The organism is Sphaerisporangium sp. NPDC088356, assembly GCF_040685555.1.
Taxonomy (GTDB): Bacteria; Actinomycetota; Actinomycetes; order Streptosporangiales; family Streptosporangiaceae; genus Sphaerisporangium.
The window spans coordinates 1-43,402 of sequence record NZ_JBFBIK010000061.1; the positions used below are offsets into that span (position 1 = coordinate 1).

Here is a 43,402-nt window from a genome sequence, read left to right on the forward strand (position 1 = left end):
CGAGCGCGGCCTGCGGCATCCTTTGGTGGTCATCTTGGGGCTGACCGCGTGCGCGCCCCTGCGCGCAGGAACTCAGGAGTTCCTGCGCGCAGACAAGATTGCCTCTCTGAACTAAAGACTGAGCGCTGCCGGCGCGAACACGCCCGGTCCTTCAACCGATCTCGCGGGCCAGGAAGACGCCCATCGGACCGCCGGCGAACGGACCGAGGCCGTCGGTCGGCCGATAGCCCTCACGTTGGTAGAACCGGACTGCCTCCGGTTGCGCCGTGCCGGTGGCCGTCGCCGGTCGCCCGGTGGGGTCAGCTCGCGTGACCACCCTGATGCCCGGTCAGAAATTCTTCGGGGATCATCTCGTCGGCGGCCAGCGGCGGTCTGAGCACCGTCTGACCGGTGGCTGCGGCGGCCGCCGCCATATCAGCCGGCGTGATCTGCCAGCCGTCCGGCTTGGGACGAGACAGGTCCCAACCGGCCGCCCGGAAGAAGTTCTCGGTTCCGGCCGGCGTGCACACGGCGAGCATGTCGACGACCTCGGACGTGAACCGGTACGCGTGGGGGAGCCTGCGCGGCAGGAATGCGACCCCACCTTCGGAAAGCTCGAAGCGCTTGTCGCCGACCCAGAAGATGCCGCTGCCGCTCAGAAGCACGATCACTTCGTCCTCGTCGGCGTGGACATGCACCGGCGACGCCGATCCTCCCGCTGCGTCGGACCGAATCATCGCCAACTGGCCGTCGGTCTTCGCGGCGTCGAGCAGTATGCGCATGACGCCACCGCCGAGCCACTCCAACTGCTCGTGGTCGGCGGCTTGCGCCACATACGGCAGGCTCATCTCAACCTCATCACTCGGCATCGATCGGCGCCAGGCTGGCGACGATGTGACGCTATTGAATAGAGGACCCTCTAGTCAAGTTAGTGTACTGATAAGGTCTGAACATCATGGGAGGTCGATATCACTCACCGCGGCGCGAGGACGCTGCCGCTGAGACACGCGCGGCGATCCTGGCGTGCGCCCGCGAGCTGTTCCTCGAACGCGGCTACGGCGCCACCACCGTGCCCGAGATCGCCCGCGCCGCACAGGTGGCCACGCAGACGGTCTACACGAGCGCCGGTGGCAAGGCGGCGATGTTCGCGGAGCTGCTGCGACCGGCCATCAACGACCCGGCGGCCGCGGCCGCCGGCACCGCGGCGCGGTCGGCCGACGATCCGGGACAGGTGCTGGCGCTGTGCGCGCGGGCCGCCCGCCACGGTCAGGAACGATACTGGGACCTCATCTACAAGCTGATGCGACAGCCGCCTGACGACGCGCTGGCCCAGCAGGCGATCGCCAACATCACGGCCAAATGCCTGGAGGCGCTCACCGCGATCGCGCGCCGGCTGTGGGAACTCGACGGCCTCCGGCCTGAGATCACCGTTACCGACGCGGTGGACGTGCTGTGGTTCCACTTCGGCCAGAACGCCTGGTGCAGTCTGGTCGGCGACCGCGGCTGGACCTTCGATCGGGCCGAACGATGGCTGCTGCGCGCGGCCGGCCATGAACTGCTGACCGAGTCGTGCGCGGCGACGCTGGACGGTCCTGCGTAGGCAGCGTCACCCGACCATCCTGCCCCGTCATCGCAGCCGGGTCGGCGAGTGTCATCGTCACTGTCTCGGCGCCCACGCCCGGACCCTCAATCGAGCTCGCCGGACTCGATCGCCCTGTGGTACCAGTGTCGCGCCTGCTCCACTCGTCCCTGGTCGTCTTCTAGAAGGCCGAGTCTGTTCATAGCGCTCGGTGCCCAGTCGGTGTGATCGGACTCGGCCGCCTTGGCCCACCACTCTCGTACCTGCTCCACCCGCCCTTGCCTGTCCTCCAGGGGGCCGAGGGTGACCATGGCCTTCGCCGCCCATTCGGTGTGACCGGACTCGATCGCCCTGTGGTACCAGTGTCGGGCATTCGCGACTCGCCCCTGGCGTTCTTCCAGGATGCCGAGGATGGGCTGGCCCGAGGTGCTGTTTCTGGCGTTGGTGGTTCTCTTCATCGTCGCTGTCGTGTTGGTGGTGCGTGCCCTACTGCGTCGATAGGCCGGCGGCGCGCTGAAGCCCCGAGAGCGGATCTGTTCGACGCATGACTCTTATCGTCGCGGCTACAGGTCAGCGTCGCGCTTCGTCGGCTGTGGCACAGATTCCTCCACGAAGCGAGGACGGCAAGCGAACCAGCCGGCGATCACCCCTGGGATGGCGGTCGCAGCGAGCACCAGGAGCGGGATCGACCATGATCCGCTCGCCTCGCGCAGAAGGCCCAAACCGATCGGGCCGAAGCACGCCAGCCCATAGCCGATGCCTTGAACGAAGCCCGACACGGCAGAGGCTGTCTGCGGGCTCTTGGTTCGACGGTTGATGAGGGTCATGCAGAGCGGGAAGGTGCTCACCCCGATTCCCAGCGCGCACACCCACATCAGCGTGCCGTCGAGCGGGGACAGGAGCAGGCCCAGGTATCCCGCTACCAGGAAGATCGCGCACCCGACGACCACGATGAACGGGTTCATCATGCGCGTGGCCAGGTGTGGAACCACCAAGGCCGCGAGCATGCCCCATGACGAGTAGAGCGCGACCATGGAGCCGCCCAGGGCCGCACTGCCTCCTGCGTCGGTGAGCACTGCCGGGACCCAGGTGATGATCCCGTAGTTGGACAGCGACATCATCGCGAAGAGAATCACCAGGCCCCAGACGGTTGACGATCGGCTGATCCTCGGTCCCGCATCGGTCGCCGTCACGGCCGCGGGCGCGTGATGATCGGCGGGCAGCCTGACTGCCAGGACCAGCCAGACCACACCAGCCACAGCAGCTGGTCCCGCCCAGATACCTACCGAGAGCCGCCACGTCGCCGCTTCTGCTACCGGGACCGCGAGGAGCGGGGCGATGAACTGGCCCGCCTGCATGAGGATCAGGTAAAGCGAGGTCCCCAGGGCCAGTCGATCGGCGAACCAGGCTTTCACCAACGGAACGACCACGACGTTCGCGGCTCCGATTCCGGCCAGTGCCAGCACGGTCGAAAGCACCAGCAACGAGGACGTTGGAGAGAAGGCGCGCATCAGGAGCGACAGACCCGTCAAGCCCAGCGCCACAGTGGCCGTGCGCTCTAGTCCGAACTTCCTGGTCACCGCTGGGGCGAGAAACCCGAAGATGCCGAAGGACGCCGCTGGCACAGTGCCGAGCAGGCCGGACAGCGTCACCCCGAAGCCGAGATCGGATCCGATGATCTCCAGAAGCGGAGTGAACCCGGTCACGGCCGTTCGCAGGTTGACCGCTGTAAGGGCGATGGCGAGCCAGGCCCACAAGGTCAGACGCCTACGGTGCGACAGAACGAGCGATGAGGAGAGCGCTGTCACGTTATACTCCGGTGCAAGGTCAGCAGATGATGGGATTATGGGATGAGTTGCGAAGAGTCTGGCACGCGACAGCCGATGCGTCGAGTGGGACTCATCGACCAGGCTGCCGAGCGGTTCCGCGAGGAGGTGGTCTCTGGACGCTGGCCGGTCGGTGAGCGGATACCGACCGAGGCCGCACTGGTGTCGGAGTTCGGAATCGGTCGGAACACGGTGCGCGAGGCGCTGCAGTCGCTGGTGCACGCAGGTCTGCTGCGCCGTGAGCAGGGCCGCGGCACCTTCGTCATCTCCAGCTCCGAGCTGACAAGCGCTCTTGAACGTCAGCTCGCCGGTGGCACCCGTCGCCACTACCTGGAACTACGCCTTGCCCTTGACAGCGCTGCAGCGTCAATGGCCGCATTGAACCGCTCAGATGCCGACGTCGAGTCGCTGCGCGAGCTGCGCGACCGTCGAGAAGCGAGCTGGTCGACCGATGATCTCGACCTGCGAGCGAGCGCGGACCTCGCCCTGCACCGCGCGATCGTGGCAGCGACGCACAACCCTCTCTACGTCAAGCTGTACTCCAGCATGCTCGACGTCTTCGCTGCCCACATGCGCGACGAGAAGAACGAGGACGAGGACGCGGCACACCGCTACCATCACGAGCTGGTCGAGGCGATCGCGGACGGGGACGCCGAACGCGCTGCCACGAAGGTGGTTTCCATCTTCAAACCCTTCATGCGCTGAACCACGCAATTGCCTCCCCGCTCGGGCGAGGCGTCTGTGACGATGCCCCGCAACGCGAAGCGCTGCACATCGACAACGGCGTCTCGGTGTCCACCGCGGCCAAGGCATACCGCCTGCTGCGGGCCGTTCTGATGACGGCGGCAGAGGAGGACAAGATGCTTCCTCGCAACCCATGCCGGATCAAAGGCGCGGACAACGAGCACACTCCTGAGCGGCCCACCCAGGTATTCGAGCTGGCCGATCGCATGGCTGACCGACGATTTCGGGCGCTCGTTCTTCTCACGACCTTCGCCAGCCTGCGATGGGGTGAGGTGATCGCCCTGCGCCGGTCGGACGTCGATCTCAAGGCTCGTACGGTCCGCATCCGGGAACAGCTTCTCGAACTGGACGGCGGAGAGATGGTCCTCGGTCCGCCGAAATCGCGAGCCGGGAGGCATACGGTCGGTATCCCCTCGGCCATCATTCCCGCGCTGACGGATCATCTCCGGGAGTTCGTTACGAACAGAGAAGACGCCTTCCTTTTCCTCGGAGTCCGCGGTGGCTTCCTTCGAGGCGGCAACTTCCGCCGCGAGGCCAAGTGGTCGGATGCGCTCAAGGAGATGGGCGTCAAGGGTCTGCACTTCCATGACCTCCGGCACACGGGCAACACCCTCGCGGCGCAGTCAGGGGCAAGTCTTGCGGATCTCAAGGCGCGGATGGGACATGACAGCGACCGGGCCGCGCTGATCTACCAGCATGCCACGCGCGACGCTGACCAGAAGATCGCAGATGCCCTGAGCGTGCGCGTGGAAGCGGAGCGAAAGAACGATGATGACGGCTTGGGCGGCGCGCTGGTTCCAGCGGGCTAATGGCACGTCAATGGCACGAACGCCGCTCTCCCTGTCCAGGGAAGCGGCGTTTTGGCTGGTGGAGCCTAGCCTAACCGGCGAAAGGCAATAGTTCTGCGCCACGCACCTGGACTAGCTAAGTGGAGCCCCGTCGAGGCCCGAGTGGTACGGGCACGGTTCTGATACGACCGCCGCAGCAGGGTCGACTCCTGCCGACGGGACCATGTCCCTGTAGCTCAATGGATGAACACCCTGCTACGAACCGGGCGGCATGCAGGTTCGACTCCTGTCAGGGGTACGCAGCCGGGTCGTGGCGCAGCTGAGTCAACACGCTTCGTCGGGACCGAACCAGGGTTATCCCTCTGTCGACGACGCCTTACGGCTCGCACAATGATTGCGACGACGATTGCGCCGTCCACGTGCCGGGGACAAATCGGAGGCGTTTCATGGCCGCCAGTGATGACCACCACGCCGCGCTCGATCGACAGACGGGGCCCTTCGACACACTGACGGCGGCGCTCGGGGGCCTGTTTGTCGGGCACTGTCTGGCCTCCGTGGCCAGGTTCAGCGTCGCCGACGCGCTCGACGACACGCCGCGGACGGCCCAGGAGCTGGCCGAAGTTACCGGGGCGAATCCCGAGGCCCTCAGTCGTGTGCTTCGCCTCCTCGCTGCCCATGGCGTCTTCGCGGCCAGCGACGACCGCTTCACCCACACCGGCGCGTCGCGAATGCTCCGTTCCGACCATCCCCAGTCTTGGCGTGACTTCGTGGCAACATTCGGAACCGAACGTACTGCAAAGCAACTGGGTTACTTCGACTACTCACTCCAGACTGGACTCCCGGCCACGAACAAGCTGAATCCGGACGGGTTCTTCGCCATCCTTCAGAGTGATCCCGAGGCGGGCCGGGTCTTCGACGCCGCGATGGTCTCAAAGGCGCGTATCCAGGTCGCGAGTGTCCTGACCGCCTACGACTTCTCGGACTGCGGAACGATCGCCGACATCGGCGGCGGCCAAGGACACCTACTGCGGGCGGTGGTGGACGCGGCCGAACGAACCACGGGCATCCTTTTCGACCTGCCCCCGGTGATCGGGCGTGCCGCGGAGATCGCCTCCGATCGGCTCACGCTGCAAGCTGGCGACTTCTTCAGGGACCCGCTGCCGGTCTGCGACACCTACATGCTCATGGACGTGATCCACGACTGGGACGTCGAGCGGGCCACGGCGATCCTGGCCGCCGTACGGAAGACCGCTCCGCCGCATGCGCGGCTGTTGTTGGTGGAGAGCGTCATCCCCGACGACTCTGGACCCGACTGGTCTAAAGCCATGGACATCATGATGCTCATCCACACCGGGGGCAGGCAACGCACCCACAGCGAACACGAGTCGCTGTTGCAGACCTGCGGTTTCCGGCTCGAGCGGGTCGTTGCGACGACATCAGATGTGTCGATCCTCGAGGCGGTGTGTGCCTGACCGGGCACGGACTTCGGGTCCGCGTCGAGCGGGATCCTGGCCGATCCCTTGGGAAGGTCGAAAACAGCCAGATCGGGGTGTTCCTCGGCTACGCCTGCGCGGCCGGTCGGGCGCTGCTGGATGTCCGGCTCTACCTGCCGCGGTCCTGGGTCGCCGACCGGGCCGGTGTGCGGCCGCCGGTATCCCCGCCGATATCGAGTTCGCGACCAAGCCGCAACTGGCGTTGCAGATGATCGCCGCGGCGCTGCGTGCGGGTATCACCACCACCGCCGCCGCTCCGACCCGGCCACCAGCACATAGATCACAAGTGCCGCTGCCGTACTAGGAGATTCGAACTTCTGACATCCTGCTTGCAAAGACGTATGCCGATCTTGGCCCACCTGCGGCAACGCAGCTCACAGCGCTGATCGCGTTCCCCGCTACTCCCCGCTACTCCCCGCTGTTCCCCCTTGCTCCCGGCCCCATCGGGCACGCGACGGGCACGGCGGTACCCTCATCAAGGACAGTCTCCGGCATTGCGCCGCCCCTCCCCGCAGGGGTACGGCTTGGTCCGCCAGGCCGTAGGCGCTCGGGCACGACGTCGGGAGGCTGGATAGCACCGGAGACCGTCCTCACTCCTGCGTAACAGGGAGCCGGCCGACTCGGGAACCTGCGGATTAAAAGCTCGGACGATCATGGTTCCAGACGGTTCAATGCAGGTCAGTAGGCATGCGCGGTCTGCTCTGAACGCCCCTGGATCACCCTGAACTGCAACCCAAACTGCAACCCGCGATGCCCTGACGACTGCTCGGCGACCGCTTCCTTATCAAGACAGACACCAGCCCTCGCTACGCAAAGAAGCGCTGACGTTGACGTCGTATCCATCGCCGGACTCCTCGCGATCCGTACTGGGGAACTTTACGGAAAGGTATACATCCTTCCCCTCGATGGATTTGATGAAGCAACTCAGTTCCCCACCTTGATTATCCGGGGCCGGACTCCAGCCTTCCTTGATTGCGAAGTCTTGATAGAAGGACAGCAAATCGACTCGCGAGCCAGAGGGGCGGTAGGACTGCCATACAGCCACTACTCGGTCGTCAGTTTCGCAAGCAGAATCGCGTTTTCCTTGGGGGGTCGCCGTCGGCGGATGAACATCGAGGGTACCGAGCGTGGCCAGAGATGCGGCGAGCTGGTCGTCATCAGCGGTGCAGCCAGAGGTCAGCAGGATGTTTGCGATAGGAGCGATCACAGCTGTGCCGATTCCCAAGCAAGCAACCACGAGCACCGCGACCGTCGAACGCTTCATGATCGGAACCCTAAGTCGCCGCCTGTTGGGGTGTCCAGAAACCTTCACCGGTTCGGAGCACGATGTCGATGAGCTGACGTCTTCCTTATCAGGACCGTTCGCCTCGTGATCGCAAGGACTGCGGCCTGGGTCGCGATGGTGGCCGGCGGCGGTGATCGTGAGCGGTTGTGTGGGACTGTTGCAGTACGCGTTGCAGTACCCCGCCGGCTCCTGGTCCTCCCCCGTCCTCCTCATAGCTGCCGATCCCCAGGGCGAGGCCGCCGTGTCAAGGGTCAACGAAGTTGATCGCGAAGCGACGCCGAAGGCGCCCTTGACTCGGTGGCCTCAACCGGGACACTCGACCAGCGAGGAGGACGGGACCGACTTACTCCACGGACTTCTGAAGCCAAGTTGCGACGACCACGGCGATCCCAATGCCCGTGGCTAGGCCGGCACCCAGGCCCTGGAGGCCACCCACGGAGTAGCCCGTGAGCCCGCCAACGACGAAGCCGACGATGCTGGACAGTCCGAGGATGGTGGCCCAACGGTGGGGAAGCCGCGGAGGCTCAGTAGGAGATTGGTAGTTACCCCGCGAGGAGCGGTGGAATAACCTCATGGTGAGACGTCCCTTCATGCAAGCAGAGTGGATCGGACGTGAGAGCGGCTCCCTGTTCGCAGCAGGGGGCCGCTCGCTTTGGGACCGACGGCATGGTGCCGGGTCCCACGAATGGGTCTAGTAAAAGCTCGCTGAGCTGCGTGTAGCTCCCTTCGTCGGACGAGCGGCTCAGTGAGCGCTTCGGTGACCGTTCAAGCATTCATCATCTTGTATCCCTTCGGCGCTACGACCCTTCTATGGGTCTTGAGTTCTGAGTAGAGAGCAAACGGCCCCCGCCGAAGCAGGGTGAGCCTCGCACGCATGAGACTGTTCGGTCTCCTATGCGGTTCTGCGAGGCGCTCGCACACCGGATGATTCTGGTGCATGCCCCGTCAAGAACCCAGAGAGGGCCAAATCCCAAGTTTGCAGGGACCGCGCAAACTTGGAGGTTGACTAGTGGGCCTGGACTATATCTAGCCAGGTCAGGAGGTTCGTATTAACCGCTCGACGGCTCAATGAGCGCACAAGTTTGTGTCTAGAAACCTGACACGGAGGTCCGTCACATATGAGGTTGACAGACAACGAATCTCCGAGATCTATTGGGCGACCGCCTGGACCCTCGCGGCCCTAGCCGCCGGCGGCCGGGACCGACCCCCAGGCCGCATGCCCGGCCGCCGAACGCGCGCGGGGCCGCGAGGCGGCGCGGAGCGCCGCCTCTTGATACACAAGAGAACAATTCGGCAAGATCCGCGCTACAGCCGGTGTCCTGTCCCGGGACATGCTTGACAGTGGAGTCCCAGGACATGCTTGACACCGGTGCCGTGTTCGGGTTCTTCGTGATGCGTCGTTTGTGGGCGGCGTGTTTCGGGGGAACCGCGAATGGTCCTGGTCGATTTGTCCGTTGTTGAGCAGCGTTATCGCGTGGTCCTTTTGGTGCTCGCGGGCGCGAGTGTCAGTGAGGTCGCGGCTGGAATCGGGGTGTCGCGGCAGAGTCTGCATACCTGGTTGTCTCGTTATCGGGAGTCGGGGCTTGCGGGGTTGACCGATCGGTCGCGTCGCCCGGATTTCTCGCCGTCGCAGATGCCGGCGGAGGTGGAGTCGCTGGTGTGTGAGCTGCGGCGGGAGCATCCGCGGTGGGGGCCGGTGCGGTTGGTGCATGAGGCCAGGCGGCTGGGGGTGGAGCCGGTGCCGTCGCGGATGGGGGTGTATCGGGCGCTGGTGCGTCATGGCCTGGTGCAGCCGGGCAGGGGCCGCAGGCGGCGGGAGGACTTCTTGCGCTGGGAGCGGGAGGCGCCGATGCAGTTGTGGCAGATGGACATTGTCGGCGGCGTTTTCCTGTCGACCGGTGCGGAGGCCAAAGTGGTCACCGGGGTCGACGACCATTCCCGCTATTGCGTCAGCGCGTCTGTGGTCCTGCGGCCGACCGCGCGGGCGGTGTGCCTGGCTTTCGCGTCCGCGCTGTGCGTTTTCGGGATTCCCGATGAGGTGCTCACTGATAACGGCAAGCAGTTCACCGACCGGTTCGGCAAGGGCGGGGAGGTGCTGTTCGACCGGATTTGCCGGGACAACGGGATTGTGCACCGGCTGACCGAGCCGCGGCATCCGACCACGACGGGGAAGGTGGAGCGGTTTCACCAGTCACTGCGCCGGGAGCTTTTGGATGATGCGGTGCCGTTCACCGACCTTGGGGCGGCGCAGGCTGCGGTGGATGCGTGGGTGGAGCACTACAACACGATGCGGCCGCATCAGGCGCTTCAGATGGCCTGCCCCGTCGAGCGGTTCGCCTCGCGGACCGCTGATGTGGACCAGCGGTTGCTGCCGTTGCGGTTGCCGGCGCCGCTGCGTCAGGTCTTGCCGGATGTCCCTGGTGGGGCGGGGTCAGGTTTTACCCACCTGCCAGGTGCGGGACCCGCATCGAGCACGCCCGCAGGGCCACTGGGCGGTATTACCGGGCAGGAGCAAGCTCCGCCCAGTTCGCCAGACAGCGTACGGCCCTGCGGTCGTACTCGATCCCACCCCAGCCAGGACACCGGCCAAACCCTGCCCCCTGACGCCGCAGCCGGCCAGACTGCGGTGACCACTGCCCAGCAGCCGTTGCCGGGTGGGCCGGTGGAGTTCGACCGCGTCATCCCGCCGAGCGGGAACATGCAGGTGGCGGGCCGGCAGTTCTGGCTGGGACCGGACCGGGCCGGGGTCACCGTCCGATTCTGGGCCGACACACAGGTCATCCACGTGCTGATCGCCGGGATCCGGATCAAGAGCTTCCGCTCACATCTGTCGCCCGCGGACCTGGCCAAACTGGCCGCCCACGGTGCACGACCGGCGGGGCCACCGCCGTTGCTGCCCGCCGAGCACGGCACCGCGATCGAGGTGGACCGCACCATCAGCCGGGCCGGCACCGTCAGCCTGGCCGGGAAGGTCGTGCTCGCCGCCGAGATGCTCAACGGCCGGCGGGTCACCATCCGGGTGGAGGAGACCACCCTGATGTTCTTCGACCCGGTCACCCGCGAGCTGCTGCGCACCCGGCCCAACCCGATTCCCTGGGAGCGGGTGCGCTACCTGCGCGACGCCCGCCCCGCCGGGCCGCCGCCGCGCCCGTCCCAGGAGCCGATCAGCGTGCAGCGCATCGCGAGCAACAGCGGCGTCATCATGGTCGCCGGGCAGAAAGTCGCCCTGGGACGAATCCACGCCCGCCGGATCGTCACCGTCCACGTCAGCGACACCACCCTGGCCATCGAGCTGCCCGACGACATCCGCATCGTCCGGCGCACCACCACCCATGCCGTCCGCAACATCAAAGCCGCGGCCCAGCCCAGGAAGGTCACCTATGTTTTCTAGGCCACCTGTCAAGCATGTGGTGGGACAGAACCGTCAAGCATCTCGTGGGACTAGACACCGCGCTACAGCCGGTTGAGATTGCTGCGGTGCTGGCTCAGAGCAGGTGGGTGCCGTCGTGGTGGCGGATGGCCGGCGTGTGGTCGTCGCGCATGGCGTCCAGGACGCGGACGGCGAAGGCTTCTGATGCGAGTGTGCGGACCTCGTCGGCGGTGACCCAGCGGAAGGAGCGGGTTTCGTCGGTTTCGGTGAGGTGTCCGCCGATGACTTTGCAGCGGAAGACCAGGGCGACGATGCCGCGGGTCATGTTCTTGTAGACGCCGGTCAAGGTGACGGGCTCGACGTCCAGGCCGGTTTCTTCTCGGATCTCGCGGAGTAGGCCGGTGGTGATGTCCTCGTCGCGTTCGAGTACGCCGCCGGGTGCTTCCCAGTGGCCGTTGTCTCGGCGTTGGGTGAGCAGGGCGCGGCCTTGGTCATCGATGATCACGCCTGCCACGCTGACGGAGTGCGTGTTCTGGTGATCCATCGGGATTACCTCCGGCGGTGCGGGTCGCTATCCTCGACCGTAATACACGTATGTACGAGTTGAGGAGTTGGGTCGTGGCCGAGCTGCCCTTGCCGGATCTGGACCCGACCAGCGATCGGGCGGTGTTTCGTCAGATCGCCGATCACATCCGCGATGCGATCGAGCAGGGCACTCTTGCTGAGGGTGAGAAAGTGCCCTCAGAGGCTCAGCTCATGCAACATTACGGCGTCGCGAGGATGACCATCCGCAACGCTCTCCAAGTCCTCCAAGGTGAAGGGCTGACGGTTGCGGAGCATGGGCGTGGGGTCTTCGTTCGCTCGCATCCTCCGGTCCGGCGGCTGGCCTCAGATCGGTTCGCCCGTCGTCATCGCGAGGAGGGCAAGGCCGCGTTCATCGCGGAAACCGAAGGTGCCGGCGGCAAGCCGTCCGTGGACGCCATAAAGATCACTGAGGAAGCGCCTTCGGCGAGCGTGGCCGCACTCCTCGGGCTCACTGATGATGCACCTGTGATCCGCCGGTCACGCCGTTATTTGATCAACGGTCAGCCGGTGGAAACCGCCGTTTCCTACATCCCTGCTGAGATCGCTCGCGGTACGCGGATCGCTGAGCCGGACAGCGGGCCAGGCGGGATCTATGCGCGGCTGGAGGAGTTGGGGCACCGGCTGGATCATTTCGTGGAAGAGATCAAGTCGCGTATGCCCCTGCGGGATGAGATGCGGGCGCTCAAGCTCGCACCCGGTATCCCCGTGTTTCACCTGGTGAGGACTGCGTACACGACGGACGGCAAGGCGGTCGAGGTCTGCGACACGGTGATATCCAGTGACGCCTACGTGCTGTCGTATGAACTGCCTGCGCGATAGGGCTTGACGAACTCCTCTAGACAAGTCATAAATGACTGAGCAAAGCACTCCTCTAGGCGAGTAGACGCCTATTGGAGAGATCGGTTTCGGGCGGCGAATCCAACCGGGCGGAGTCTCATGTCAACCGAGCAGTGCGTGTCCTGTGCGGGGCGGGGCTGGAAGTACGTCAGCCAACGACGAGGAGTCATCCGCAGCACGGACGACAGCACCGCTGAGGAGACTCCTCGCACACAGGATGACTGTTCGATGTGCGCCGGGACCGGCCACACCGCGTCTGCTGACGGGGGCCGGCCATGAAAGAGCTGGACCTGATTGGGCACGCAACGGGCACGGAAGCGGAAACCAACCGGTTAAGCGCGAAACCCAGGTCGGGAAAGTGCCCCTGACCTGGGTTTTTTATGGGTGGAGCCTAGGAGATTCGAACTCCTGACATCCTGCTTGCAAAGCAGGCGCTCTGCCAACTGAGCTAAGGCCCCTTGCTGAAGGACAGCTTACCGGGAGGAGGTGGCCACTGCTGCCCGGCTCGGCTCGTTGTCGAGGATGAGGCTGGGGAAGTCGGCGATGGAGTCGATGATCTGTGTCGCACCGCCCCGGATGAGGCGTTCGTGGCTGTGGACGCCGGTCAGGACGCCGGCCACGATGGAGGCGCCCGCGCGGCTCCCGCACAGCATGTCGCTTTCGGAGTCGCCCGCCACCGCGACCGCACGGACGTCGTCGATGCGGAGACGGAGCACCGCGGTGAGCACCATGTCAGGCCAGGGACGACCGCGCCCGGCGTCCTCGGGGCAGAGGGCGAGGTCGATCTTGTCCATCCAGCCGACGGCGCTCAGCACCCGGCTGAGAGTCGCACGGCTGAAGCCGGTGATCACGCAGATCTTCACCCCGGCGGCTCGTAACTTCTCCAGGGCCTCGACGGTGCCGGGCACGGGGACGAGGCCGGACCGCTCGATCGCGCCCTCGTAGGAGCGCTCGAACGTGAGGTTGGCCGCCTGCGCCTGGGCCTCGTTGCCTGGGAAAATGCCTCGGAAGACCTCGATCTTGGGACAACCCCGGGACCGATGCACGTGCACCATGGCCCGCGCATATGCCCCGGTCCCGGGGACTATGCCCTGCGTTGCGATCGCCTCTGCGAACGCCCGCTCCACCATGGCGATGTCACCGATCGTGGTGCCGGCCAGATCGAGGCAGGCAAGTTTGATGGGTGAGGCGCTGGTCATGCCACCACCTCCGCCTTGATCCAGAACCATTCACGCACCCGCATCGGCAGCTCAGGTGGTCAGTTCTCGCTGCCGGTTGCCTCAGTCCACAGATCAAGCTCGGCGCGGTCAGCCTGCACCTTGCGCCAGACCAGTAGCCCCCCGAGGGCAACGAGCGCGAGAACGAGCAGCTTCTTCACGGTGTAACCCCACTTCTCAACGGTCTCATCAGCTGGGGATGAGACAACGCCGGGTTCGTAACAGATGGTTGCAGCCTAGCAAGGGATCGGCTCCCGCCCCCGGTCGCATGAGAAGCGGTTGTCCACAATCTTCCGATACGGAAGCCTCTTTGCGACATCCGTTACTAGCCTCAGCCCTTCAGGTGAGAGCCGACCAACGTTCTGATCAGGCATTACTCCGTATTGAGAGTGGACGGCCCGCCACGGAGGTTTCGTCCGAGAGCGGACAGCGCCGGTCGTCAGCCACCGCCCACCATGCCCTCGGCCGGTATGTCGGAGAGATAGGTGGAAAGGCGAGGATTGTCGGGTGTGAGCATGTGGCGTACCCAGGCGGCCCGCTCGTGTTCGAGGGGCGGAAGCTCCCAGACGCAGCCGATCCACGGCTTGGCGAGCTCCTTGAAGTTGGCCGGGTCGGTGTCGTCACAACCCAGGAGGGGCACGCCGGCTGCGGCCATACGGCATTCCAGCACGTTGTCCCACACCCAGGTGTAGGCGTTGAGGTACGCGGCGTCCCTTGCCCGGTGCAGGACGGTGAACGCGGCGGGCGGGGTCTCGTCGAGCCCGGGGAGCAGCCGGGGCAGGAACGCGTAGGCCGCTCGCTGGATCTCCTCCTCGATCTCGGTGTCGAAGGTGCTGACGTGATAGCGCTTGATCTGCCTACCGGCCGTCTCGATCACGCCAGGGAGACGCAGGTACTTTTCGGTGAAAGCCATCATTGGACCGTAGAGCGCGCACACTGACACGTATTGTCAGCGTTATGCGCGCGAGTCGGCTGCTCTCCATCCTTCTTCTCCTCCAGACCCGAGGCCGGCTGACCGCGCGCCAACTGGCGGAGACCCTTGAGGTTTCCGTACGGACCATCTACCGCGACGTCGAGTCCCTGCACGCGGCGGGCGTCCCCCTGTACGGCGACGCGGGGCCGGCGGGCGGCTATCAACTGTTGAACGGCTACCGCACGCGGCTGACCGGGCTGACCAGCGACGAGGCCGAGGCACTGTTCCTGGCCGGGATGCCCGGGCCGGCGGCAGAGCTCGGTCTCGGGGCGGTGGTCACGGCGGCCCAGCTCAAGCTCCAGGCGGCGCTTCCGGCCGAGTTGCGCGACCGGGCGGCCCGCATCCAGGAGCGGTTCCACCTCGACGCCCACGGCTGGTACTACGACGGCGACCAGTCACCACATCTCGCCCCGATCGCCGACGCGGTGTGGAACGAGCGCCTGATCCAGGTGTGCTACCGCCGCTGGAAGGAGCCGACGGAGGTCACACGGATCCTGGAGCCGTACGCCGTCGTGCTCAAGGGCGGGAAGTGGTACCTCGTGGCGCGCGGCGGCGAGCACGTGCGCACGTACCGCGTGCACCAGGTCCTCAACCTGACCGTGCTGGACAGGACCTTCGAACGGCCCGCCGACTTCGACCTCGCCGGCTACTGGCGGTCCTTTCTCGCGGAGTTCCGCACCCGGCTCTACCAGGGCGAAGCCACCGTACGGCTCTCGCCGCTCGGCCGGCGGCGTATGGGCGAGCTGATGAGCACCGCCGTGATGGAGGCAGTCGACGAGACCTCCACCACCCCCGACGAGGACGGCTGGGTGACGGCCGTGGTCCCGATCGAGTCCCTTGACCATGCCCAGACCGAGTTCATGAAGCTGGGCGCGCTGGTCGAGGTGCTCAAGCCGTACGAGCTGCGCGAGCGCCTGGAGACCACGGCACGCGAGCTCGCCGGGTTGTACCTGAGCTCCTGACGCACCGCCCCCAGACCAGGACAAGAGGGCGGGTCCTCTCCTAAGTGCTACGACACGGCCGCGCGCCGCAGAATGGACACTCAGAGTTGTGGATGATTACTGTGAGTGACGAAGTGAGTAATTCCCGCTCCGGTAGAACGCCTGCCGGGAAGCCGCCCGGGGGCTCGCCTCGGGTGGACGGGGGACTATCAAGGAGAACAGATGCAAGCCAGATGGCTTACGACTCTCGCGCTGACCGCGGTGGTCAGCGGCGTGGGTGTGGCGGCGGTGGCGGTGCCGGCGTCGAACGCGGACTCCACGCCGGCACGTCCCGGTGCCGCCGCGGACTTCCGCGGTTACCAGGTCCTCAAGCTGCCCAACGCCAACGTCGCCAACTTCGCCCGGCGTACGATCCGGTGCCCGAGCGGTAAGAGGGCGATCGGCGGTGGCGCCGAGGCTCAGGGCAACGACGCCATCCTGGTCGGTTCCTTCCCGACCGACGACGCCGGCGGCTGGGTCGGCCTTGGCCGCCAGAACAACTTCGCCACGGTCGGGATCAGCGTGTACGTGATCTGCGCCGACGCGAGCTGACATGAAGCGTTTCTGAACCTGCCCGCACATAGATGGAGCCTGACGGTCGGCGTGCGCGCTGGCGGACGAGTCGTGCGCTGACGGTCGAGGCGGTCTGGACGGTCGGCTCTGGTGGGACTGGCGACCTGACCAGAGCCGGCCGTACGCCATAGAGGACCCGCGTCGGAACCGCCGTACGCCATAGAGGACCCGGCATACCCCATTAAGGACCCCGCGTCGGAACCGCCGTACCCCATTGAGGACCCAGGCCAGAGGGTGCAGGAGATCAGTCCAGGTCGTAGTCCAGGTGGAAGAGATGCTTGCCGTCGTCGGGGATGATCTGTCCCCCGCCGTGGATCCCCACCAGCTCACCGGTTCCGGAGTCGGGCAGGATGGTCCAGCTCAGCGACCGCTCGCCCCCCGAGCCCGAGGCGGTGTGGTGCAGCACGAAGGTGCCCTTCCTCCCCTGCACGCCACCGGTGAAGCGCTCGAACCCCACGTACGCCGCCGAGCCCTCGACCTGCGCCGTCGCCGTGATGATGTCGGCCGTGCTGGTGCCTTCGAGATCCCCGTGGAACGTCTTGGTCACATGCACGCGGGCGAGCGTCGCCCCCTCGCGCTCGTCGAAGGTGTGCGGCTCCCAGGTGTCGATATCGAAAGTGCCGTTCGCGCGTGGCACAGCAGCCCTCCTTTGATGGTGGTATGCACGCCATCCTTCTCGCCAAGGCTGACGCCTCCTGTCAGGTATGGAGCCTCACTTCCCTGAGAGCCCCCGCCACGGACATCGACCAAGCAGCAAACCCGTCGATAACATGCGAATCGCGGCGCCCCCGCCGACACGCATCCTGCAGCCCGGTGACCTCGACCCGCGTGGAGAAGGCAATGACCCTGTTCGACATGCCACTGGCAAGCCTCCGCGACTACCGTCCGGAGCGCGACGAACCCGCCGACTTCGACGCGTTCTGGAAGCAGACCCTCGACGAGGCGGCCGGCCACGACCTCGCGCCGGAGTTCGCCGACCACGACGCACCGCTGACCGGTGTTCAGGTCCAGGACACGACCTTCGCCGGGTGGGGCGGCCACCCCATCCATGCCTGGATGCTGGTTCCCACGGGCGCCACCCGGTTGCCGTGCGTGGTGCAGTACATCGGCTACAGCGGGGGCCGGGGGCTCCCGATCGACCACCTGGTCTGGCCGGCGGCCGGATTCGCGACGCTGGTCGTCGACACCCGCGGCCAGGGCGGGTCCAACCCGGCAAGCCCCGGTGGCACCGGCGACCCGCACGGCGGCGACTTCGCCACGGCGCCGGGCATGATGACCCGGGGGATCATGGACCCCGAGCAGTACTACTACCGGCGGGTCTTCACAGACGCGGTCCGCGCCGTCGACGTCGCGGCGGCGCACCCGGCCGTGGACGCGAACAGGATCGCGGTCGCAGGAGGCAGCCAGGGCGGCGGCATCGCCCAGGCCGCGGCGGCCCTGCACCCGGACGTCAAGGCCGCGCTGATCGACGTGCCGTTCCTGACGCACTTCCGCAGGGCCGTCGAGATCACCGACCGCGACCCCTACCAGGAGATCGTGCGCTTCCTGGCCTCGCAGCGTGACAGCGAGGAGCAGGTGTTCCGCACCTTGTCGTACTTCGACGGGCTGAACTTCGCCGCCCGGGGCCGGGTGCCCGCCCTGTACTCGGTCGCGCTGATGGACTGGATCTGCCCGCCGTCCACGGTCTTCGCCGGCCACAACCACTGGGCCGGACCCAAGGAGATCACGGTGTGGCCCTGGAACGGCCACGAGGGCGGGGGAAGCCGCCAGCACGAGATCCAGCTCCGCCACCTGCGCAGGCTCTTCTCCGTCGCCTGACCTCGCACGCCCGAGAGGTCAGGGCGTGGTGCGGCCGTACGCGCGGGCGATCTGCTGGGCGCAGGCGAGCAGCGGCTCGACGAGCTGGGGCAGCTCCCGCGCCCGGCGGGAGGACAGGACGACGCCGAGGGCGGCGATCGGCAGGCCGTCCACGATGATCGGCGCGGCGGCCGAGCACGACCCCAGGGTCATCTCCTCGTAGGTGAACGCGTACCCCTGGGCGCGTACGGACGCGAGCTCCCGCGCGAGCCTTCCCGGCTCGGTGACGGTGTGCCGGGTCGGCCTCTCCAGCTTCCGGGAGAGGTAGGAGCTGATGAACCACTCGGTCTCGTACGCGAGGAGCGCCTTGCCGACGCCGGTGGGGTGCATCGGCAAGCGGGCGCCCGTCCGGGAGAGGATCGGCACGGCCCGCCGCCCGTACACCTTGTCCACATAAAGCACCTCAAGCGCATCGCGGACGGCGAGGTGGACGTTCTCGCCCGTGCCGCCGAACAGCTCCTGCAGCCACGGGTGCGCCACCTCCAGCAGGCGGCGGGGGGCGAGCTGGCCGAGCTCCCAGACCCGCAGGCCGATGTGGAAGCGGCCGTCGCCGTCGCGGCTCAGCGCCCGCGACGCTTCCAGCTCGCGCACCAGCCGGTGGGCCGTGGTGAGGGCGACACCGCTACGGCGGGAGATGTCGGTCAGGGTCAGCAGCGGATGATCGGTGTCGAAGGCGCCGAGGATGGCCAGCACCCGGGATGTCACTGATCGCCCGGGATCACGGGATCCGCCGGCCACCGCACCCCCCTTGTCCACACGCTGTGGATATTGTGCATCAACTTCCGCTCAGCGGAAGGCGAAGCTCGTACCGGACCTCCTCGCCACAGGATGCTCCTCGTATGCGAACTCAGGTCGGAATCATCGGGGCAGGTCCGGCAGGCCTCCTTCTGTCCCATCTGCTGCACCTGCGGGGCATCGAGTCGGTGGTGCTGGAGCTGCGCAGCCGGGACTACGCCGAGAAGCGGGTACGGGCCGGCGTGCTGGAGCAGGGGACGGTCGACACCCTCGTCACGTCGGCCGTGGGGGACAGGCTGCTGCGGGAGGGCCTTCCCCACCACGGGATCGAGCTGAGATACGGCGGGACGGGGCATCGCATCGCCTTCGAGAAACTCGTCCCGGGACGGGCCATAACGGTCTACGGCCAGCAGGAGGTCGTCAAAGACCTGATCGCCGCCCGGCTCGCCGACGACGGAGACCTCCGGTTCGAGGTGGACGACGTGGCCCTCCACGAGATCGACACCGACCGGCCGTACATCACCTTCGGCGGCGAGCGGCTCGACTGCGACTTCATCGCGGGCTGCGACGGCTTCCACGGCGTGTCACGGCCGTCGATCCCCGAGGGGGTGCTGACCGAGTACGAGCGTGAGTACCCGTTCGCGTGGCTCGGCATCCTGGCCCGGGTCAAGCCGTCGGCCGAGGAGCTGATCTACGCGCGGACGGAGCGCGGGTTCGCCCTGCACAGCATGCGCTCCCCCGAGATCAGCAGGTTCTACCTCCAGGTCGCGGTCGACGAGGACATCGCGGACTGGCCGGACGACCGTATCTGGGCGGAGCTGAAGGCGCGGCTGGAGACGGTCCCGGGCTTCGTCCTCGCCACGGGGGAGATCATCGACAGGGGCGTCACGCCCATGCGGAGCTTCGTGGCCGAGCCCATGCAATACGGCAGGCTGTACCTGGCCGGGGACGCCGCCCACATCGTGCCACCGACGGGGGCCAAGGGCCTCAACCTGGCCGTGGCGGACGTACGCCTGCTGACCAAGGCGCTCGCCCACTGGTACGAGACCGGGTCAGGTGAGCTGCTGGACGGCTACTCGGAGGCGTGCCTGAAGCGGGTCTGGCGGGCGCAGCACTTCTCCTGGTGGATGACGACGCTCCTGCACACCTTCGACTCCGACGACGCCTACGGTCACCGGCTGCAGCTCTCCTACCTTGACTACGTGACGTCCTCGGAGGCCGCGGCGGCGACGCTGGCGGAGAACTACGTGGGCCTGCCGTACGGGCCGACGGAGTGAGGGCTTCCCAGCAGGTCAGCCCCTAGGCCGCCCCCGAGCCGAGGCGATGCCCTCCCATGTGCTTAACCTGAAATAACAGGAGACGGGGGGATTGACATGCCCGACGCAGCAGAAGCGAGTGTCTTCTTCATCGGAAACGCCACCACGCTGATCCGCTCTCATGGCTTCACCCTGCTGACCGATCCGAACTTCCTGCATCGCGGCCAGCGCGCCTATCTCGGCTGGGGCATCAGCACCCGCCGTCGCACCAATCCGGCGATGGAGATCAGCCGGCTTCCGGAGATCGACGCCGTCGTGCTGTCCCACATGCACGGCGACCACTGGGATCGCGTGGCCCGCGATGGGCTGGATCCAAGCTTGCCGATCATCACCACGCCCCACGCCGCCGAGCGGCTCAGGCGCCAGGGGTTCGGCAACGCGATCAGCCTGGAGACCTGGCAGGACCGCCGGCTGCGCCGCGGGGACAACACCCTGAAGATCACCTCCCTGCCGGCACGCCACGCACCGGGGATCGCCGAGAAGTTGCTCCCTCCCGTCATGGGAAGCATGCTGGAGTTCGGCCAGGACGACGGCGAGGTGAGCCTGCGCCTCCACATCAGCGGGGACACGCTGCTGGACGAATGCCTCGCGGCGATACCCAAGCGCTTCCCGGAGATCGACCTCGCGATCGTCCACCTGGGCGGCACCAGGCTGCTCGGGACCCTGCTGGTGACCATGGACGGCATGCAGGGCGCCCACTGGGTCGAGCTGATCAACCCGAACTACACGCTGCCCGTCCACTACGACGACTACGAGGCGTTCTCCTCAGGGCTGGACGACTTCCGCCACCACGTCAACCGCCTCGGTCTGTCGGGCCGGGTCCGCTATATCACGCGCGGCGAGACCTACCACATCCTCGGCCGCCGGACAGGACACGGAGCCCGGTAGCGGCAAGCCCTCGTGGGGGACATCCTGGTCGGTACGGCGTCGTGGACGGACAAGACACTCCTGCGGTCCGGCTGGTATCCGCCGGACGTCACGACGCCCGAGGAGCGGCTGCGGTACTACGCGAGCGTCTTCCCGCTCGTGGAGGTCGATTCGACCTACTACGCGACACCCGCCGAGGAGACGGCGCGGCTCTGGGCGCAGCGGACCCCGCCGGGCTTCACCTTCGACGTCAAGGCGTTCTCGCTGTTGACCTGTCATCCGACCCGTCCCGCGGCGCTGCCGAAGGACCTGCGGGTCGAGATGGCGCCCGGCAAGAAGAACCTCTACGTACAAGATCTGGACCCGGCCGTGGTTGATCAGGTGTGGGAGCGCTTCGTGTCCGCGCTCATGCCGCTCTGGGAGGCCGGCAGGTTCGGGGCGGTGCTGTTCCAGTTCCCGCGCTGGTTCCCGATCAGCAAGCGCAACAAGCACTACATCCTGGAGTGCAAGCGACGCTGCGACCCGCTGAGGATCTCGGTCGAGTTCCGGAACCGGACCTGGATGACCGAGGAGAACCAGGCCGAGACCCTCGATTTCCTGCGCTCCTACGCGATCCCGTACGTATGCCTGGACATGCCGCAGGGTTACCCGTGCTCGATCCCGCCGGTCGTCGCGGTCACGTCCGACCTGGAGATCGTGCGGTTCCACGGCCGCAGCGACAAGTGGACCAGCCGCGACATCTACCAGCGGTTCGGCTACCTCTACTCTCCCGAGGAGCTGAAAGAGTGGACGCCCAAGTTGTGCGAGCTCGCCAGGGAGACCGCCAGCACACATGTGCTCATGAACAACTGCTACCGCGACTACGCCCAGACCAACGCCCGCCAGCTCGCCGACCTGCTCCGGGCCATGCCGGCCTGCCCGGTGCGACCACCGCCCGCGCAGCCGCGCGACGGCTGAGCCCTGCTCACTCCGACGCGGTGGCCACGGTGGGCACCCTGTCGAGGGTGATGCCGAAGTACGTGCGGTAGGCGGCGAGGACGTCGGCGTCGCCGTCCAGCACGTGCTCCCGGCGCTCGCCGTCGACGGTGCTGATGAGCTTGGTGCCGCTCAGGGTCACCCGGCCGGGCTCGGTCATCAGCGAACATGTGAGCGACCGGGTGAAGTGGGACAGCGGCGAGGTCTGCTGCCACCAGCAGGTCGGGACGAAGTCGCCCAGTTCGTACGGCCGCAGGTCCAGCCGGTACTCCGGCCTGCCGTCCAGGATGACGTCCACGTCCCCGCCGTGCTCGGTGATCCGGAAGACCCCGCCCGGATCGTGCTGGTCGTCCCTCGCTTCAAGGCGCAGCGGGTGCCGGCTGAACTTCCCGAAACCGACGTCGACCAGCCACGGCTCGTCCAGATCGACCCGCAGGGCGAGATGGTCGAACGGCGGCCCAGGGCGGTCATCCTCGAACACCCGGGCGGACAGCAGCGTCACCTGGTAACCGAGCGCGGTGAGCAATGTGCCGAAGGCGCCGTTGAGTTCGTAGCAGAACCCGCCCCTCCGGCGATCGACGACCTTCTCGACGAGCGACGGGCCGTCGAGCACGATCGGCTCGCCCAGGTGGATGCTGAGGTTCTCGAACGGCACCGACAGCAGGTGCGCGTGCTGCAGCCGCCGCAGCGCCTCGGCATCGGGACGGTCGGGCCGCGCGGCACCGATCCTGGCCAGATAGGCGTCCACCGCTGAGTCCTTCATCCGGCTCTCCGCATCGAGCGCGCCGACACACTTCCCACCCCGCCATACTGCCGCAGAGCAGTGCTCACCGCGGACGTGCGCCGCTACCGGGTCAGGCGGGCGTAGACGATCACGTTGCTCGTGTAGTGGCCGGTCCGCTGGTCGAAGGTGCCGCCGCAGGTCACCAGGCGGAGGCCCGCGTGGTCGAGCGGGCCGTACACGCGCTGGGTGGGGAACCTGTTCTTGGCGACGAGTTCGACCGACTCCACCACGAACCGGGCCACCGAGCCGTCCACGCGGGTCACGGACATGGCGTCGCCGGCACGCATGCGCCCGAGGTCGTAGAAGACGCCTTCGCGCCCTCCGCCGTCGACGTGGCCGAGGATCACCGCCGCGCCCCGCTCCCCGGGAGTGACCCCTTTCTCGTACCAGCCCGCCTGCTCCGGGTGCTCGACCGGCGGGATCTGCACCGTTCCGTCCGGCTTCAGCCCGAGCCGGCCGAGGGACACGTGGACGCCGATCTTCGGTACATCCAGGCGCCGGGGGGCGGACCGTACGAGAACGGGATCGACTGCGATGGCATGAGGAATCAAGGCGGGGTCGAGCGACACCGCCTGTGCGGGCGGGGACGGAGGGACGTCAGGGGGCAGCAGGCCACGGCCGACCAGTACGGCCCCCGTCAGAATGGCGGCGGCGGCCGCCACGCCCAGGGCATGACGGCCGCCGCGTCGTACTCCCGGCATGTCAGGCGTGGTCGCTCGCACGACGGCGCAGCACCAGCGCGCCCATCCCGGCCCCCGCGGCGAGAAGGGCACCGCCGAACGGCACCAGGGGGTTCGCCCCAGGGCCGCCACCGGTCTCCGGAGCGCCCCTCGGCACGTCCCTGGCCGGCCTCGGGGTGTCCGTGTCCTTCACCGGCGCGGCACTCGGGCGGGCGGCCTGCTGGCTCGGCACGGGCTTGGGGGTGGCCTTGGGACCGTCGTCGGCCATGGCCGGCCCGGTCACGGTCAGCATGGCCACACTGAAAGCGGCCGCGGCTAGTGCGGTACGGGCGAATCGCATACATCCTCCTCAGCGGTGGCGGGCGGAGAGACCCCGCCGTCGCGCACCGGACACAGACGTCACTGGTCGGGAACGAGCTCGATCGTGGCAGTGAAATGTCCGCTGACCATGACCGGATTGTCATGAGCCTGTAATGGATGTCCCAATTGCGGGTAAGCCGCCCGAGCTCGGCTGATAATTGACCGGTGGCCAGGGTGATGCTGATCGAGGACGACCCGTCCGTACGGGAGGGCCTTCGCCTCTCACTCAGCCGGCACGGGCACGACGTCGACGTGGCCCGGACAGGCGAGGACGGCCTGAAGCGGCTGCTGGAGGCTCCGGCGGACATCGTCGTGCTCGATCTGATGCTTCCAGGACTCGACGGGTTCGAGGTGTGCCGCCGGATCCGGGCCGGTGGGCCCACGCCCATCGTCATGCTCACAGCCCGTGGTGATGACCTTGATGTGGTGAGCGGGCTTGAGGCGGGGGCCGACGACTACGTCGTCAAGCCGGTCCGCCCGCGCGTGCTCGAAGCGCGGATCCGCGCGGTCCTGCGCCGCGTGGGCCCCGCCGCCTCGGCGGTCACCGCTCAGGAGACCCATGGTGACCTGGTCATCGATCGTGGCTCGCTCACGGTGTCCAAAGCCGGGATCCCGCTCACCCTGCCGCCGATGGAGCTACGGCTGCTCCTGGAACTGTCCGCCGCGTACAGTCAGGTCTTCAGCCGCCAGCAACTGCTGGAGTCGGTCTGGGAGCTCGACTTCCTCGGCGACTCCCGCCTGGTGGACGCGTGCGTGCAGCGGTTGCGCACGAAGATCGAGGACGTCCCGTCCAGGCCTCGTTACGTGCAGACCGTACGCGGGTTCGGGTACCGGTTCGGACCTCTGTGAACCCGGTGTCCCGGCGGCTCCGCCTGCCGATCTGGGTACGGGGCCTGCGTGCCCGCCTGGTGATCGTCTTCGTGCTCCTCGCCGGGCTCAGCGCGCTCACCGCCGCCGGGCTGATCTACCGTCAGGCGCGCGACCTCATGCTCACGCGTACGGAATGGTCGGTCATCAACGACTTCCGGCTGCGCGTGGCGACCCTCACCGAGAACATGCAGCACCCCCCTGACCGCGCGGCGCTGCAACAGCTGGCCAACCGGGTGGCGCCGTCGTTCCTGGAGGCCACCGGCGCCGCGGCATACCGCGACTCGGGGCTGATCGCCTCCCGGGACGACACCGGCGCCGTCACCCCCCAGCTGCGCCGCACCGTCGTCGGGCGCAACCGGCTCTTCTACCAGCGGGTCATCAGGTCCGGCACCCCGTACCTGGTGGTCGGCACGCCGGTGATGCTGGGCAAGAAGGCGGCGCCGTCCGGCGTGCAGGTCTACCTGGTGACACCGCTCACCAAGGAGGAGGGGGACGAGGCGGCGCTGGTCACCGCGGCGCAACACGGTGTGATCCCCGTCGTGGTGCTGGCCGTGGTATTCGCCCTGGTCGCCGCGCGCGGGGTGCTGCGCCCGGTACGCGATCTCGACCGGGCCGCGCGCAGGCTGGGTACAGGGGAGCTGGACACGCGCCTCAAGGCGAGCGGCAGCGACGAGCTGGCCAGGCTGGTGAACACCTTCAACGCCACGGCCGCCGCCCTGGAGACGAACGTCTCGGAGCTGCGCGGCATGGAGATCAAGGCCCGCAGGTTCGTCGCCGACGTGTCCCACGAGCTGCGCACTCCCCTGGCCTCCATCCTGGTGATGGCGGACATGTTCGAGGAGGAGGCCGGCCGCCTCGAAAGCGATCTCGAAAAGGCGGCCCGCCTGATGAACCTCGAGGTCGGCAGGCTGGTACGGCTGGTCGAGGACCTCATGGAGATCTCACGGTTCGACGCCGGAGCCGCCACGCTCATCCACAACGACGTCGACGCGGCGGACGCCATCCGAGCCTGCCTGCGCACCCGCGGCTGGACCGACCGGGTCGAACTAACGCTGCCCCCGGGGATCCGGGTCCGGCTGGACCCGCGTCGCTTCGACGTGATCGTCGCCAACCTCGTGGGAAACGCGCTCGACCACGGTGCGCCTCCGGTGACGGTACGACTCAGCGATCACGGAGAGGGCGTCGTCGTCCAGGTCGAGGACAGGGGCGAGGGGCTGGACCCGCGGATCCTCCCCCACGTCTTCGACCGTTTCTACAAGGCCGACGTGGCGCGGGTGAGATCCGAGGGCAGCGGGCTCGGCCTGGCCATCGCCCACGAGAACGCGCGCCTGCACGGCGGCGACATCGAGGTGGCCAACCGGCCGGGCGGCGGGGCCGTGTTCACCCTGTCCCTGCCGCGCGGCCAGGAGGAGGGCGCATGACCGGAAGGCGTCGAGCACTGGCCGCGATGGCGCCGGCCCTGGTCGCGATGGCGGTGGCACTGGTGGCAGGCTGCGGCATCACTCCGACCGGCGTCACCGACGGGGGCGAGCCGGCGATCGGCTTCCGCCCGAGCACCCGGCTCTATTTCGTGTCGGGCTCACATCTGCAGGTCGTGACCCGTCCCATCCCCTGGCCGCCGCTCAAGGAGACGATCGGCCTCCTGCTCGACGGGCCCACCGCGGCGGAGCGTAAACGGGGGATCGACAGCGAGCTTACGCCCGACTACACGCCGACCAAGGTCACCGCGAGCCAGGCGAAGGTGCGCATCTCGCTACCCCTTCCCAAGCAGGCGGCCGCGCCGCAGGACACGCGGCCGATGCCGACAGCCGTGCCGCAGGACACGCGGCCGATGCCGACAGCCGTGCCGCAGGACACGCGGCCGATACTGTGGATCGGGCAGCTCACGTGTACGGCCGCGAGCGCCCTCGCCGCACGTTCGAACATCGACCCGGACGCCATCACCGTCGTCATCACCCTCGGCGGCCAGTCCGTCGGCTCCTTCCGCTGCTCCCAGTTCCCCCGCGGCTCGCAGTGACCGCCGGCCCGATTCCCTTGCTCGCACCCCTGACGATGGCCGTCCTGCCCGACGCGTGCGGTTGCATGGCGTACGGGTTCGTAGCCATATATGTCGTGATAGATAGTCTTCGCTGTCGTGGCTCGACGATCATGCGTTCTCTGGACGATGGCTTTGCTCACCGCGCTGGGCCCCGACTTCTACTACTGGATCGAATCGCTCCTGACCGGGAACGACGGCATCCAGAGCTACGCCTCAGTGTTCTGGTACCCGTGTCCGAGCAACTGGCTCTACGACCTGATCAGATATCCGGAAGATGTGCTCGTCGACATCCCTGTCTTCTGGTACGGCGGAGCACCGCTGATCGTCTTGGGCTTCGCAGGCTGGTATCTGAGCATCCGGAGCGGGCGTTACGGGCTCGGCAGGATCGCCGCCCGCTCCGCCGCAGCGGCACTACTTCTCCTCCAGCTCCATGACCTCCTACTGGTCGACCTCGACTCGGCACTCAGCCCGCAATGCATGGACTGGCCGGGACCACCGGACATAGTGAACCGGCGCGTGGGCATGGACCTCTACTTCCTGGCTCCCCCGCTCTTGGTGCTGCTGGCCGTACGCTCTCCCCGGCGGGAGTTCGTGCGGCGCGGCCCGCTCGTCCGTACGGCGGTCGCTGTCCTGACGGTCTCGGCGACCCTCCTGCTCGCAGCCGAGTCCACCTCTCCCGGCAGGGTGAGCAGCGAGTACGAACTCGGCTGCACCGGATTCGGTGACGGCCCGGTCAGGGGACTCAGCAAGGCGGAGAAGATCTTCCTGTGCGAGGTCCGTGGCTACTCCTACGACAAGGTGGGTGTCGCCGGGTGGAGTGAGGTTCCCGACCGGGAGGTGCTGGCCCAGGGACACCACTTGTGCGGCCTGGCCGTACAGCATGGGGGCGATGTCAACGCGCAGGCCGTACAAGAGGCACCGCAGGCGTCCTTGGCCGGGTCGCTGGCAAGCCTGTGCCCCGAGGTGGCCCGGACGCAGGAGGCGGACGCCCAGCAGGAGAAAGCGGAAGAGGCCGCGTACGTCGCTGAGAAGGAGAAGGCCTGCGCGGCGCATCCGACGCACCAGCCGAAGATCAGGCCGGTACGGCAGAAACGGGCCACCATGTGGACCGAGTTCTGGACGATAAACGGATGGGACGAGGGCTACGAGGGCACCATCCCTGAGATGGTGGAGGACCTGGTCGGAAGCGAGCGGGGAGCTCTGACGATCTGGGCGGCCGACGAGATCGGGCACGCCTGCGTGACCGCCGAGTCCTACACCAGGCGACCGCCGTTGGAGATCAAGGGCTGGGAGGAGGTGGTCGAAGTCGGCTACGAGAGTCCAAGTGGCTCTCTGAACCTCGTGGACGGTGATGGACAACGCCTACCCGGTCTCACGTCCGCCGGCCCGGGGTCCTACCGGGTCCGGGTCCACCTGCGAGGCCGAAAGCTCGTCACCCAGGTCATCGATGCCCCAGACGGCGCCGTACAACTGCTGATCATGGTGTTCCCCGGCAAGGGGAACGAGTCGATCGTCTACAAATGAGGCCGACCGCCCTTGACTCGGGACGCTTCACCAGCGAGGAGAACCCGGGTTGCGACCTGATAGGGGCGGGCGAGGTCATCGCCCTCGGGGCAATACCCGATTGCCCCCCTTCGCAGAAGAGGTGAATAGTTCGAGCGTCGAGATCTGGGATGCTACTGGCGTGCGGAACAAGTCGGGTAAGCAATCGCGAGCCGTGGCCGTGGTAGCCCGGCTGGGTCAGGTCCACTGGTTCTTCGGCAATGTCTACGAGGCGATGGTCGACATGCCTCAACTGCTGGTGGACGCCCGATCGGACCGGGCGCCGAAGCTCCTGGGTGCCGGAAGCCCGCTGCGCTACTACCTCCCGGTGGCACCGGTGACCCTCGCGGCCACCGCGGCCACTCTGATCGACGGTTGGCGATCCGGTGGTGACAGACGTGTCATCATCACGGCCGCGGTGAGCACAGTATCGGCGACAGCACTGACCGCCTATCTGGTACGAACCGTCAACCTTGCACTATTGCGAAGCAACGAGCCGCTCAGCGCGACGGAAGTCCGCAGGCTTGTTCAGACCTGGCACCGGGGCAACCTGGTGCGCTTGCTGGCCCTCGCTGTCGCGATGTGGGCGCTCCGCCAGGGGGTCCGCACTGCTGATTCCGAGACGGACGGGTCACAGTAGAACACCCCCCGCACGATGTTCCCTGCGGGACGTTCTGGATGGTGGGCCTACCAGGACTTGAACCTGGCACCTCTTCCTTGTCAGGCAACGATCAGCATTCGGTCGCGGGTACTGCTGTAGGCGCCGAGCTGTGAGAACTGTTGCGGAACATTCATACGAGTCCGGCGGTGTGCGCGCCTGTTGTCACGTGGCAGATCGGACCGCAGCCCCTCTCCGTCGGTGCTGACTCAGCTCCCAGTATGGGCACCGGTCGCCGGGCGTTCCACCAAATGGAACAGCGCCGACGGCGCTACGCTGCTGCGTCATGCAGGAGATGCGCCTCGACACTGCTCGGATCCGGGCGGCTCGCCGGGTGATCGATCCGATTTTCTCGACACTCCGCTGTACCGCTGCGAGGCGCTGGAGCCCGACCTCGGGTGCACGGTGAGCATCATACTCCGTTGTGTCCCAAGTCTCAGGAGTGAGCACATCTTGCGTCACGTCCCGCGTACCGTTGGCCTGCTGGTCGCGGCCGTCACCGTTCCCCTGCTCGTCGCCCCCGCCCAGGCCGCCGCACCTGCCGTGCAGATCACGCGGATCTACTACGATACCTGAGCTGGTCCTCGGCCGTCGACTACCGGCACGTGCTGGACCAGGCCAGCCTCGTGTACCTCCGTCATGCCGGTCACGACGCCTATGAGGATCAACCGGCCCTCTATCTGGCGACTCTGCGGGCGTTCCTGGCCGGCCGTCCAGTGCAGGAGTACGAAGGTGACGAGCCTCCGGCCGGCTACGAAGGACCTCCCTGACCACGGCATCGACTCGGAGTCCATGCGCCAGGTCTTCGTGGCCGCGACCCGCTGCCAGGTGGAGCGGTGGGCACTGGCCAGGATCCGGGCATCGCGAATATGTTGCGGGAGACCGTCCTTAACCAGACGGAGCGGAGCCCCGTCGCCCCCGGAAGGACTCGATCAGTGAGAAGTCTCGACGTCCTTGAGGGAGTGCTTGACAAGGTGGTGGGTGGACACCGTCTCGCCCCGGGGCTGCGGGACGCGGAGATCGACGATCTCCTGCGCCCCTCCGGCCTGGTGCTGCCGTGCGAGGTCCGTGCGTACCTGCGCCGGCACGACGGCGCCCAGCCGACATCCCGGGTGGTGGCTCCTTGGCTCATCGGCCACTGGTTGCCGCTCTCGTTGGGAGAGGCGCTGCGGGAGCGTGACCGGCGGCACGCGATGGCCCTGAGGGACTTCGACGGCGACGCCGACGCCGCCGACGACGGGGTCTGGGCCCCCGGTTGGCTGCCGTTGTTCCGGGCAGGCAACGGCTACATCCTCGCCGTGGACTGCCAGGCCGATCCTGCCTCGGCCGGTCCTGCTCCGCTGCTCCGCATGGCCCGGGTCACCCCTACGCCGCCATCGCTGTCCTCGCTGGAGGAGTTGTTCGAGTTCTTCACGCTCGCGCTGACCACGGGCGCCTGGGCCTGGGACGCGGAGCGGCGGCGGTGGATGTTCGATCGCGCGCGGTTGAGCTACCACCCGCTCACGCACCTGTTGTGAACGGCTTGATACTCACACCCGAAGCTCTCATACCAATCTGGACACAGTGCCAGAAACGCGCTGTGCAATGAATTGACAGGGACATAATGTCCCCCCAGAGTCCGCCAGGACCTGGATTGGTGAGTGTGACCGATGGACAATCAGACTTCCCTCGTCCCTCGTCGCGTGTCCATTCCGCTCGACGGACGGGCCATGCGAACGGTCTCCAATGTCGCGGCCCTCGCCTTCGCGGGCGGCCGGGTGGAGGAGCGGATCCAGCTCATCCTGGACGAGCTGCGGGCGGTCGTGCCGTACACGGCGGTGTTGCTCACGGGGTTCGACCCGATCACCAAGAGACAGCGGCCGGCCGTCAAGGTGGGCTATTCGCGGCAGCTTTCGGACTACCTGACCGGCGAGAACTTCCGGGTCGAGATGCTGGAGCCCTACGCGCGCAGCCTGCGAGGGTGGCCCATGCGCGAGTGCGACCTGCCGATCGACCCGCTCTCCCTCCGGCCGATCGCCGAGCACCTCCGGCCGGCCGGATACCCCGAAGGCCTGCTGATGGGGCTGACCGCCGACGGCGGCCGCGACGTCGGCTTCATGATCATGTCGGTTGACGACGCGCGCACCCCGCCGTCCGATGAGGCCGTCACCTCCATCGGGGTCCTCGCCGGAGTTCTGGCCAATCTGGTGGATCCCCTGCGGGACGCGCGCTCGCTGGCCTCCGTGCTGTCGGCGGAACGGACGGCTGTCGCCATCATGCCGGACGGCACGACGGAGGCGGTCCAGGGCGTGACCTCGCCCGAACTTCTTGATCCGGGCTCCCCGTTACGCCAGGCCGTCGCACGACTGGCGCGGGCGAAGCAGGCGGACACCCCCTTCACCTGGCTGGACGACCGGGGAACCTGGTACAGCTGTCGCCTCCTTCGCTGTCGCGACCGGATCTTCGTCCTCATCATGACCGAGTGCGAGCAGCGGTACCGGCTCAGCCACCGGGAGCTGGAGGTGCTGACGCACCTGGCGGCCGGGAGCACGAACGACGAGATCGCAGCCGAACTCGTCGTGACCACCCGCACCGTCCGTGCGCACGTGGAACGCGTGATGGAGAAGCTCTCGGTGCGCTCGCGGTCCGGTGCGGTGGCCCGAGCCCTCCAGGAGGGCCTCATCATCCCTTAGCCACGCCGTCCCCGGAGTGGCTTTTCCGCCAATGTGTTCCTCACCGCTCCATTCCTAGCCTGCTGTCCAGCGGGTGCCCCTCCCGGCACCAGCAGATCATGACAACTCGGCAGAGGCAGGGAGTCAGGTGACTGAGGTTCTGAGCCGTCCGACAGCGAACGTCGTGCAGGCGCTGGTGCAGCAGATCCATGAGCAGGCGGCTCTTCCCCTGGAGGAGAGCCGCCCGCTGCCCACCCGGGCCTACTGGGATCCCGAGTACTACGAGTACGAACTCGAGCACATCTTCCGCAAGGACTGGATCTGCATCGCCCGCGTCGAGGAGGTCCCCGACAAGGGCAGCTACCGGGCGATCGACCTGGCGGGCGAGCCGCTCATGGTGGTCCGCGGCAACGACGACCAGGTCCGCGTCTTCTCCCGGGTCTGCCGGCACCGATACGCCGACCTGATGGGCGGCGAGCGCAGCGAGGAGGAGCGGATCAGCGGCTGCGTGGCCCGTTTCGAATGCCCTTACCACGCCTGGATCTACCGGCTGGATGGGAGCCTGCTGAGCGCGCCCGAGATGTCGGCACGGCCGGGATTCGACAGGGCGGCGCACGGCCTGCGGGAGATCCGCAGTGAGATCTGGCAGGGGTTCGTCTTCGTCAACCTGGACGCGGACACCGACATCCCGTTCGACATGTCCCTGGTCGCCGAGACGCAGGGAGGCTACGACCTCACCGACTGGCAGATCGCCTCGGTCATCGACTGGGGGGAGTCGAAGGTCAACTGGAAGATCGTCGTGGAGAACTTCCTCGAGGTCTACCACCACATCGGCATCCACAAGAACGTGCTGCAGCCGCTGTGGCGGCTGGGCAGGTGCGAGCAAGGTCACCACACCGGGTCGGACTTCTACTACGCGCGGATGATGGCCGGTCCCGACGTGGCGATCGGCGAGGAGGACGGCCATCTGCTCCACCCGCTGTTCCTCCCGGCCAAGACAGGACTGAGCGCCTTCGAGCGGTCGCACACCCTGCTGCTCTCCAAGTTCCCGGCATACCTGTGCGCGCCGGGGCCGGACATCACGTTCTGGTTCCGTTCGCTTCCCACCGGACCGGAGACCCACCGTCTGGAGATCCATTTCCTCGTGCCGAACGAGCACCTCGGCGCGGAGGACTTCGAGGCCAAGATCCAGGAAGCGACCGAGTTCCTGAGGGTCGTCCAGACCCAGGACGCCAGCGTGAACGAGGCGGTGCAGGCCTCGGCGAGGTCCAAGTACGCCACAGGCGGAGTGCTTCAGGCTCACGAGCAGCCGCTCTGGCAGCTCCAGAAGTACCTCGCGTCCCGCCTCCCCGCGTAGGAACCGGCCCGCGCAGGAAGCGGCCCGCGCAGGAAGCGGCCCGCGCAGGACCGACTCCCCGACCAACGCTCGAGGGGACACGCTGCGCCCCCGAGTTCTCAGAACAGGAAGGAACCGCGAAGAAATGGCTCAGCGAGAGGTGATGTGGATCTCGGGCGGCCTGGCCCAGTGGGGCCGGCAGGTCCCGCTGCGGGGCAGCACCGAGCTGAAGACGGTCGGCTACGAAGCCGACCTGGTGACGAAGGTAGCCGTTTCGGGGCAGGAACCCGCTTACTTCAGGACGCTGTTCACCGGGCAGGACGAGGTCGCCCCCGACGGTTCGGTGCCCCGCGGCTACGGCGCGGTGCGGCTGGAAGACCTGCGCACCGACGAGCTGCTGCTCGGTCACGTCGACTGGTTCATGGTGGACGGCCGGGACAAGGGAACCATGACGATCGACGGCGGCACCGGACGGTGGAAGGGCGTCACCGGGACCGTGGACCTCGACCTGGAATTTGGCACCGCCCGCAGCGGCGACTCCGTCACCAGCGGAGCCCCCGTCCTCGTCATGGGCTTCCTCGAGGGCACCGGGCACTTCTCCTTCCCGGACTGATCTCCCTCCGGCCGGTTCACCAGCCGGCTCCCCTCCTTCGTCGAAGGGTGCACATCATGGTCGTGGATCCCCTGGCGTCCCCGTTCGCCCTGCATGAGACGTATGGCTGGCGGGGAGACGACCGCGGTCTCCTCGGTGCCACGCCGTTCGTCCGGGAGACCCGCGACGAGTACACGTCCCGCGGTGGCTACCGGAACCTCAGCAGGTCGGGGACCGCCGCGGATCGCCTGGAGCGGCTCGCCGGCGCTCCAGGCATGGGCAACCTCCTCGGGCGCGGCGGCGCCGCCTTCCCCACGTTGGTGAAGATCCGGGCGGTGGCCCGGGGGGCCGCCACGGCGTCGGCGCCACCGACGGTGGTGGCGAACGGCGCGGAGGGCGAGCCGCTCAGCGTCAAGGACCGCTACCTCCTGCGCTACCGGCCGCACCTGGTACTGGACGGGCTGCTCACCGTCGCCGCCGCGCTGGGGGCGACGGAGGCGTACGTCTACGTGGCCGACACGGCGGCCCGGTCGGCTGTGCGGGCCGCCCTTACCGAACTCGGGGACTCGATCGCCACGGTGGTCCACGTCTTCGCCGCGCAGGACACCTACGTCGCCGGCGAGGAGACCGCCGTCGTACGGGCGTTGACGACCGGGATCGCCCGGCCCACCGACAAGCCGCCGCGGCCCTTCCAGGTCGGTGTGCGGGGTGCTCCCACGCTCGTGCTCAATGTGGAGACACTGGCGTGCGTCGCACTCGCGGGGCTGCCGGATGCCCGGCCGGCGGGCGGCACCTTCCTCGCCACGGTCTCGGGGGCCGGCCGGCCGCCGCGACTGTACGAGCTCCCCACCGGCCTGCCGCTCGGAGAGCTCCTGCGCGAGCACCTTGGCCGGGAGGACTCCGGCTTCAACGTGCTCATCGGTGGTTTTTTCGGCGGCCTCATCCCGGCCTGGCCGGACCTGGAGCTGAGCCACCATGGCGTGCGGCGGCGGGGCGGCGGCCTCGGCTGCGGCTCCCTGCACCTGCTCGAGGCCCCGGCCTGTCCCGTCAAGGTCGCCGCGGACGTCGTCGCGTACTACGCGCGGCACAACGCGGGGCAGTGCGGAATGTGCATGGCCTCGTCCGCCGGGATCGCGGCCACCCTCGCCGAACTGGGCCGCCCCCGGCCGGGCGTCCCGTACGCGGAGCTGTTGCCCAGATGGGCGGCCCAGCTTCGCGGCCGCGGCGCCTGCGCCGTTCCGGATGCCATCGCCGGGCTGCTGCGCACGCTCCTGCACCACCACCCGCAGCAGGTGACGCGGCATCTCGCCGCGGGTTGTCCCCAGTGCGGCCAGGTGGAAGGCGACCCCCGGTGGGGGCACCTGCTGGTGACGCTCCCGCCTTCCGCGGACGAACCGACGATCGCACGGGCCCGCGAGCCCGTGCCGAGTGCGATGGGCAGCTGATGAGACTACGTGTCGATCCCGGCAAGTGCCAGGGGTACGCCATCTGCCTCGAGGTGGCGGCCCGGCACTTCACCCTCGACGACTGGGGGTTCGCGCAGGCGCTGGTCGTCGACGTGGCGGCCGAGGACGTCAAGGCGGTTACCGAGGCGATCGAGGAATGCCCGGTAAGGGCCATTCGCTGGATCGCCGGCCCACCGGGCGCGGACACCCCCGGCACCGCTTCTCCCCCTGCCGCCCCCGGCGAAGTTCGTTGACCTCGCTCCACTGCGCCCCACCACCCGGGACCACCACCACAGCCCCTCCATCCAGGGTGGACTCTACGACTGGAGACACGCCCATGACACCGACGCAGACCACCCCCCCGCATCGGCCATCCTCTGACGAGGTGGGCCAGATCGAGACGCGCGGAGTCGACTTCATCCCCCCAGAGGACCGGCAGGATCGGCCGAGGGATGTAGGCACCGTGTTCCTGGGCGCGAACATGTGCTTCGGCACGATCGTGCTCGGCGCACTGCCGATTCTCTTCGGACTCGGGTGGTGGGCGTCCTTCTGGGCGATCACCGTCGGCACACTGCTCGGGACCGCCTTCTTCGGACCCGTCGGGCTGATCGGGCCGCGGACCGGCACCAACAGCGCGGTCAGCAGCGGAGCCTTCTTCGGCGTCGTCGGCCGTCTGGTCGGTTCCCTGGTCGTTCTCTTCATCGCGATCGGCTTCTACGCGCTGGCCGTCTGGACCGGTGGCCAGGCGGTGGTGGCGGGCGCGCACAAGCTGTTCGCCCTGCCGCAGGGGACGCTCCAGTTCGCCATCGCCTACGGCCTGATCGGCGTGATAACCGTCGTGCTCGCGCTGATCGGGCACGCCACCCTCATCGCCTCCCAGAAGCTGATCGCCCCGATCGTCGCGGTGCTGCTGGTGGTCGGTGTACTGATCAAACTCCCGGACTTCGACCCGGGCTACGCGGGCGGTCACTACGTGCTCGGCGGCTTCTGGCCGACCTGGGTGCTCTCGGTGGTCACCTCGGCCTCGCTCGCGCTGTCCTACGGCCCCTTCGCCAACGACTACGCCCGGTACCTGCCGGTCAGGGCCGCGCGAGCAGGCGCCTGGTGGGGCAGCGCCGGCATCTTCTTCGGCTGCTGGTTCGCCCTGCTGTTCGCCGCGTACTTCACCAGCATGATGGCTCCGGGAACCACCGACTTCGTCGTCGGCCTCGTCGGGGTCTCGCCCACCTGGTACGCCGTACCCCTCGTCGTGGTCGGGCTGCTCGGTGGATGCGGCCAGGGCTCCATGGCCCTGTACGGCACCGGCCTGGACACCTCCTCGCTCGTGCCGCGACTCAGCCGGGTCAAGGCCACGATCGTCGTGAGCGTGGTCGGCGTGGGGCTGGTCTACCTGGGGGCTCTCGTCTGGGACGCGCTGGGCTTCGTGACCGCCTTTACCACCCTGCTCACCGTGATCACCGCACCCTGGCTGGTCATCAACGTGATGGGGCACTTGGCTCTGCGCGGCCGGTACGTCCCCGAGGACCTGCAGGTGTTCAACGTCGGCACGACCGGCGGGATCTACTGGTTCAGCCGGGGGGTCAACGTGTACGCGATGGCCGCCTGGATTCTGTCGGTCGTGCTCGGGTTGCTGTTCGCCAACACTCCACCGCTGATGGAGGGACCGTGGCGCAACGCCGCGGGGGGCATCGACCTCAGCTTCCTGTCGGCCGCGCTCGCCGCCTTTCTGATCTACGGCGCGTTCCTGTGGCTCGTACCCGCTCGGGCCCTGCCGCGGACCTCGGGGGTCCCGGCGGTCGACCTCGCCGCCGGGGCTGGTCTCGGGTCATAGCCGACACACCTAAACCACGCCCGGCGCGCGTGCGCCGGGCGGCTCACCACTCGACCGAAGGAGGGGACGGCATGCTCGCCGTTCGTCTGGAGCAGTACGGAGTCACCCCTGTCGTCGCCGACGTACCCGAGCCGGACCTGATCGACGATGACGACGTCATCGTCCAGGTGGAGGGCGCCGGAGTCTGCCGTACCGACCTGCACGCCGTCCACGGCGAACTCGCCGACGTCTTCCCGACTCCGCTGCCGTTCACCCTGGGCCACGAGGTCGCCGGCGTGGTTGCCAAGAAGGGCAGGCGCGTGCGCGGCGTCGAACTCGGGGCGAAGGTGGTCCTGCATCCGATGATCACCTGTGGGCTGTGCCCGGCCTGCCGCCGCGGCGAGGACCAGCGCTGCACCGACAACCAGTTCGTGGGCCTGGCGGTGGACGGTGGGATGGCCGAGTTCGTCCGGACGAGCGCCCGGGCACTCGTCCCTTTGGCGTCCACCACCGACTGCCGCAATGTCGCGCCCCTCGCGGACGCCGGGATAACCGCCTACCACGCGATCCGCCGGGAGATCGGCCGGCTGACCTCCGAGAGCGTCGCGGTCGTCCTGGGGTGCGGCGGCCTCGGCCACCTGGCGATCCAGATGCTGCGGGCGATGAGCGACTGCGTCATCATCGCGGTCGACCCTAAGGAGGCGGCACGGGACCTGGCGAAGTCCGTCGGCGCCGACCACGTCGCCGGGGACGACGCGGCCGAAGTGGTCGCGGAGGTCTCCCGCGGTGAGGGCGCCACCGCCGTCTTCGACTTCGTGGGCGAGGGCGATGCGCCGGCGCTCAGTGTGAGTCTGCTCGCCCCCAAGGGCCTGTACTCGGCGGTCGGCTACGGCGGGACCAGCAGCATTCCGACCATGGACCTGGTGCTCAAGGAACTCCGGGTCCAGGGGAACATGGTCGGGACCTACCAGGACCTCCGGGAGCTGATCGCGCTGTACGAGCGCGGTCTGCTCCAGTCCCACGTCGTGTCCTACCCGCTCGCCGAGGCGCAGCGAGCCTTCGACGACCTGGAGCGCGGGCTCGTCCCGGGACGCGCGGTGCTCGTGCCATAGATCGCTGTCCGACTCCCGTTCAGCCGCTCTACCCGTCTCCGCGAGGTGCGGACCGGGTCGGGCGGCCTCCCATCCTCAGGAGGCTCCATGGCCTGGGTATTCATCGTCCTCGGGGGGTTCTTCGAGACCGCGTTCGCCGTATCGTTGAAGTTCTCCGAGGGGCTGCGGCGACCGTGGCCGACCGTCTCGTTCGCGGTTTGCGCAGTCGTCAGTTTCGCCTTGCTCACGGCCGGTCTGCGTGACCTTCCCGTCGGCACGGCCTATGCGGCCTGGACGGGGATCGGGGCGGTGGGAACGGCGATCGTCGGCATGGCCTGGTTCGGTGACCCCGTGGAACTCCTGCGTGTGCTCTCGATCGTACTGATCGTGGCCGGGGTGGTCGGGCTCAACCTCTCCGGCTCCAGCGCCCACTGAAAGACGCCCGGCGGCCCGGAAATTCTCTCCCTGCCACAGAACCGAGCGCGCCGCATTGCGCGATAAACAAAACGTGCAGCGATTGGTCAAGCGACGACGGGACCAAGCTCCGGTCGGCCCGCACAGCGACGACGCCGAACTTCTCGCGGCCGTCGCGGCGGGACGGGTCGAGGCGCTGAGAACGCTGCACGCGCGGCCGCTGCGCGTGCGTCTGACCCGCCGCTGTGCCGATCCCGACCTGGTCGCCGACGCCATCCAGGACACCTCCGTCATCCTTTGGCAGGGCGCCCGTCGCTACCGGGCTCAGGAGGCGGACGCGGCGGCGTGGATCTGGACGATCGCGATCCGCAAACTGATTTCCATCATGCGCCGCTCCGGTGCCTCTCCGCACAGCTCATCGCTCGACGATGGACGGACCGCGGGCGCCTATGGGACGAGGCACCCGGAGTCGGCCGAGGACGTGCTCCTGGTCGCTGTGGAACACGGCGACCTCGGCACGGCGCTCGCCAGGCTGTCCCCGGACCTTCGCGCCGCCATCCAGGCCACCGTTCTCGCGCAAGTTCGACCCCAGTCGGCCCAAGTGGCTACGCCGAGTTGGGTAGGTTTCCAGACCTCAACAATTCAGGCCCCTCTGGCCAAGGCGCTCAGCATGGACGGTGATGCAGGACGTTGCCGTCACCATTGCCGTCAATCGTCATGCCGTTCTACCTCAGTACTGCAGCACGAACAGAACGTCGTTCTGTCAACCACTCGTAATCGTGAACCGTCTCACCGTGCGTCCTATCGTCACGTATGGAGGACTCGATGGTGCGATCAAAGGCCAGATCCGTGGTCTCCGGATCCGGCCTCTGAGCTGGGTAAACTGTGTGGGGCTACCAGGACTTGAACCTGGGACCTCTTCCTTATCAGGCAACCTAAACGCGAGCCCGAGGTGCAGATGGATCGACCTGAGCTGCGGTAATCATCCCTTGGTGTTCGTGGGCGTCCACGCTCGTGCGGATGTGTTGTCACTCACTTGGTCACTCAATCTGGCTCCCTATGGGCCAATGAATTAATCTTGCGAACAGGCTATGTCGCTACCGGCGAACTCTCGCCGTGTCCGGCCAAGGCATGGGAGTCATCGCTCGGTGGTGCGTAGATGGCAGGAATCCAACGCCTCGCCTGACGTAGAAGTGTGCTATAGGGATCATATGTTTGAACCCTTTCCTTCAGCTGCGAAGGTTCCACCCCCGTCTGGAGCAGCAATGCGGCGACGAGAACCCAGTAGAGGGTACGCAGTAGGATGACATGCTCCCTCCACGCCTCATCTTCTTCCGTGCTCTTTGTCCCCGGGGTCTGATGGGCAAAGCCGTTGCGGACAGCCTTGATCCGCTCTTCCCATACTTTGGTCGTGTCAGGAGTTCTCCCCGTCTGCATCTGAGCCGTCACACCTGCCGCATCTGGCACCGCCAAACGGGTCAGGTCAGTGAGATAGCGCAGCCGTTCCATATAGGAGGGCTCATCAATGTGCATGAGCGCCTCGCTAACGCGTTCCTGGACCTCTTCCGGCACAGCCTTCTTGGCGAGCCTTCTAGCCCTGTCTTTCGCGCTGCGACTCATCCTGCGATCGGTGGGCATGAGTCGGCGATGAAGACCCTCTGCAGCACTCGCCATCTCAAGCAGTTGGCTGGGCAAAGGGCGTCCCGGCGCGTTAATCGTCTCTGTCACTAACGCCGGAATTGGCGACAAGTTTGCCGCTACTTCCAGCCACGTCGCGAGATGGCGGAGGGTAAGCCGATCACGCGTAAGGAAGATCTCGTGCGCCAGGAGCGGCTCATCGCTGGACTCCTGCAGCAGGGGGTGGCGGACATCCACCCATTCATTGTCCCCCTTTCCGTGTAGCTTCAGCTCCACTGGGGGACAGGACACACCGGTCGCCATGGTCAGCAATTCAGTCACAGGTACCACGAAGCGGCGCCACCATTCGTCCACGGTCAAGCCGCTTGGCTCTTCGAGTCGTAGTTCGACAGACCGCTTAAAACCAGCTCCATGAACCGACGGCTGCTGTAGGGTGATCGTGGCGTCGAGAGCTAGTTCCGCCTCTCCCATTAACATGACAGATTCCTGCTCGTGGGACTGATAGCGAGCTGTGATCCAGCTCCAGTCGTCTGAGAGCTCCATCGCGATACCCGGCAGGTTCGCCCACGAGTCAAGATGCTTCACACGCAGTCGGGCCATGGTGAAGGTTGAGTCGGCGCCAGATTGATGTGGGCCCACAAGCATGTACTCGGCTCGGAACCGCTGTTCTCCGGGATCGGGGACCACACCACCGATGACCTCAGCGCGCCCCCCGCTGACGACCCGAACCAGGGTAATCCTTCGAGAGGGATTGCGGAGCATCCCGTGGATGACGACGCCATCGTCCGCTAGCAAGTCATCGACCGGTACCATGGTCCGCACCAAAGTACCGTCCGGTGAGGTGGTTCGGGAGGCCTCACGCATAGACGGAATGAGCGGGTCAGCGAGAATCAGCCGGGGCCATCGGCTCGAGAGATCGAGCCAACCACCTACCGTCTTCTCCTTGACGCCTGGCAACCAAAACCTACCGGACTGGTGCGCATTCTCATGTTGAGCCACACGCGCCATACTATCGGTGTGTAGTTATGTAGTCACAGCATTTTTCACGGGAACAGCGGGTAGGAAACCGCCGCACGGTCAGTGTGCCCAGCACCTCACCCGATGTAGGGGGTCTGGCGACCTTCCAGGTAGTGGCGTAGTCGTAGCCGTTGCGTGTGGTGCATCTTGAGATCATCTGCCGCGTCTGGGTAGACCCATCGAACCTCTTGGGACTCAGCGCTGATCGCCAATCTCCCTCCCGCTATTCGCGCCGTGAGGCAGACGTTAAATTGGCGACGCACTTCTCCGTCGGCGTAGGCGATTATGTGCCGAGGGTCAGTGTAGAGGCCGACCATGCCGGTGATCTCGATGTCGTAGCCGGTCTCTTCCTTGACCTCGCGTATCGCTGCTTGCGGTACCGACTCGGTGAGGTCCATGCCCCCTCCAGGGAGTGCCCAGAGGTTGTTGTCGGTGCGGCGTTGCATGAGGATGCGGCCGTGCTCGTCTGTCACGACGGCGGAGACTCCCACCACCAGGCTGTTGGGCGCCGGCGCTTGGGGGTCGTCGTAGTACTCGGTGCGGGCCACCGTCACTCCTCTGGTGCTGGTCGCGAGCGTTCCCAGACGGCTTCGAAGCTCTGGGCATAGGCGTCATACAGGCCGCTCTGCCCCGTGCGGCGCAGGTGATAGACGGGTGCCCCGTAGGCGTTCATCCCGAACACGTGGGCGTTAACGATCATGCGGTCGTCGCCGAAGTACAGGGAGTTGTACAGCGTCGTGTCGTGGAGATTCACCTGTACGCCTGCGCTGATCAGTGGCCGGTAGTGCATCAATGCCACGCGACAGCGGGACTCGATGCCGTGGCCGTACTTCTCCTCCTGGCCCCGTGCGACGATCGCGGGGGAGTCGGCGTCACCAAGCAAAACTCTCACCTGGCAGCCAGCCTTCGCCTTGGCGGCGAGCACCTCGTTGAAGTCGGGGAGCGACTCATACAGGAAGACTGCCGCGTAGACCAAGATGCCGATCTGCTCCTCGGCTCGCTCGAACATGGCACGCCACATCTCCAGCGGAGCATCCGTGCGGGTCGAGTAAACCGCGATCAGCTCGCTGTTTCCGCGCTGCTCACGTCGACCTTGCTCAACTGCCGGCCACAGGTAGGCGAGATCTTCATGGAGAAATTCGGCTGCTCGGTGAGCAATAGAGCGGTGTGGGGTTCGGCCTGTGCTGAGCCAGCGTTCCACGGTCTTCACGTCCACTCCTGCGGACGTGGCAAGTTCCCTGGTGGTGAGTCCTCTGCTGACCATCGCGGAGCGCAGTCGCTCATTCGGCGTCATGGGACGTTTATACGCTGTGCAAGACGTCCCATGAGTCGTCCTTGCCGAAGTTCCCCCGTCCCATCGGGCCTCGCATGCTTGGGACGTATGGAGAGCCGGAGAAACGTCCCCGCCTGGACTCGCTGGACCGAACCGGTACCGAGCCAACGGCCATTCACATCCACACAGGGCCCGATCACTCTTTCTCCCCCTGTCCGCGCGGCACGCCGACTATGCCAGCATCTGGAGTCCCACGGAGTCACCGCAGATGTCCATGATGGCTACGGCCTGGCGCTTGTATCGGTTTGGGCGGATCTCGTCGTGTGGACGGACGGCCGCACCTATCGCTGGTGGACCGGACGGACATCGCCGATCACGCGGCGGCGGGTGTACGCCGTTTGCTCCGCTGACGAGCTCACCGTGGCGGCCCGGCGCGTAGCGGAACGGTACAGGGATTTGAGACAACACCATCCGCTATCCGGCGCGATCATCGAAGTACTGGTGCAAGAACGTCACCCACGCTCCGCCTCGGCGGGCCAGGATGCCTGCGCGGGGCCTCTATGACGATCACCGAGCTGAACAGCGCCTACGGCAAGCACTGGCTGATCTCCGAGGCCATGGGAGGTGGTTGGTACGCGGTTCGCCGGCACAGCTTGTCTACCAGGGCTCTGGAGCGCGGCCTGTCGAACGTACGATGCGGCAACACGCTGGAGGAGTTGGGGCGATACCTCTCGTCCGAGACCCACCTTGAACAGCGGCGTTGGGTTTCATTGGAGGCATCCTGAGCCGGACGTGCGATGGCGTCGATCTTCTCAAAATCGCGTCGTGACGGATGGCGAGGGACGAGTGCAATCCGGCGCGACGGAGCCCCCACAGGAAAGCCATGTTTGGGGGGGCTCATCCATGATCAGGGAGACTACATAGGGCGCACCATACTTCTCGGCGGACCGGTGCTGAGGGACGAAGTACCGGGCCTTCGATCGCCCCCCGACCCCGTGTGGAGATCAGCCGAAGCATGGCGATCGTAGAGCCGCATCCGTGATCACCTTCGAATGCTGCCGCCTGGAAAGCTGCCACTGTGATCGACGGGGTCACTTCTTCGATTAGGGTCGCTGGTCTGCCGGGGCCGTCTGTCCGCGCGGGCGGCGCGGCCCGGGACCGGCCCCCAAGGCCGCATGCCCGGGCCGCTGGTCGCCCGTAGGGCGGGCGGCCCCGGGCGAGCGT

At 67.1% G+C, this 43,402-nt stretch carries 44 protein-coding genes, 2 tRNA genes and 2 pseudogenes; 31 read left to right on the forward strand and 17 right to left on the reverse strand.

The genetic code is table 11. The annotated features are described in order from the left end of the window. Positions 1–299 precede the first annotated feature (299 nt). Positions 300–827 carry a cupin domain-containing protein gene (locus AB0O34_RS22040; protein ID WP_363918075.1) on the reverse strand — a complete coding sequence of 176 codons (528 nt, stop codon included), beginning with the start codon at positions 825–827 and terminating at the stop codon, positions 300–302. Between the two features lie 107 nt (positions 828–934). Here AB0O34_RS22040 and AB0O34_RS22045 point away from each other — a divergent pair, with 107 nt between their 5' ends. Further along, entirely contained in the window at positions 935–1,579 is a 645-nt protein-coding gene (locus AB0O34_RS22045; protein ID WP_363918077.1) for a helix-turn-helix domain-containing protein, read from the forward strand. 86 nt (positions 1,580–1,665) lie between these two features. Here the strand turns inward: AB0O34_RS22045 and AB0O34_RS22050 are convergent, their stop codons facing one another. Together AB0O34_RS22050 and AB0O34_RS22055 are read right to left on the reverse strand one after the other, a co-directional pair. Then, complete coding sequence (locus AB0O34_RS22050; protein ID WP_363918079.1) at positions 1,666–2,016, reverse strand: tetratricopeptide repeat protein; 351 nt, start codon at positions 2,014–2,016, stop codon at positions 1,666–1,668. 105 nt (positions 2,017–2,121) lie between these two features. Continuing rightward, positions 2,122–3,366, reverse strand: a complete 1,245-nt coding sequence (locus AB0O34_RS22055) for an MFS transporter (protein WP_363918081.1) — start codon at positions 3,364–3,366, stop codon at positions 2,122–2,124. An 84-nt stretch (positions 3,367–3,450) separates the two neighbouring features. Here AB0O34_RS22055 and AB0O34_RS22060 point away from each other — a divergent pair, with 84 nt between their 5' ends. The 5 genes and pseudogenes from AB0O34_RS22060 to AB0O34_RS22080 form a co-directional block, all read left to right on the forward strand. After that, positions 3,451–4,089, forward strand: a complete 639-nt coding sequence (locus AB0O34_RS22060; protein ID WP_363918083.1) for an FCD domain-containing protein — start codon at positions 3,451–3,453, stop codon at positions 4,087–4,089. A gap of 86 nt (positions 4,090–4,175) precedes the next feature. Beyond that, entirely contained in the window at positions 4,176–4,937 is a 762-nt protein-coding gene (locus tag AB0O34_RS22065; RefSeq protein WP_363918085.1) for a site-specific integrase, read from the forward strand. Positions 4,938–5,063: 126 nt separating this feature from the next. Beyond that, positions 5,064–5,140, forward strand: a tRNA-Ile gene (locus AB0O34_RS22070). A 222-nt stretch (positions 5,141–5,362) separates the two neighbouring features. Then, on the forward strand, positions 5,363–6,388 hold the full coding sequence (locus AB0O34_RS22075) for a methyltransferase (RefSeq protein ID WP_363918087.1): 1,026 nt from the start codon (positions 5,363–5,365) through the stop codon (positions 6,386–6,388). A 44-nt stretch (positions 6,389–6,432) separates the two neighbouring features. Continuing rightward, positions 6,433–6,647, forward strand: a pseudogene (locus AB0O34_RS22080) (transposase); the annotation flags it as partial. A gap of 546 nt (positions 6,648–7,193) precedes the next feature. Here AB0O34_RS22080 and AB0O34_RS22085 read toward each other — a convergent pair. Continuing rightward, positions 7,194–7,673: a hypothetical protein gene (locus AB0O34_RS22085; RefSeq protein WP_363918089.1), complete on the reverse strand. Its 480-nt coding sequence runs from the start codon at positions 7,671–7,673 to the stop codon at positions 7,194–7,196. Between the two features lie 1,468 nt (positions 7,674–9,141). Between AB0O34_RS22085 and AB0O34_RS22090 the strand changes: the two are divergent. After that, positions 9,142–10,089 (forward strand): annotated as a pseudogene (locus tag AB0O34_RS22090) (IS481 family transposase); the annotation flags it as partial. A gap of 1,090 nt (positions 10,090–11,179) precedes the next feature. On the opposite strand, the gene AB0O34_RS22095 reads toward AB0O34_RS22090, so the two are convergent. Continuing rightward, positions 11,180–11,608, reverse strand: a complete 429-nt coding sequence (locus AB0O34_RS22095) for an NUDIX hydrolase (protein ID WP_363918091.1) — start codon at positions 11,606–11,608, stop codon at positions 11,180–11,182. A 74-nt stretch (positions 11,609–11,682) separates the two neighbouring features. Between AB0O34_RS22095 and AB0O34_RS22100 the strand changes: the two genes are divergently transcribed. Beyond that, positions 11,683–12,468 carry a GntR family transcriptional regulator gene (locus AB0O34_RS22100; protein WP_363918093.1) on the forward strand — a complete coding sequence of 262 codons (786 nt, stop codon included), beginning with the start codon at positions 11,683–11,685 and terminating at the stop codon, positions 12,466–12,468. A gap of 403 nt (positions 12,469–12,871) precedes the next feature. On the opposite strand, the gene AB0O34_RS22105 is transcribed toward AB0O34_RS22100, so the two are convergent. The 4 genes from AB0O34_RS22105 to AB0O34_RS22120 form a co-directional block, all read right to left on the reverse strand. After that, positions 12,872–12,944, reverse strand: a tRNA-Ala gene (locus AB0O34_RS22105). A gap of 15 nt (positions 12,945–12,959) precedes the next feature. Further along, positions 12,960–13,685, reverse strand: coding sequence for an HAD family hydrolase (locus tag AB0O34_RS22110; protein WP_363918095.1), 726 nt, complete (start codon positions 13,683–13,685; stop codon positions 12,960–12,962). Positions 13,686–13,744: 59 nt separating this feature from the next. Further along, positions 13,745–13,864, reverse strand: a complete 120-nt coding sequence (locus tag AB0O34_RS22115) for a DLW-39 family protein (RefSeq protein ID WP_211264163.1) — start codon at positions 13,862–13,864, stop codon at positions 13,745–13,747. Positions 13,865–14,142: 278 nt separating this feature from the next. Beyond that, positions 14,143–14,616 carry a hypothetical protein gene (locus AB0O34_RS22120; protein ID WP_363918098.1) on the reverse strand — a complete coding sequence of 158 codons (474 nt, stop codon included), beginning with the start codon at positions 14,614–14,616 and terminating at the stop codon, positions 14,143–14,145. Positions 14,617–14,660: 44 nt separating this feature from the next. Here AB0O34_RS22120 and AB0O34_RS22125 point away from each other — a divergent pair, with 44 nt between their 5' ends. Both AB0O34_RS22125 and AB0O34_RS22130 read left to right on the forward strand, forming a co-directional pair. Beyond that, complete coding sequence (locus tag AB0O34_RS22125; RefSeq protein WP_363918100.1) at positions 14,661–15,638, forward strand: YafY family protein; 978 nt, start codon at positions 14,661–14,663, stop codon at positions 15,636–15,638. Between the two features lie 201 nt (positions 15,639–15,839). After that, positions 15,840–16,208 (forward strand): hypothetical protein, encoded by a 369-nt coding sequence (locus AB0O34_RS22130; RefSeq protein WP_363918102.1) that lies wholly within the window; start codon positions 15,840–15,842, stop codon positions 16,206–16,208. A 265-nt stretch (positions 16,209–16,473) separates the two neighbouring features. Here AB0O34_RS22130 and AB0O34_RS22135 read toward each other — a convergent pair whose 3' ends face one another. After that, positions 16,474–16,866, reverse strand: a complete 393-nt coding sequence (locus AB0O34_RS22135; RefSeq protein WP_363918104.1) for a DUF3224 domain-containing protein — start codon at positions 16,864–16,866, stop codon at positions 16,474–16,476. Between the two features lie 203 nt (positions 16,867–17,069). Here AB0O34_RS22135 and AB0O34_RS22140 point away from each other — a divergent pair, with 203 nt between their 5' ends. Beyond that, positions 17,070–18,047, forward strand: a complete 978-nt coding sequence (locus AB0O34_RS22140) for an alpha/beta fold hydrolase (RefSeq protein ID WP_363918106.1) — start codon at positions 17,070–17,072, stop codon at positions 18,045–18,047. Between the two features lie 18 nt (positions 18,048–18,065). On the opposite strand, the gene AB0O34_RS22145 is transcribed toward AB0O34_RS22140, so the two are convergent. Further along, entirely contained in the window at positions 18,066–18,824 is a 759-nt protein-coding gene (locus tag AB0O34_RS22145; protein ID WP_363918108.1) for an IclR family transcriptional regulator, read from the reverse strand. 101 nt (positions 18,825–18,925) lie between these two features. Here AB0O34_RS22145 and pobA point away from each other — a divergent pair, with 101 nt between their 5' ends. From pobA to AB0O34_RS22160, 3 genes are all read left to right on the forward strand, one after another. Beyond that, complete coding sequence (gene pobA / locus AB0O34_RS22150; protein WP_363918110.1) at positions 18,926–20,098, forward strand: 4-hydroxybenzoate 3-monooxygenase; 1,173 nt, start codon at positions 18,926–18,928, stop codon at positions 20,096–20,098. A gap of 96 nt (positions 20,099–20,194) precedes the next feature. Continuing rightward, entirely contained in the window at positions 20,195–21,025 is an 831-nt protein-coding gene (locus tag AB0O34_RS22155; protein WP_363918112.1) for an MBL fold metallo-hydrolase, read from the forward strand. A 12-nt stretch (positions 21,026–21,037) separates the two neighbouring features. After that, a complete protein-coding gene (locus tag AB0O34_RS22160; RefSeq protein ID WP_363918114.1) occupies positions 21,038–21,961 on the forward strand; it encodes a DUF72 domain-containing protein in 924 nt (307 codons plus the stop codon). Positions 21,962–21,968: 7 nt separating this feature from the next. Here AB0O34_RS22160 and AB0O34_RS22165 read toward each other — a convergent pair whose 3' ends face one another. The 3 genes from AB0O34_RS22165 to AB0O34_RS22175 form a co-directional block, all read right to left on the reverse strand. After that, the gene (locus AB0O34_RS22165; RefSeq protein ID WP_363918115.1) at positions 21,969–22,742 is read right to left on the reverse strand and encodes an arylamine N-acetyltransferase; all 774 of its coding nucleotides are present in this window, start codon (positions 22,740–22,742) and stop codon (positions 21,969–21,971) included. Positions 22,743–22,825: 83 nt separating this feature from the next. After that, positions 22,826–23,464, reverse strand: a complete 639-nt coding sequence (locus AB0O34_RS22170; protein WP_363918117.1) for a class F sortase — start codon at positions 23,462–23,464, stop codon at positions 22,826–22,828. Position 23,465: 1 nt separating this feature from the next. Continuing rightward, on the reverse strand, positions 23,466–23,783 hold the full coding sequence (locus tag AB0O34_RS22175) for a hypothetical protein (RefSeq protein WP_363918119.1): 318 nt from the start codon (positions 23,781–23,783) through the stop codon (positions 23,466–23,468). A 185-nt stretch (positions 23,784–23,968) separates the two neighbouring features. Between AB0O34_RS22175 and AB0O34_RS22180 the strand changes: the two genes are divergently transcribed. The 16 genes from AB0O34_RS22180 (at position 23,969) to AB0O34_RS22255 (ending at position 39,157) form a co-directional block, all read left to right on the forward strand. Beyond that, a complete protein-coding gene (locus tag AB0O34_RS22180; protein WP_363918121.1) occupies positions 23,969–24,652 on the forward strand; it encodes a response regulator transcription factor in 684 nt (227 codons plus the stop codon). After that, entirely contained in the window at positions 24,649–26,094 is a 1,446-nt protein-coding gene (locus AB0O34_RS22185) for a HAMP domain-containing sensor histidine kinase (protein ID WP_363918123.1), read from the forward strand. Before AB0O34_RS22180 ends, AB0O34_RS22185 begins: the two co-directional genes overlap by 4 nt. Further along, entirely contained in the window at positions 26,091–26,690 is a 600-nt protein-coding gene (locus tag AB0O34_RS22190; RefSeq protein ID WP_363918125.1) for a hypothetical protein, read from the forward strand. Before AB0O34_RS22185 ends, AB0O34_RS22190 begins: the two co-directional genes overlap by 4 nt. Positions 26,691–26,837: 147 nt before the next feature. Then, positions 26,838–28,235, forward strand: a complete 1,398-nt coding sequence (locus AB0O34_RS22195; RefSeq protein ID WP_363918127.1) for a hypothetical protein — start codon at positions 26,838–26,840, stop codon at positions 28,233–28,235. A gap of 160 nt (positions 28,236–28,395) precedes the next feature. Next, positions 28,396–28,893, forward strand: coding sequence for a DUF1772 domain-containing protein (locus tag AB0O34_RS22200; protein ID WP_363918129.1), 498 nt, complete (start codon positions 28,396–28,398; stop codon positions 28,891–28,893). 471 nt (positions 28,894–29,364) lie between these two features. Continuing rightward, entirely contained in the window at positions 29,365–29,487 is a 123-nt protein-coding gene (locus AB0O34_RS22205) for a hypothetical protein (protein ID WP_363918131.1), read from the forward strand. A gap of 359 nt (positions 29,488–29,846) precedes the next feature. Then, positions 29,847–30,428, forward strand: a complete 582-nt coding sequence (locus tag AB0O34_RS22210) for an SMI1/KNR4 family protein (protein ID WP_363918133.1) — start codon at positions 29,847–29,849, stop codon at positions 30,426–30,428. A gap of 192 nt (positions 30,429–30,620) precedes the next feature. Then, complete coding sequence (locus AB0O34_RS22215; RefSeq protein WP_363918135.1) at positions 30,621–31,583, forward strand: LuxR C-terminal-related transcriptional regulator; 963 nt, start codon at positions 30,621–30,623, stop codon at positions 31,581–31,583. A gap of 127 nt (positions 31,584–31,710) precedes the next feature. After that, on the forward strand, positions 31,711–32,919 hold the full coding sequence (locus AB0O34_RS22220) for an aromatic ring-hydroxylating dioxygenase subunit alpha (RefSeq protein ID WP_363918137.1): 1,209 nt from the start codon (positions 31,711–31,713) through the stop codon (positions 32,917–32,919). Positions 32,920–33,043: 124 nt separating this feature from the next. Further along, positions 33,044–33,511, forward strand: a complete 468-nt coding sequence (locus AB0O34_RS22225; protein WP_363918139.1) for a hypothetical protein — start codon at positions 33,044–33,046, stop codon at positions 33,509–33,511. 56 nt (positions 33,512–33,567) lie between these two features. Next, positions 33,568–34,935 (forward strand): NADH-ubiquinone oxidoreductase-F iron-sulfur binding region domain-containing protein, encoded by a 1,368-nt coding sequence (locus tag AB0O34_RS22230; RefSeq protein ID WP_363918141.1) that lies wholly within the window; start codon positions 33,568–33,570, stop codon positions 34,933–34,935. Beyond that, complete coding sequence (locus AB0O34_RS22235; protein ID WP_363918143.1) at positions 34,935–35,189, forward strand: ferredoxin; 255 nt, start codon at positions 34,935–34,937, stop codon at positions 35,187–35,189. The genes AB0O34_RS22230 and AB0O34_RS22235 overlap by 1 nt, the downstream gene beginning before the upstream one ends. Before the next feature lie 83 nt (positions 35,190–35,272). Continuing rightward, positions 35,273–36,766, forward strand: coding sequence for a cytosine permease (locus tag AB0O34_RS22240; protein WP_363918145.1), 1,494 nt, complete (start codon positions 35,273–35,275; stop codon positions 36,764–36,766). A 71-nt stretch (positions 36,767–36,837) separates the two neighbouring features. Beyond that, positions 36,838–37,857 carry an NAD(P)-dependent alcohol dehydrogenase gene (locus AB0O34_RS22245; RefSeq protein WP_363918147.1) on the forward strand — a complete coding sequence of 340 codons (1,020 nt, stop codon included), beginning with the start codon at positions 36,838–36,840 and terminating at the stop codon, positions 37,855–37,857. Positions 37,858–37,944: 87 nt separating this feature from the next. After that, positions 37,945–38,271 carry a multidrug efflux SMR transporter gene (locus AB0O34_RS22250; RefSeq protein ID WP_363918149.1) on the forward strand — a complete coding sequence of 109 codons (327 nt, stop codon included), beginning with the start codon at positions 37,945–37,947 and terminating at the stop codon, positions 38,269–38,271. An 82-nt stretch (positions 38,272–38,353) separates the two neighbouring features. Further along, complete coding sequence (locus AB0O34_RS22255) at positions 38,354–39,157, forward strand: sigma factor (RefSeq protein WP_363918151.1); 804 nt, start codon at positions 38,354–38,356, stop codon at positions 39,155–39,157. Positions 39,158–39,339: 182 nt separating this feature from the next. Here AB0O34_RS22255 and AB0O34_RS22260 read toward each other — a convergent pair whose 3' ends face one another. From AB0O34_RS22260 to AB0O34_RS22270, 3 genes are all read right to left on the reverse strand, one after another. Further along, positions 39,340–40,701 carry a HEPN domain-containing protein gene (locus AB0O34_RS22260; RefSeq protein WP_363918153.1) on the reverse strand — a complete coding sequence of 454 codons (1,362 nt, stop codon included), beginning with the start codon at positions 40,699–40,701 and terminating at the stop codon, positions 39,340–39,342. A gap of 281 nt (positions 40,702–40,982) precedes the next feature. Next, positions 40,983–41,453 carry an NUDIX domain-containing protein gene (locus AB0O34_RS22265; RefSeq protein ID WP_363918155.1) on the reverse strand — a complete coding sequence of 157 codons (471 nt, stop codon included), beginning with the start codon at positions 41,451–41,453 and terminating at the stop codon, positions 40,983–40,985. 2 nt (positions 41,454–41,455) lie between these two features. Continuing rightward, positions 41,456–42,115: an XRE family transcriptional regulator gene (locus AB0O34_RS22270; RefSeq protein ID WP_363918157.1), complete on the reverse strand. Its 660-nt coding sequence runs from the start codon at positions 42,113–42,115 to the stop codon at positions 41,456–41,458. A gap of 623 nt (positions 42,116–42,738) precedes the next feature. Between AB0O34_RS22270 and AB0O34_RS22275 the strand changes: the two genes are divergently transcribed. Further along, positions 42,739–42,963 (forward strand): hypothetical protein, encoded by a 225-nt coding sequence (locus AB0O34_RS22275; RefSeq protein ID WP_363918159.1) that lies wholly within the window; start codon positions 42,739–42,741, stop codon positions 42,961–42,963. Positions 42,964–43,402: the final 439 nt, after the last annotated feature.

Bases quoted from the DNA above. Each gene is read 5' to 3' on its own strand.
- AB0O34_RS22040 (WP_363918075.1), bottom strand. From the start codon at position 827: ATGAGCCTGCCGTATGTGGCGCAAGCCGCCGACCACGAGCAGTTGGAG.
- AB0O34_RS22045 (WP_363918077.1), top strand. From the start codon at position 935: ATGGGAGGTCGATATCACTCACCGCGGCGCGAGGACGCTGCCGCTGAG.
- AB0O34_RS22050 (WP_363918079.1), bottom strand. From the start codon at position 2,016: ATGAAGAGAACCACCAACGCCAGAAACAGCACCTCGGGCCAGCCCATC.
- AB0O34_RS22075 (WP_363918087.1), top strand. From the start codon at position 5,363: ATGGCCGCCAGTGATGACCACCACGCCGCGCTCGATCGACAGACGGGG.
- AB0O34_RS22085 (WP_363918089.1), bottom strand. From the start codon at position 7,673: ATGAAGCGTTCGACGGTCGCGGTGCTCGTGGTTGCTTGCTTGGGAATC.
- AB0O34_RS22095 (WP_363918091.1), bottom strand. From the start codon at position 11,608: ATGGATCACCAGAACACGCACTCCGTCAGCGTGGCAGGCGTGATCATC.
- AB0O34_RS22110 (WP_363918095.1), bottom strand. From the start codon at position 13,685: ATGACCAGCGCCTCACCCATCAAACTTGCCTGCCTCGATCTGGCCGGC.
- AB0O34_RS22120 (WP_363918098.1), bottom strand. From the start codon at position 14,616: ATGGCTTTCACCGAAAAGTACCTGCGTCTCCCTGGCGTGATCGAGACG.
- AB0O34_RS22125 (WP_363918100.1), top strand. From the start codon at position 14,661: ATGCGCGCGAGTCGGCTGCTCTCCATCCTTCTTCTCCTCCAGACCCGA.
- AB0O34_RS22130 (WP_363918102.1), top strand. From the start codon at position 15,840: ATGCAAGCCAGATGGCTTACGACTCTCGCGCTGACCGCGGTGGTCAGC.
- AB0O34_RS22140 (WP_363918106.1), top strand. From the start codon at position 17,070: ATGACCCTGTTCGACATGCCACTGGCAAGCCTCCGCGACTACCGTCCG.
- pobA (WP_363918110.1), top strand. From the start codon at position 18,926: ATGCGAACTCAGGTCGGAATCATCGGGGCAGGTCCGGCAGGCCTCCTT.
- AB0O34_RS22155 (WP_363918112.1), top strand. From the start codon at position 20,195: ATGCCCGACGCAGCAGAAGCGAGTGTCTTCTTCATCGGAAACGCCACC.
- AB0O34_RS22165 (WP_363918115.1), bottom strand. From the start codon at position 22,742: ATGAAGGACTCAGCGGTGGACGCCTATCTGGCCAGGATCGGTGCCGCG.
- AB0O34_RS22170 (WP_363918117.1), bottom strand. From the start codon at position 23,464: ATGCCGGGAGTACGACGCGGCGGCCGTCATGCCCTGGGCGTGGCGGCC.
- AB0O34_RS22175 (WP_363918119.1), bottom strand. From the start codon at position 23,783: ATGCGATTCGCCCGTACCGCACTAGCCGCGGCCGCTTTCAGTGTGGCC.
- AB0O34_RS22190 (WP_363918125.1), top strand. From the start codon at position 26,091: ATGACCGGAAGGCGTCGAGCACTGGCCGCGATGGCGCCGGCCCTGGTC.
- AB0O34_RS22195 (WP_363918127.1), top strand. From the start codon at position 26,838: ATGGCTTTGCTCACCGCGCTGGGCCCCGACTTCTACTACTGGATCGAA.
- AB0O34_RS22215 (WP_363918135.1), top strand. From the start codon at position 30,621: ATGCGAACGGTCTCCAATGTCGCGGCCCTCGCCTTCGCGGGCGGCCGG.
- AB0O34_RS22225 (WP_363918139.1), top strand. From the start codon at position 33,044: ATGGCTCAGCGAGAGGTGATGTGGATCTCGGGCGGCCTGGCCCAGTGG.
- AB0O34_RS22230 (WP_363918141.1), top strand. From the start codon at position 33,568: ATGGTCGTGGATCCCCTGGCGTCCCCGTTCGCCCTGCATGAGACGTAT.
- AB0O34_RS22235 (WP_363918143.1), top strand. From the start codon at position 34,935: ATGAGACTACGTGTCGATCCCGGCAAGTGCCAGGGGTACGCCATCTGC.
- AB0O34_RS22240 (WP_363918145.1), top strand. From the start codon at position 35,273: ATGACACCGACGCAGACCACCCCCCCGCATCGGCCATCCTCTGACGAG.
- AB0O34_RS22245 (WP_363918147.1), top strand. From the start codon at position 36,838: ATGCTCGCCGTTCGTCTGGAGCAGTACGGAGTCACCCCTGTCGTCGCC.
- AB0O34_RS22250 (WP_363918149.1), top strand. From the start codon at position 37,945: ATGGCCTGGGTATTCATCGTCCTCGGGGGGTTCTTCGAGACCGCGTTC.
- AB0O34_RS22260 (WP_363918153.1), bottom strand. From the start codon at position 40,701: ATGGTACCGGTCGATGACTTGCTAGCGGACGATGGCGTCGTCATCCAC.
- AB0O34_RS22275 (WP_363918159.1), top strand. From the start codon at position 42,739: ATGACGATCACCGAGCTGAACAGCGCCTACGGCAAGCACTGGCTGATC.